Source organism: Chryseobacterium sp. FR048, from assembly GCF_056844665.1.
The window spans coordinates 692057-749727 of the sequence record NZ_JBXDSE010000002.1 but is presented as its reverse complement, the minus strand read 5'-3'; the positions used below and the strand labels follow the sequence as shown (position 1 = coordinate 749727).

The 57671-nt window shown below is 34.4% G+C and carries 55 protein-coding genes (2 of these 55 running past the window's edge); 43 read left to right on the top strand and 12 right to left on the bottom strand.

From position 1 onward, the window contains the following. The 12 genes from AC106K_RS08335 to AC106K_RS08280 form a co-directional block, all read left to right on the top strand. Positions 1-599, top strand: partial view of a hypothetical protein gene (locus AC106K_RS08335; protein ID WP_482444452.1) — the 3' portion only. It extends 919 nt beyond the left edge of the window; 599 of the gene's 1518 nt are visible here — the last part of the coding sequence; the start codon falls outside the window, past its left edge; it ends in the stop codon at positions 597-599. A 58-nt stretch (positions 600-657) separates the two neighbouring features. Continuing rightward, positions 658-945 (top strand): hypothetical protein, encoded by a 288-nt coding sequence (locus AC106K_RS08330; RefSeq protein WP_482444450.1) that lies wholly within the window; start codon positions 658-660, stop codon positions 943-945. Between the two features lie 317 nt (positions 946-1262). Beyond that, complete coding sequence (locus tag AC106K_RS08325) at positions 1263-1871, top strand: hypothetical protein (RefSeq protein ID WP_482444448.1); 609 nt, start codon at positions 1263-1265, stop codon at positions 1869-1871. A 35-nt stretch (positions 1872-1906) separates the two neighbouring features. Further along, positions 1907-2881, top strand: a complete 975-nt coding sequence (locus AC106K_RS08320) for a hypothetical protein (RefSeq protein ID WP_482444447.1) — start codon at positions 1907-1909, stop codon at positions 2879-2881. A 31-nt stretch (positions 2882-2912) separates the two neighbouring features. Then, the gene (locus tag AC106K_RS08315; protein ID WP_482444445.1) at positions 2913-3377 is read left to right on the top strand and encodes a DUF4280 domain-containing protein; all 465 of its coding nucleotides are present in this window, start codon (positions 2913-2915) and stop codon (positions 3375-3377) included. Positions 3378-3386: 9 nt separating this feature from the next. After that, positions 3387-6371 carry a hypothetical protein gene (locus tag AC106K_RS08310; RefSeq protein ID WP_482444443.1) on the top strand — a complete coding sequence of 995 codons (2985 nt, stop codon included), beginning with the start codon at positions 3387-3389 and terminating at the stop codon, positions 6369-6371. Further along, entirely contained in the window at positions 6361-7308 is a 948-nt protein-coding gene (locus AC106K_RS08305) for a hypothetical protein (RefSeq protein WP_482444442.1), read from the top strand. The genes AC106K_RS08310 and AC106K_RS08305 overlap by 11 nt, the downstream gene beginning before the upstream one ends. Before the next feature lie 92 nt (positions 7309-7400). Next, positions 7401-7775, top strand: a complete 375-nt coding sequence (locus AC106K_RS08300) for a hypothetical protein (protein ID WP_482444440.1) — start codon at positions 7401-7403, stop codon at positions 7773-7775. 17 nt (positions 7776-7792) lie between these two features. After that, entirely contained in the window at positions 7793-7984 is a 192-nt protein-coding gene (locus AC106K_RS08295) for a hypothetical protein (protein WP_482444438.1), read from the top strand. Positions 7985-7988: 4 nt separating this feature from the next. Beyond that, positions 7989-8618: a hypothetical protein gene (locus AC106K_RS08290; protein WP_482444436.1), complete on the top strand. Its 630-nt coding sequence runs from the start codon at positions 7989-7991 to the stop codon at positions 8616-8618. 156 nt (positions 8619-8774) lie between these two features. After that, a complete protein-coding gene (locus AC106K_RS08285) occupies positions 8775-9443 on the top strand; it encodes a hypothetical protein (protein ID WP_482444435.1) in 669 nt (222 codons plus the stop codon). 112 nt (positions 9444-9555) lie between these two features. Next, on the top strand, positions 9556-10071 hold the full coding sequence (locus tag AC106K_RS08280; RefSeq protein WP_482444433.1) for a GNAT family N-acetyltransferase: 516 nt from the start codon (positions 9556-9558) through the stop codon (positions 10069-10071). A gap of 26 nt (positions 10072-10097) precedes the next feature. On the opposite strand, the gene AC106K_RS08275 is transcribed toward AC106K_RS08280, so the two are convergent. Further along, positions 10098-10331, bottom strand: a complete 234-nt coding sequence (locus AC106K_RS08275) for a hypothetical protein (protein WP_482444431.1) — start codon at positions 10329-10331, stop codon at positions 10098-10100. A 617-nt stretch (positions 10332-10948) separates the two neighbouring features. Here AC106K_RS08275 and AC106K_RS08270 point away from each other — a divergent pair. The 4 genes from AC106K_RS08270 to AC106K_RS08255 all read left to right on the top strand — a co-directional run bounded on the left by AC106K_RS08270 (position 10949) and on the right by AC106K_RS08255 (position 13028). Continuing rightward, positions 10949-11380, top strand: a complete 432-nt coding sequence (locus AC106K_RS08270) for a transposase (protein WP_482444429.1) — start codon at positions 10949-10951, stop codon at positions 11378-11380. A 106-nt stretch (positions 11381-11486) separates the two neighbouring features. Then, entirely contained in the window at positions 11487-11810 is a 324-nt protein-coding gene (locus AC106K_RS08265; RefSeq protein WP_482444427.1) for a helix-turn-helix domain-containing protein, read from the top strand. A 397-nt stretch (positions 11811-12207) separates the two neighbouring features. Continuing rightward, positions 12208-12378 (top strand): lmo0937 family membrane protein, encoded by a 171-nt coding sequence (locus AC106K_RS08260; protein WP_482444426.1) that lies wholly within the window; start codon positions 12208-12210, stop codon positions 12376-12378. A gap of 38 nt (positions 12379-12416) precedes the next feature. After that, positions 12417-13028, top strand: a complete 612-nt coding sequence (locus tag AC106K_RS08255) for a DUF4142 domain-containing protein (protein ID WP_482444423.1) — start codon at positions 12417-12419, stop codon at positions 13026-13028. Between the two features lie 332 nt (positions 13029-13360). Here AC106K_RS08255 and AC106K_RS08250 read toward each other — a convergent pair whose 3' ends face one another. Beyond that, positions 13361-14332: a LacI family DNA-binding transcriptional regulator gene (locus AC106K_RS08250; protein ID WP_482444421.1), complete on the bottom strand. Its 972-nt coding sequence runs from the start codon at positions 14330-14332 to the stop codon at positions 13361-13363. 240 nt (positions 14333-14572) lie between these two features. Between AC106K_RS08250 and AC106K_RS08245 the strand changes: the two genes are divergently transcribed. The 4 genes from AC106K_RS08245 (at position 14573) to AC106K_RS08230 (ending at position 20300) form a co-directional block, all read left to right on the top strand. Beyond that, positions 14573-16990 carry a TonB-dependent receptor gene (locus AC106K_RS08245; RefSeq protein ID WP_482444419.1) on the top strand — a complete coding sequence of 806 codons (2418 nt, stop codon included), beginning with the start codon at positions 14573-14575 and terminating at the stop codon, positions 16988-16990. Between the two features lie 81 nt (positions 16991-17071). Further along, positions 17072-18214 (top strand): amylo-alpha-1,6-glucosidase, encoded by a 1143-nt coding sequence (locus AC106K_RS08240; RefSeq protein ID WP_482444417.1) that lies wholly within the window; start codon positions 17072-17074, stop codon positions 18212-18214. 34 nt (positions 18215-18248) lie between these two features. Continuing rightward, positions 18249-18887 carry a uridine kinase family protein gene (locus AC106K_RS08235; protein WP_482444416.1) on the top strand — a complete coding sequence of 213 codons (639 nt, stop codon included), beginning with the start codon at positions 18249-18251 and terminating at the stop codon, positions 18885-18887. Positions 18888-18890: 3 nt separating this feature from the next. After that, positions 18891-20300 carry an MFS transporter gene (locus AC106K_RS08230; protein WP_482444414.1) on the top strand — a complete coding sequence of 470 codons (1410 nt, stop codon included), beginning with the start codon at positions 18891-18893 and terminating at the stop codon, positions 20298-20300. Between the two features lie 183 nt (positions 20301-20483). Here the strand turns inward: AC106K_RS08230 and AC106K_RS08225 are convergent, their stop codons facing one another. Then, positions 20484-21209 (bottom strand): YoaK family protein, encoded by a 726-nt coding sequence (locus tag AC106K_RS08225; protein WP_482444412.1) that lies wholly within the window; start codon positions 21207-21209, stop codon positions 20484-20486. Positions 21210-21314: 105 nt separating this feature from the next. Next, a complete protein-coding gene (locus AC106K_RS08220) occupies positions 21315-21995 on the bottom strand; it encodes a Crp/Fnr family transcriptional regulator (RefSeq protein WP_482444410.1) in 681 nt (226 codons plus the stop codon). A gap of 168 nt (positions 21996-22163) precedes the next feature. Here AC106K_RS08220 and gcvH point away from each other — a divergent pair, with 168 nt between their 5' ends. The 3 genes from gcvH to AC106K_RS08205 all read left to right on the top strand — a co-directional run bounded on the left by gcvH (position 22164) and on the right by AC106K_RS08205 (position 24194). Next, positions 22164-22544, top strand: coding sequence for a glycine cleavage system protein GcvH (gene gcvH, locus AC106K_RS08215; RefSeq protein ID WP_482444408.1), 381 nt, complete (start codon positions 22164-22166; stop codon positions 22542-22544). Between the two features lie 685 nt (positions 22545-23229). Then, complete coding sequence (locus AC106K_RS08210) at positions 23230-23601, top strand: glycine cleavage system protein H (RefSeq protein WP_482444406.1); 372 nt, start codon at positions 23230-23232, stop codon at positions 23599-23601. After that, positions 23598-24194, top strand: coding sequence for a methyltransferase domain-containing protein (locus AC106K_RS08205; RefSeq protein WP_482444404.1), 597 nt, complete (start codon positions 23598-23600; stop codon positions 24192-24194). Before AC106K_RS08210 ends, AC106K_RS08205 begins: the two co-directional genes overlap by 4 nt. Positions 24195-24860: 666 nt before the next feature. Here AC106K_RS08205 and AC106K_RS08200 read toward each other — a convergent pair. The 3 genes from AC106K_RS08200 to AC106K_RS08190 are packed head-to-tail and all read right to left on the bottom strand — an operon-like array spanning position 24861 to position 27263. After that, entirely contained in the window at positions 24861-25655 is a 795-nt protein-coding gene (locus AC106K_RS08200; RefSeq protein WP_482444402.1) for a hypothetical protein, read from the bottom strand. A 22-nt stretch (positions 25656-25677) separates the two neighbouring features. Continuing rightward, positions 25678-26472 carry a hypothetical protein gene (locus tag AC106K_RS08195; protein ID WP_482444401.1) on the bottom strand — a complete coding sequence of 265 codons (795 nt, stop codon included), beginning with the start codon at positions 26470-26472 and terminating at the stop codon, positions 25678-25680. Between the two features lie 2 nt (positions 26473-26474). After that, positions 26475-27263 carry a hypothetical protein gene (locus tag AC106K_RS08190; protein WP_482444399.1) on the bottom strand — a complete coding sequence of 263 codons (789 nt, stop codon included), beginning with the start codon at positions 27261-27263 and terminating at the stop codon, positions 26475-26477. Positions 27264-27916: 653 nt separating this feature from the next. Here AC106K_RS08190 and AC106K_RS08185 point away from each other — a divergent pair. Further along, positions 27917-28864, top strand: coding sequence for a helix-turn-helix domain-containing protein (locus tag AC106K_RS08185; RefSeq protein ID WP_482444397.1), 948 nt, complete (start codon positions 27917-27919; stop codon positions 28862-28864). Between the two features lie 341 nt (positions 28865-29205). Here the strand turns inward: AC106K_RS08185 and AC106K_RS08180 are convergent, their stop codons facing one another. The 3 genes from AC106K_RS08180 to AC106K_RS08170 all read right to left on the bottom strand — a co-directional run bounded on the left by AC106K_RS08180 (position 29206) and on the right by AC106K_RS08170 (position 31415). Beyond that, on the bottom strand, positions 29206-29520 hold the full coding sequence (locus AC106K_RS08180) for a helix-turn-helix domain-containing protein (RefSeq protein ID WP_482444395.1): 315 nt from the start codon (positions 29518-29520) through the stop codon (positions 29206-29208). A gap of 116 nt (positions 29521-29636) precedes the next feature. Next, the gene (locus AC106K_RS08175; RefSeq protein WP_482444393.1) at positions 29637-30059 is read right to left on the bottom strand and encodes a transposase; all 423 of its coding nucleotides are present in this window, start codon (positions 30057-30059) and stop codon (positions 29637-29639) included. 9 nt (positions 30060-30068) lie between these two features. Beyond that, positions 30069-31415: a hypothetical protein gene (locus AC106K_RS08170; protein ID WP_482444392.1), complete on the bottom strand. Its 1347-nt coding sequence runs from the start codon at positions 31413-31415 to the stop codon at positions 30069-30071. Positions 31416-32064: 649 nt separating this feature from the next. Between AC106K_RS08170 and AC106K_RS08165 the strand changes: the two genes are divergently transcribed. The 3 genes from AC106K_RS08165 to AC106K_RS08155 all read left to right on the top strand — a co-directional run bounded on the left by AC106K_RS08165 (position 32065) and on the right by AC106K_RS08155 (position 34357). Further along, positions 32065-33021 carry a helix-turn-helix domain-containing protein gene (locus AC106K_RS08165; RefSeq protein WP_482444390.1) on the top strand — a complete coding sequence of 319 codons (957 nt, stop codon included), beginning with the start codon at positions 32065-32067 and terminating at the stop codon, positions 33019-33021. 327 nt (positions 33022-33348) lie between these two features. Further along, positions 33349-33555 carry an ArsR family transcriptional regulator gene (locus AC106K_RS08160; protein ID WP_482444388.1) on the top strand — a complete coding sequence of 69 codons (207 nt, stop codon included), beginning with the start codon at positions 33349-33351 and terminating at the stop codon, positions 33553-33555. 163 nt (positions 33556-33718) lie between these two features. After that, positions 33719-34357 (top strand): Crp/Fnr family transcriptional regulator, encoded by a 639-nt coding sequence (locus AC106K_RS08155; protein WP_482444386.1) that lies wholly within the window; start codon positions 33719-33721, stop codon positions 34355-34357. A gap of 861 nt (positions 34358-35218) precedes the next feature. Here the strand turns inward: AC106K_RS08155 and AC106K_RS08150 are convergent. Both AC106K_RS08150 and AC106K_RS08145 read right to left on the bottom strand, forming a co-directional pair. Beyond that, positions 35219-36457 (bottom strand): MFS transporter, encoded by a 1239-nt coding sequence (locus tag AC106K_RS08150; RefSeq protein WP_482444384.1) that lies wholly within the window; start codon positions 36455-36457, stop codon positions 35219-35221. Between the two features lie 555 nt (positions 36458-37012). Beyond that, a complete protein-coding gene (locus AC106K_RS08145; RefSeq protein ID WP_474474945.1) occupies positions 37013-37411 on the bottom strand; it encodes a DUF5367 family protein in 399 nt (132 codons plus the stop codon). 884 nt (positions 37412-38295) lie between these two features. Here AC106K_RS08145 and AC106K_RS08140 point away from each other — a divergent pair. The 16 genes from AC106K_RS08140 to AC106K_RS08065 all read left to right on the top strand — a co-directional run. Then, the gene (locus AC106K_RS08140) at positions 38296-39303 is read left to right on the top strand and encodes an SDR family NAD(P)-dependent oxidoreductase (RefSeq protein ID WP_482444382.1); all 1008 of its coding nucleotides are present in this window, start codon (positions 38296-38298) and stop codon (positions 39301-39303) included. 554 nt (positions 39304-39857) lie between these two features. Continuing rightward, complete coding sequence (locus AC106K_RS08135) at positions 39858-40085, top strand: hypothetical protein (protein WP_482444380.1); 228 nt, start codon at positions 39858-39860, stop codon at positions 40083-40085. Positions 40086-40193: 108 nt separating this feature from the next. Beyond that, positions 40194-40472 carry a DUF4099 domain-containing protein gene (locus AC106K_RS08130; RefSeq protein ID WP_482444378.1) on the top strand — a complete coding sequence of 93 codons (279 nt, stop codon included), beginning with the start codon at positions 40194-40196 and terminating at the stop codon, positions 40470-40472. Between the two features lie 29 nt (positions 40473-40501). Then, positions 40502-41140, top strand: a complete 639-nt coding sequence (locus AC106K_RS08125) for a DUF3945 domain-containing protein (protein WP_482444377.1) — start codon at positions 40502-40504, stop codon at positions 41138-41140. Positions 41141-41283: 143 nt separating this feature from the next. Further along, on the top strand, positions 41284-42108 hold the full coding sequence (locus tag AC106K_RS08120; protein ID WP_482444375.1) for a hypothetical protein: 825 nt from the start codon (positions 41284-41286) through the stop codon (positions 42106-42108). 1105 nt (positions 42109-43213) lie between these two features. After that, the gene (locus AC106K_RS08115; protein WP_185248362.1) at positions 43214-43939 is read left to right on the top strand and encodes an NUDIX hydrolase; all 726 of its coding nucleotides are present in this window, start codon (positions 43214-43216) and stop codon (positions 43937-43939) included. Positions 43940-43954: 15 nt separating this feature from the next. Further along, entirely contained in the window at positions 43955-45439 is a 1485-nt protein-coding gene (locus tag AC106K_RS08110) for a xylulokinase (RefSeq protein WP_482444373.1), read from the top strand. Positions 45440-45546: 107 nt separating this feature from the next. Next, positions 45547-46875: a xylose isomerase gene (gene xylA, locus AC106K_RS08105; RefSeq protein ID WP_482444371.1), complete on the top strand. Its 1329-nt coding sequence runs from the start codon at positions 45547-45549 to the stop codon at positions 46873-46875. A 93-nt stretch (positions 46876-46968) separates the two neighbouring features. Continuing rightward, positions 46969-49863, top strand: a complete 2895-nt coding sequence (locus AC106K_RS08100) for a SusC/RagA family TonB-linked outer membrane protein (RefSeq protein WP_482444369.1) — start codon at positions 46969-46971, stop codon at positions 49861-49863. Between the two features lie 12 nt (positions 49864-49875). Next, complete coding sequence (locus tag AC106K_RS08095; RefSeq protein ID WP_482444367.1) at positions 49876-51834, top strand: RagB/SusD family nutrient uptake outer membrane protein; 1959 nt, start codon at positions 49876-49878, stop codon at positions 51832-51834. 79 nt (positions 51835-51913) lie between these two features. After that, a complete protein-coding gene (uxuA, locus tag AC106K_RS08090; RefSeq protein WP_482444365.1) occupies positions 51914-53089 on the top strand; it encodes a mannonate dehydratase in 1176 nt (391 codons plus the stop codon). Positions 53090-53120: 31 nt separating this feature from the next. After that, on the top strand, positions 53121-53936 hold the full coding sequence (locus AC106K_RS08085) for an SDR family oxidoreductase (protein ID WP_482444363.1): 816 nt from the start codon (positions 53121-53123) through the stop codon (positions 53934-53936). Positions 53937-54064: 128 nt separating this feature from the next. Beyond that, positions 54065-55483, top strand: coding sequence for a glucuronate isomerase (uxaC, locus tag AC106K_RS08080; RefSeq protein WP_482444361.1), 1419 nt, complete (start codon positions 54065-54067; stop codon positions 55481-55483). Beyond that, positions 55473-56486, top strand: a complete 1014-nt coding sequence (locus tag AC106K_RS08075) for a sugar kinase (protein ID WP_482444359.1) — start codon at positions 55473-55475, stop codon at positions 56484-56486. The genes uxaC and AC106K_RS08075 overlap by 11 nt, the downstream gene beginning before the upstream one ends. After that, entirely contained in the window at positions 56483-57115 is a 633-nt protein-coding gene (locus AC106K_RS08070) for a bifunctional 4-hydroxy-2-oxoglutarate aldolase/2-dehydro-3-deoxy-phosphogluconate aldolase (RefSeq protein ID WP_482444357.1), read from the top strand. Before AC106K_RS08075 ends, AC106K_RS08070 begins: the two co-directional genes overlap by 4 nt. A gap of 4 nt (positions 57116-57119) precedes the next feature. Beyond that, positions 57120-57671: the start of an MFS transporter gene (locus AC106K_RS08065; protein ID WP_482444355.1), read on the top strand. Its footprint extends 723 nt past the window's final position; only the first 552 of its 1275 coding nucleotides appear in the window; the start codon lies at positions 57120-57122; its stop codon lies beyond the right edge, outside the window.

Below are 57671 nucleotides of genomic sequence, written 5' to 3'. Positions count from 1 at the left end.
AAGGCTGCGCATGGCCAGATGTACCATGTGCAAATGAAGATTCTATTGAAACCTGCTACTATGCGACATGGAAAAACCTTGAAAAAAAGGGAACCATGGCATATGAATCTCATAATGGATCAAAACAGTTCTGGCATTCTATGGCACCGGCAGGAAATAATACGAACCAACAGGTTATAGAACTGATTGTGGATCAGGCAAAAAAATGGTTTAAAAAAGGCTTTGAAACACCTGGAGATGACGGATTATTCCATATTGGCAAAATGTTGCACATGGTTCAGGACTCTTATTCATTATCCCATGTTGTGCGGGATCAGAAAAATAACATTATCCAGTTTCAGGGGTATGATGTTCAAGATTCGAGTAAACATGGGGAATCTGATAAGGATGGAGACTCAAAAGGAGCTAAAGATGCTATGCTTGCATCAGTTTGGATATTAACGTTTTATAAAGAAAGCAAAAAACATGGCGGAAAGGTGGATATCTACTTCCCGGCATTGGAAAATTATTTAAGAAATACAGTTTATCCTCTGGTTCAAGGAAGAGGAGGGGTGAAAGCTGGTGGAACTTTAGATCAGTTTAAAAAGAAGGCAGCATAGACTGTAGAAATACAAAAAGTAAAAACTTAATTGTGTTTTTTAATACTAAATATTAACAATGAATAAATTACAAATATTTCCTATTATTATAATAGCAATACAACTGATCAGTTTAGGTCATTTATACTATACTTATAAATATGGCAGTACGCAGATTCCGGCAGCATTTATTGAGCTGAACATTCTGGCAGCGGCTAATATTATTATCCTGATCTTGTCTTATTTCTTTTATTTCAATGCAACGGAGAAGCAGAGTCTTTGGTGGGTCCCGGTATCTATTTCTGCTATTGTTATTGTCTTTACATTGATTTGTTATATTATTATGTGGATCGATAAATATAAATAAAATCTACTTTGGGAATGATGATATATCAAAAGCATTTAAAACGATATTTAATAATATGAAATGTTGCAGTGCTGTGTTTATCATGGGTACAGAAGGATAAGCATCCTGATATTAAAACTCTGGAAGAGCTTATAAGTTCTGGTAAAGTAAATCTGAAAATAGGATATGAGTCTAAATCAGACTATGAAAACAAAAAAATAATTGAATAGTAAGAGAGGTTAAAAAAATAACTTATAAGAATTATCAAAAAATAGGTAATCCTTTGGCTAAATAATCTTCTAATAGCTAATCTTTTATTGATCAATAAAAAAAGAAATATGAAAAAAGTATCATCATCCATTGTTGTATTTCTTTTCTTGGCAAACACTAGTTTGTATTCACAAAAAGTAGCTAATAAAGACAATTATACAGCTCAGGTACAAGAAGAAGAGGGGGATTTAAATAACGATAAACGTAATGATAAGATTGTGGTAGAAATGGATGTGAAAGATGATACCAGACCGTTAAGAGTACAGATATTCCTCTCCCAACAGGATAAGAAACTTCATCTGGCGGTTTCTTCCACAAAACTGATCGAAAGCCAATACCCGGCCAATAAAAAAGGAGAATATAATGGCAATCCGATTCCAGGGCTTTTTATTGAAGACGGTACATTAAAAATGCTTACCAATATTAATGACCGTAAAAGCAGCTATGAGTTCAGACTGAACAAAAATAATTTTGAACTGGTTAAAATATCAAGAGTATTCTGGAATGGGAAAAATACAACCTTTGAAACAAAAATTGACTTAATCGCCAGAACGAAAATAGAGTTTCAGCAAGAATTAGGTTCTGATGAAATCTTAAACAAAAGGAAAAAAGAGATAAAGATTAATGCATTGCCAAAAATTCAGGATTTAAGTTTTTCCGATTTAGAAAAGTTTTAAGATTTCCGGTTGAATGTTATTTCTTTATAATTAAAATGAAAGATCCTGCAAGACAAGAATATACAAAAGTAAAAGTAGAAGGAATTCTGAACCTTACACAACTTTCCGGGGAATATGAACTGACTCCGGAAGAATTGGTTGATTTTCATAATAAATACTGTAGTCTTCAGGAATTATTGACCCTGTCTCTGCCTAAATATGTGGAATACATTTATATTCCTTCAGATAAGTTTAAGATCCGGGATCATAAATTATTGAAAAGTGCCTCATTAGAGCTGCCCGTGCACTCTAGTGAAAAAATATATGGGGTTATCATCAAATTTCAGCCTAAAGATCTACAGATTCATTATAAAATAAGGGTAAGAAGAACGGCATCTTATGTTGAACTTGTTAAGGAAAAAACATACGTAAACAATCAGGAAATTGATAAAATCATAGAACAGCTGTTTGAAAAAGCAGAACAGGTTTTATATCCGCTGCAGATTGCAGTTGGAAAAAATGGAAGCCTTGACAAAGTGGTCAATCATGAGCAGATAGCGAATCGTTGGAAAAAGGATAGTTTTCCAAAGCTGAAAGAATATTATCAGTCTGAAATAACAGATCAGATCCTACAGCAGATGGATATTGCCTATACCGATCTTAATCTGAAAAAAGATCTGTTTGACAGAAATATATTTTATAAACTCTTTTTTCTGCCAATTTACAAAGGGTATCCTCAATTTTTGAAAAAAGATTTTCTACAGATCTACTTTTCAGGATTATCGCAGGAAGTTGGATATGAAACTGAGTTTGCGTTGAGCAGAGAATATACAAGAGGGAATAAAATAGCCTTAAAAATAACGGGTTCTGAAGAAGAAAACCTATTTAATAAAAACAATCCTAAAGGACAGATAGATCTTCTGTACAAACTGAATAAAGAGACAAAAGAAATATTTTCAATCACTGGCTATTGCTCAACTTTTGAAAAAAATACTGAATACAAAATCGATTTTCAGTTGTATGAACAGTAAAATATAAAAACCAAAAAAACACAATATTACTATGAGTGAGAAACATTTAGTTTGCCAAGGAGCGACCTGCCAATGCAAATTTGGGACAACTCCTGATAAACTTGCTGTAAAAACGCAAAGCAAACGCTACATCAATGAGAAGGATGGCGGCAAAAAACTGATGGCCACCCATGTAGACATAGGACCCACTTTCGAGAAAAATACTTTCGGCTCCTGCAAGAAAATGAATAATAATCCCTGCCAGGCAGTAGTCACCCAATGGAGCGGCTATTATGAAAAGATCACGCTGCAGGATAATAATGGAAAAGCTTTGTTGGAAGACAGTAAAGCTACTTGCCCTGTCGGAGGACCGGATTGTATTACGATCACTAATCACGGGCAGACCGCTGAAGCTTCTGCTCAGAATGTGAAAAATGCGGATAAGGAAGTTCTGTCTGAATTGTTACCATTTGTGAATATAAAAAGTAAGGTTAAAAAGTATATTCCAATCAACTAATACATTGTCATGGAAAACGCAAAAGAAACTACGGAAAATAAAGACAATGCTCCGCTGCATATATATATAGAAACTAACTCCGGGCAAGTATTTCATAAGGATATTGGCTGGCTGGAACTCAGGAAAGCAGAAAGCTTCAATGTTTATATAAAAGAATATAAGGATAGAAAAGATGTTTTAGATCAGCAGAAAGAAAAAGATTTAAATGCTGCTAAGAAAAACCATGCAAAAAAGATCAGTGATGTAGAAAAAGAAGAAAAGGAAAGCTTTGATTTTATCCTTAAGAACTATAATGACTACAATGCAGGTAAAGTAAAAGCTGAGACTTATGATGCCAATGTAAAAAAACGGGAAGAAGGAATCGCAGCCCGTGATAAGAAAAGAACAAAAATTAACAATGATAATAATGAGGCTGTTAAAGTGATCAATAAGAAATATGATGATGATTTAGCTGTTATTAAAGCTGATTACGACTCTGTACGATGGGTACAACAGCTCATAGGAGATCGAAGACCTGAGCTTACTGCAGAAAGCTTCAACGAAGCCGTTACGATGGGGACTACTGCTATGAAATTTACCTTTGACGAATTTTTAGAAGGTGGAGGAGCTGTATATCTGGAGCCGTTTTGGAGTGGTACAAAACCTAAGGGTAAATATCCGAATGGAGTCATTATTAATGCGAAAGGTGAGAAGCCTGATGTAATGCTTGCACAATGGGAGGATGCTGACAATAATGTGATTACCAAAACATTGAAATTCGGATCATCGGTATATCTGAATGTCTATACCAGTGCATTATATGGAAATAATATAAAAGTACAGTTAAAAGATAAAGACAAGGTAATAAGACTGATTACTTTGGGGCTTACCAATGCTGATGATGATCTTTATGCTGTAGAATATCTTAATAATAAAGTTGAAGAAAGAACAAACGAAGATATATCAAAACAGGGAACCTATTTTGAAAGAGCTGTTTCTGTACATGAAGCAAAAAAAGCACCATCCATTGCCAAAAAAGGTCTTCTTGTAGAGGATGATGGTAACAAATACGATGGCATTCCTGCGAGAAAAATCAACATACAGAAGTGTAGGTTCGTAGTATTTATAGATCCACTATGGCAGACTATGGGCGGAGAATCTCTGGAAATCTATCCTGTGGTATATCATGATTCCATACCTGGTAAGAAAAAAATTCTACAGGATTGTATATTAAAAGTTGATAAAAATGCAACAGATGAAATAAAAGTAGAGGAATCCAACTCAAACCAGGTAGTGGTTGTCAGCCAGGTGGAGACGAATATGCAACACTTTAATCTATGCGGCTATGATACGATTACAGCCTTTTTAGATACTACAGAATACCCCGTATTTAAAAGAAAAACGTCACAGATTGATCGCGAATTGCTTCTGGAAATTATTGCAAATGATAAAGAAAAAAATCTTTATATCTATTTGCCAGATCTTAATACCAAAGAATGTACATATCATAATATAATAGAATATCATACCGGAAAAGTTATTACTTTAAAAAATCCAGAGAGTCATTATAAAAAATTGAAAAAGACTGAGGATGATATTTCATTTGATGTCAGCTATCCGAAACCTTCAGCACAGCTGGCAATGGATTATGCCTGGCTTCCTAGTGCACAACCAATAAATTATGGTTTACAGTTTACAACATGTCGTTTTCAACATCCTCTTGCAATTAAGGTATATCCCGAACTGGAGTATACTTTTAATGCACACTTGGGTGTAGATGAAAGTGAATATTTATATGTTACTCAAACTAAAAACTATAGAAAAAGAGACTATAAAGGTAAGAAGAAAGATGGCACAAAGGCTGCCAAAAAAGATCATAATAAAAGGATAAAAGAAAACTTTAAACAGGACGTAGACAATCAAGTCAAAAAAGATAATTTTCGGGAAAAATATAAAGTTTCTATAGGTGCTGAATATAAGTTTGGAGAGGGAGATCCTACGACAATAGAACTGACAACTCTGAAAACATTACAGGATATTATTGAGAATGTAATGTACATGTACGATACCATAGATTCTTATCTGCAGGGAGATCAGATGAAACAGATTGAAGAAGGAGAGAAATTTGATGAAAGTGGGAACAAGATTCCACAAACTCTAGCACAAAAAGAAAAAAATAAAGCTGAGTATCAGGCTAAACAAAAGCAGAGACAGGAGAAAAAAAAGAAAAATATGCCGGAAACGAAAGGGGCTTCCGGCTCAAAAAAAGATAAAAGGCTAAAAGGAGGTGGTTTTCCTGTTCGTCTTGAGGTTACACCACCTAAATTTACAGGGGGTGTAACCTGGAGCTATAAACAGAGTCAGAAAAGTCCTAATTTAGTAGGAGTCAATTATCAATTTAAATTTGGGGCTCTTCCTTTGGTGGGAGTTACAGGTAGATTAGATCTATTGTTTGTGGCACAGTTTATTCCATATGTTGGTCAGGTTGTGAAAGGATTGGATAAAGCGGTTGCTGCTGTTAATAAAGTAGGTGATGCTTTAAGTTTCCTAAAGTTAGGTACATTGGAAGCTGAATACTATTTTGATCTGGTTGCTACTACTCAGCTGGATATTGATGTTATTAAAGGAATGAGCTATCATACAATAGATGGGTTCACAGGTGGACATTTACAAATAGAGTCTCCTTTGTCCATTAGTCTAGAAGCTGGTGGAAGTATAAAAGCACAGTTTTTAGATGTAAAGGGTGAAGCCTCTATTTCCGCTTCTGCTACGGCAAAATTTAAAATATATTATGTCTCAGATAAAAAAGAATTCTTAACTTTTGAGTTTGAAGGTGTAGAAGGTATTGTTAAGACTAAATTTGTTCTTAAAGAAGAAAAAGAAGATGAAGAAGAAAATGAGCCAGATCAACCGGAAAAAGATCCCGAGCCTGTACCTATACTCAGCGGTTTTAAAATAGAAATACCGCTGTTTAAAGCGCAAATTGTAGAAAATCCCCATAAAGATGAAAAGTAAAATATTATTATTTGCTGCGTTATTGCCATTATTAATGGTGCAATGTCAAAAACAAGATAAAAAAGAAACAATGGAACTTAAAGAATATAAATATAAGAATGATAAAAGAATAGTTTATGGACTAGACGTTGCTATTCCGGGACCTTATGAAGCTTATGTAAATGATGTTTTGGTAGAACAGAGTAATGATCCGGGCATGCATAACACTCTTATTAATATTAACCAGGCAGTTTTAAAAAGTGGGACTTATAATTTTAGAATAAAAGTTTACCCTACAGTAGGAGAAGAAAATGGGATTGGGCCTGGAACGTTATCTTTTCTGAAAGTAGGCTTGGCCAGATATGAAAAAATACCGGTAGGAGAAGGCGCTATGCCAGATACGTATAAATATTTAGAAAGTTTTCCTATTCCTAAAATTGATAAACCAGTCCCATTTTATGAAGTAACTGGAAAATTTACAGTTGAGGTTCCCTATGAATTAGAGGGATGGAGTAAAGGACAGGACCTAAGTAAGATGGATCAAAAAAAATTACAGGAAAAAGTTGTTGACTATTATCAGAAATTATGGAATGTATTGAATGAGGGGGAAGGTAGTAAATGGGAAGAGTTAACAGATCATAGAAGACAAGAAACCTTGGTATTTCATTATTATTCAAAAAATGAGTTAATGGAGTCAGTTCAACAAGAGAAAAGTGAGATTTCAGAAAGAAAAGGAAGAATGGCTCCTTTGGAAGACTATATGATGAAGATCTACGGTAATGGAAAATTAGTTGCTTTAGAAAGAATAAGCCATACAAAAGAAATGAACAAAAAAGAAATTGATGCAAAGGGAAGAAGCCCACTTATAAGGAACGGTAAAATTAAGGGAGTGAGCTTTTATCCCGTAAAATTATATTTACCGGAAGGAAGTAGTGAGTTTGTTATTATCCGAAAATAATATGTGCATAACCGCCTTTTCTGTAGCTTTCTATAAAATATGACTATCCATCCAGTATTAACAAAAACATGATTTAGCCCACAGTATATTCAATGAAGCTAAAAAACATTTTTGGAATTATACTTCTGATAATAGGCGTTTATTTATTATATGGAATATATAAATCTTCTTTGCCTATCATCTATGGAACCAAAGTAAAAGCAAATATCATTGGTGTTGATAGTGTGAAGAGCAAAAGATTTACTTATGTGTACTATCCTGTTCTTCAATTTAGCCACAATAATCATAATATTAAGTTCACAGATAAAAGTAGTAGCGTCAATAAAGAGATTCCTAAGGCTGAGGTTATGGTGTATTATGATAGGGACCATGGCGTTAGTGAAGGATTTACCACTGAGAAAATCATTTTTCTGATAATAAGTATATTAATTATTTTGTTTGGGCTTGTGAGTTTTATCAAAAATTAGTTTTCAACAATCATATCATGCGTTCGTTTTCATTATTATTTACCTGTCTGTTTTTATTTTCGTCCTGCTATAGCCAGGATAATTTCAGCAGGGGAGAATCTTTACTGGGGTATGATGACATTGATAAATCCGGGATGAACAGAAAGACATTTATAGATATGCTTTTATACATTCCAAAAGGATCACAAAGCCTGCAAATTATCAGATAAGTACATGTTTAATAAAAATAAAGAGCTGCAAGAAGAACTCAAAAAAGTTCATGAACAATACCAGGAAAATAAAAGGAAAATAATGCCTTTGACCCGTTCTGCACTTATGCAGATAGGAATTAATCTCCTATGGGCTATCTTTAATATGTATATGTTCTTTGAAAACAAAAGTGTAGAAAAATTTTCATTCTTCAATTTTTGGGTGATGTTTTTTTTATTGCTCATGAACATTCCATTGTTTATCTATAAAGAAAATGAGAAAGAGAGTAAAAATAGGTTTGCAGCTATTTACTTTTTTTGTGCGTTATCAGTGTTTACTTTATTTCTTTTTTTCATATCATACAATCTTGCTATGGTATTTACTGTAGCTTCATGGTTGCCTAATTATATCTATTCATACTCTATAAAAGATAAAAAAGTGATAAATAATCTGAAGGGAAATACAGGGAGTTTTATAATTTTTTGGCTAGGTCTTTTGGTAATAAGTATAGTAGTCAGCATTTCAGGACATTCTTTCAATTCTGAATTTTTTACTGAAGGATATAATTATGGGTATCTAATCAATGCAGTATATAATTTATTTTTTATAATATTAATTTATTATTCAACCCGCTATCGGAATATATCTGTTTGAAATGGATTATGAAATAAAACTGTAAATAATATGTTCGGAGCCCACATTAAAGAATATCAATCGATCTACATAAGCATTATTACGGTGCTTTTTATACTGTTTCTTTCTTACAGATGGTGGACCGGGGAAAAGCGCGTTAAAAACATATTTAAACCTATGATTATTGTAATGGTAGGTTTTATCTTTTATCAGGTGGTCATCTTAGTGGTATCGGTAACGGTGTATCTGGCTCATACAGCCGGAGATCATATATTCTCAGATAGCCGGGACGCTATTGTGGTAGATTATAAAATGGAGAAAAACAGACGTAATAAAGGAGCTCTGTATTATCCCGTTGTTACTTACGCTAATCACGCAGGACATCAAACTAAAGCCATTGTTGATACTGGATTTCAATATTCAATGGCTCCAAAGCTGCAGGAAAAAGTGAAAATAGTGGTCAATGAAGGCAATGATGAGGTAAGGCTGATTACCGATGTGAAATCGATGCTGATGGTAGGAGAATTATTATTTGTTTTCTTTGGAATCCTTATTTTAGTTGGGATTACGGATTATGCCCTTACCTCCCAGATCCGTCATCTTCAGGTTTTTGGGATGATCAGTGTTTTTTATATTGTCATTCCTCTTCTCGTTATTGGAGCAGGGTATTTCTTTGGAAATTCTGCTTATAATTACTACCTGAAGAATGATTTCTCAAGCCGTTTCTGGATTCATATTTCCATTGTAGCGGGCTGTATCCTTTTTATGACAGGTTATATTAATATGCTGCGAGAGCAGTTTAAGAAGAAGAAAAAAGTAAAAAAGAAAAAACTTCAAAAGAGCTAAGTCAGCTATTTTTTCTCTGAAAATATTTGTATTGATAAAAAAAAATTAACATTAAATAAAAATATCATCTCACTAATTGTCATATATTTAGAAGAGTAAAATTCTCTTTCCAATGAAATATACTGATAGATTAATGTTTAAAACTCCGGACCAGGACGATTTTCAACGATATTTTGAAATCAATGCTGATCCCCAAACCAACCTTTACAATCCCTATGGAGCGATGAGTTTTGAGAAAGCAAAAAGTACTTTTGATGCTTTAACAGACCACTGGAGAGAACATCAGTTCGGATTTTGGGCAATTTCTGAAAAAGAGAACCCTGATTGGGTGATAGGTTTCGGAGGCTTAAACTATCGGTTATATGGGCATGTGGTAAAACTTAACCTGGGATACCGTATAGACAAAGATTTCTGGAATAAAGGATATGCTACAGAAATAGGAATGCATACCATTCAGTATGGATTCGAAGAATTGGGACAGGATCAGATTTTTGCCGTAGTAAGACCTGATAATCTGGCTTCTATAAAAGTGCTTGAAAAATGTGGCTTAGAACTATTTGATGAACTGAATGATATTCCGAATCAAAAAAATAGTCTCATCTTTAAAATCCAGAAAAGTATTGAATAGATCAGAATAACTTAAAAAAGGTAGATTTAAAGAGCATTAAATACCTCAATAATAGCTTCGATAAGTCCTTTTTCTATCGCTTTTTCAGAGGTGTTCTCAGGAAGCATTGCCCGCAAATTTCCTTCATCATCCCGCTCAAAAACCACTTCGATACCATCTACATCTACATAAAATTTGTAGCCATACGTGAATGTGGCCAGTCGGCCGTTGAAAATGTATTCTTTACCTTTATAAGTTACCGGGACTTCAAATTCTTCCATTAATATTCATTCAAATTCAGACGCAAATATCGGAATTATCCTCATAAACCCCTTCATCGTAAGCTAAAGATTTTTAAAATAGCCCCAACGGATCATTTCCCAATTTTTTTAAGAAGATTTATTACCAATAGAAAGTATTGATGGGTATTTAGATTCTGGAGATAGATAGAATTACTCCAGATAGGGTTAAGTGATGTATCTAAGATCCATATTACTACTGATAAACGCCAGAAGTGTCTCTGTTTATACAATCCTGAAAAAGATAAAATATAAATTATAAGGATAAAAAAATAGTAGGTATCCATTATTTCTTATCTAAAATAAGTAGGATAATTTTGCAGAAGTATAACGTAGGGGAAATCTTTCAAATGTTAAGATTAATTCTAAAAATTTATAATTTATAACATCTTATTAAGAACATTAATAATGTTTTAGGGTTAATTTCTTTATGCATCACTAAATATTCAGTCTGTTACTTCAATATGGTCTGATCTATACAGCAACAAACCTGAGGTTGAGATGTTAGTTAGTTTTTAAGAAAGATAATAACCTGTTGAAAGCCCTAAACGGCCTGAATTTACAAATGATGATAATTAAGAAAAAACAAAAAACACCAAATGAATTTCAAAGATATTCATATAGGACAAATGATTGAAAAGAGGGTTTCAGAACTTGAGATAGAGATGTCCCGCATCAGTAATTTTTTCCAGGAAACAGATCAAAACATCTGTGAGATGTATCTCAAAGAAAATCTTCCGACCAATATCCTCCTAAAATGGAGCAAACTTTTAAAGTATGATTTCTTCAGGGTTTACAGTCATCATTTGATGCTGTATGCGCCATCAGCGATCAACGAAAAACAAGAAGAAGAAAAAAAGACAGTATTGCCTCAATTTCGCAAAAATATCTACACCAAAGAAATTATAAGTTTTGTACTTGAGCAGATAGTAACGGGAAGAATGACGAAAGCCCAAGTGATTGAACGATACAGAATCCCTAAAACAACATTATACAAATGGGTAAGCAAATATAAAAACTCAAATATCTGATTGTAATTGAGGGGATTATATGGGTATATTGTAAAAACAAGAAATTAATGGGTAAGGTCTAATTTTTACGGTTAAAATTTAATAAAGACTTGGTTTGTAAAATATTATGGAAAAATTAACGATTAATTACCATGCAATTTATGCGGATATTCTGGAAGATAAATTTCCTCAAAAAAAAGAAGAATGCAGAACTTTGTTGGAAAAGCAAAATTTATCCGCCATTGACATCATTGAGTTGAACAAAAAAATCTTCGGAATCCCCGACAAAAAAGAAGAGTCTGAAAACCAGAAACATCGGTCTTATAAAAAATCCGACATTATTGAAATTTTAAATTATCAGAAACAGCAACAATTTAACAACTCTCAATTGGCTGGGCACTTTAAATTGAGCCGGAACACGGTAGCAAAATGGAAGAAAAATTTTTTGTAATAACAAAGAAAAATTTTAAAACCTTTTTTAGTTAATGAATACAAATAATAGCCCCAACGGATGATTTCTCGAATTTTTTTAAAGAAGATTTATTACGAATAGAAAGCATTTATGAATATTTGGATGGAGAACATATAGCATCTCGATTTCAGAATTTATAAATAATATAGATTTTCTTCACTTTTAAGAAAAAGACTGCCTCACTTTTGAGACAGCCTCATAAATAATGCTGGAAATAAATATGGATGATGGTTGTGTAAAGCTAATTAAAGAATAGAATTTTGTTTATGGCATGAATCATAAATAAAACATTTTTAAAGAGATACCTTTGGGTAGATGAGGTCCCAAGAGATAGGTAATAAGACTATTTTTATTGTATAACTTTAATTTTTTTGTTATGAGAAGTTTATTATGGTTAGTAGCAGTTATTTGTATCGTGGTATGGCTTTTAGGAATTTTAGGAATCATACCAAGGATTAGTACAGGATATTTAGTACATGTTCTATTGGTAATCGCATTTATTGTGGTTCTTTATAATATTATTACCGGAAAAAAGCCACTTGATTAGATTAACAAGGATTCAAAAATCACTTAAAATGTAATTATATGAAAAATTTAATATTAACACTTTTGTCAGTCTTTGCTGTCATGGCCTGCACAAAAAAGGAAAAAATAATTGAGCGCCAATCTACGGACACTACGGTCGTAGCAGTACCTACAGACTCTGTGATGACAGTTACTGATTCTATCACGATGTCCAATACAAAAGATGTCCAAAAATTAGTCAGTGATCAAGATCGGAAATTTGCAGAAAATGCAGCGAGAGGTGGTACTATGGAAGTGATGATGGGTAAACTTGCCATTGATAACGGAGGAAATGCCGTTGTAAAAGAATTAGGAACAATGATGGTTACTGATCATACCAATGCTAATAAAGAACTTATGAAATGGGCTTCAGAAATAGGACTTACACTGCCCACAAATTTAGATGCTGAAAAGCAAAAAAAATATGATGAGCTGAAGTTAAAAAAAGGGGCAGAGTTCGATAAAATGTACACAGATTTTATGGTGAATGATCATAAGGAAGATATAAAAGAATTTAAAAAAGAAGCTTCAGAAGGGTCTAACTCTGCATTGAAGTCATTTGCAGAGAAGACAATTCCTACTTTAGAGCATCATTTGAAAGAATCTGAAAAAGCAAAAGGTATAGTAAAATAATATCCTTATAAATTATCATCATATTCTAAGTTATATTCGGGAAAAAAGATATTTAAAAAAAGTATGTTTTTCCCGAATTCTTTTTTTAATAAAGCATTAATTAATTTGTTGTAAATAAAAATGGCACCTCTGGGTTTTAAAAAGGATGCGGTTAGGTTGTATGGGCCTCAGCGAGTTCATCTGTAAATACTTTTATCGAGGGCTTGATTCATTTGAGTCGAAGTAAGTAAAATTTTAACTATTGCAAGTGTGGTATTAAGTTAGCAAGAATAATATTAGTATAAATAGCAGAAATTGGATTTGTAAGTCTCTTTTCAAAATCTACCCAAAAATTATAAATAATAATGTTGAGTAGATTCTTTTAAAGGATCGGGATACGAATTTTTGATAGTGTCCATCAATTTTCTAGCCGCAAATATTCCCATTGCATATCCGTCATTGATTAGGTACTCATAATTTTCGTCAAGATATTTAGGTAGTTTTCCTTCGCTTATGACAACAACTTTTTTATTGGTATTATTTAGGTTCCTTTTTATTAATGAGCTGTGAAGTCCCATAAGTGTTTCGTCGCTCATAGCAAAGAAACCATCAAATGATTGATTATCAAGTAATAAATCTAATTTTTTCTTTACCAGATCAGCTGATTTACAAAAAATGATACAAAGATCTATTTCAGGTGATTCTTCAATTCTTTTTTTGAAAGATATTAGTCGGCTTTGGGTAATTTCTAAGTTTTCATCACCAAATATTGCCAGTATTTTTTGACATCCGTAATCGATCAACTTTTCTGCAGACCATTCAGCATTCTTTTCATTATCAAAAGTGACAGATTCAAAAATATCTTGGTTTACGGTCTTATCAAAAATTATAGTGGATATTTCCATTTCTCTCAATTTTTTTAAATGCTCAATATCCTTTGTTTCGTTGGTCACAGAGATCAAAACTCCATCTACTCTGGAATTAATACAGGTTTCTATATGTTCTTTTTCAGTCTCAAAAGAATCATTAGAGGATAGGATGAAAAATCGGTATCCTTCTTTATTCAGAACAGATGAAATACCATTGATGATTGATGGCAGAAAAAACATAGAGATCTCAGGAACGATAAGCCCGATCACTTTAGAAGATTTCTTTCTGAAACTGATTGCAAAGTCATTAGGAACATAGTTAAAAGTCTTAGCGGCCTCTTTTACCTTGAGTTTTACGGAACTGCTGATATCAGGATGATCTTTCAATGCTCTTGAAACCGTAGAAGCGCTAATGTTAAGCATCTCAGCAAGGTCTTTTATGGTTGTTCTTTTCATTTTGAATATTCACATCAATTATTGGGAGAAATAATGAATAATTATACTAATTTATTTTGTTAATAATTGTTAAATAATTGAGTTTAATTTGTTAATTAAAAGTTAATTTAATGAAAAGTTTTCCACCGCAAACGATTGCGCAAACGGTTGATATTTTCAATCTGTTTACAGTCTGTTTAAATTCATATTTGCTATCGTAAAAAAAATACTTTTGAGACATAACAAAAACTCATTAAAATTATGGAATCACAGGTAATAAAGAAACTACTGATTTTCGGGACAATGAACATAGCTGCTTTTATGTTTTCTCAGGCAACAGTAGCAGATACGGTATCTACTAGAAACAAAACAATCGATGAAGTTGTCATTACAGGAAATTCTAATCCTAAAGCTTCCATTAAAACGAGTACATCAATTTCTACCTTGAAATCAGCTGATATTATCAATTCGGCTCCAAGAACTACTGCTGAAATTTTCAGAACCATTCCAGGAATACGTGCCGAATCTTCAGGAGGTGAAGGGAATTCAAATATTACTGTGAGAGGGGTTCCTGTTTCTGCAGGAGGTTCAAGATATCTTTTAATTCAAGAAGATGGTCTTCCGGTAATGCAGTTCGGAGATATTGCTTTTGGGACTCAGGACCAGTTTACCAGATTTGATACCTTTGTATCTCGTGTTGAGGCACTAAGAGGAGGTTCTGCATCAGTTTTTGCATCCAACTCACCTGCAGGGATTATCAACTTTATTACAAAAACCGGTGAAAAAGAAGGAGGCAGTATTACCCAGCAGGTAGGATTGAACTATAAAAATTTCAGAACCGATATCGATTATGGAACACCGCTTGGCAAAGATTTTTATATTGGAGTCGGTGGTTTTTACAGAGGAGGAGACGGACCTAGAAAAACAGGATATACTTCCAATAACGGAGGGCAGTTCAGATTATCTTTATTAAAGAAATTTGAAAAGGGAAGTATCCGTGTGTATGGTAAATATTTGGACGATAGAACGGCAGCTTATATGCCGATGCCAATCGCTGTTTCAGGATCAGATTCTTATCCAGATTACAGCTCTCTAAGAAATTATAATATCTTAACCGGTGCTCTCCAGTCTTCTAATTTCAAAAATGATATTACCCTTGGCGCAAACGGACAAATCCTGAAAAGTGATATCCGTGATGGAATGCATTCAGTATCTAAGGCAGTAGGGATGGAATTCAATTATGATTTTGGTTCAGGTTGGAAAGTAGATGCTAAGGCAAGATATGCTGCCAATGACGGACAGTTTTTAGCCCCATTCCCCGCTTCTGTTGGGAGTAAATCTGAGATTTTAGAATCTGTTACGGGATATGGAAGTGCAGTCTATGCAGGCACCAATACAGCGGTGGATAGCAATGCAAAATATATGAAAACCGTTTTGTTCAATACCAAAATTAATAATCTGAACAATTTCTTTAGTGATTTGAACGTCAGCAAAAAATGGGATAAAGTAAAGATGAATGGCGGCGTTTACAACAGCTCACAAAATATCAACCTTTCGTGGAATTGGAATACCTATCTGATGGAAGTGTCAGACAATAAAGCGAGACTTGTGGATGTTTTGAATAGTGCCGGAACTAAGATCACAGATAACGGACTTCTTAACTATGGGGTTCCTGCTTTTGGAGGTGTGAACAGAATTTACGATACCCAATATTCTGTCATCGCTCCGCACGCTCAGGTTGAAATCAATCCTGTTCAAAATCTTACCTTGGATCTTGGTGCACGATATGATTTTGGAAATGTATCAGGAAGTTTTTCAGGAATACAAAATATGAAAAAAGCGATTGACATTAATCAGAACGGAACTTTGGAAACTCCTGAACTGGCAGTTGAAGTAGTAAACGGAACGGTTCCTGTTGATTACAAATATGGTATTTTCGGATATTCATTGGGGGCTAATTATGCTTTGAATTCCCGTAACGCAGTTTTCGTAAGAGTAAGTCAGGGGGGAAGTGCTTCCGCCGACAGAATTCTTTTTGCAGGATACAACTATACCAATAATGATGATCCTGCTTTAGATGCCGTAAAAGTTAATAAACTAAATCAGATTGAAGTAGGCTACAAATTGAGAGGTTCAAACTATTTTCTTAATACCACATTGTTTCAGGCAAGAACGATTGAAGCCAATTACGAAGCGACCACCCAATTGAGAACAGAAAATAAATACGAGTCATTTGGGGTAGAATTTGATGGATTCTATAAATTTAATAAAAACTTTGCTATCAAAGCAGGATTGACCTATACCCACGCTGAAATTAAAAATGCGATTGATCAAACTATCATAGGCAATATACCGAGAAGAACTCCGAAAGTGATGTATTCCTTTAATCCAAATGTGAATATTGATAAGTTAAGCTTTGGGTTCTTTGCGGTGGGATCTACAAAAGCGTATACCCAGGACCGTAATAAACTGATTATGCCGGGATACATTATTGTAAATCCATATATATCATACAGATTATTGAGTAATTTAACGCTAAACGTCAATGCCAATAATGTCTTTAATGCATTAGCTATTACAGAAGCAGAAGAGGGAACTTTACAAGGTACGAATGGAATCATCAGAGCGAGGACACTTCCGGGAAGGACTTTCGGAGCGAGCGTGAAATTTGATTTTTAATAATGAACAATAGATGTCAGATTGTTACGGATCGTAATTTAAAATAAAATCAGTTGATATAATTAATTCTACTAAAAAAATATGTTTACAAAAGAAGCCTTACACGTTATAGAACAGGCCGTTTCTGAACAGGGAATTCTTGCATCTTGCGAGCAAAAGGACAACTACGCAAGAGTCTGGTCAAGAGATTCTATGATGACAGGAATTACAGGAATTCTGATTCAAAATCAGCTGATTGCTGATGGTTTGGAAAAATCAATAAAAACTTTGGCGGATCATCAGGCAGATAACGGACAGATTCCCTCCAATGTGTATGGAGAAATGGCGAGTTACGGGACGCTTGTTGGAAGAACTGATGCAACGATTTGGTGGATTATTGGCGCTTGTGAATATTTGATATATTCTAAAGATAAAGATTTAAAAGAGACTTTAAAAGATAAAATCTATAAAGCTTTTGATTGCCTGAAAACTTGGGAGTTTAACCAAAGAGGTCTTATATATAGTCCGTTAGGCGGAAACTGGGCAGACGAATATGTTACCTCAGGGTATGTTTTGTATGATAATGTTCTCCAGTATTGGGCTCTGAAAAATGCGGCAGAAATATATGAGGATAAGCAATTGAAATCTTTAGCTGAAACTACTAAAAAACTGATCGAAAATAATTTCAGGAAAAATAATTCTGATGAAACCAGATACCACCCAACTGCCTATCAGAAAGCGAATGAAAAACCGTATCTATGGGCATCACTAAATGCCAATGGCTATGACGAACGCTTCGATCTTGCAGGAAATGCTTTGGCAATCCTTTTAGGATTTGATGTAGATCTCGATTCTTTCACTCAGTTCTTAGAAAAAGTAAACAAAGAGTTTAATCATTGGATGTTTCCAGTCTTTTATCCAATCATCTTCCCAAATGATGCTGATTGGAGCTTACTGGAAAACAATTACAGCTATGACTTTAAAAATAAGCCCTATCAGTTTCATAACGGAGGTTCCTGGCCAATTTATCTTGGATGGCTTTGTGTTGGGCTGAAAAGAAGAGGGTACTATGAAATTCCGGAAAAGATTGTCGGTCAATATGAGCGTCTTCTCCGTGAAAAAGGAGCAAGTTTCAAAGAATATTATTCTACGGATCATTTAATACCCTCAGGAACAGATCAATTATGTTTTTCAGCTTCCGGATATCTTCTGATGAAGTTGAATGATGCTGACGGATTAATATAAACAAAAACTAATTAATTTTATAACAGATTAAACAATGATTGGAGATGTAATTAATTTGGAGCAAAGACATCTAGATACCGCAGAAAATATTTACAGAATAATAAAGCAGAATGAAAAGCACACTGAAAAATGGACTTTAGGAATCTGCGGAGAAAGTGGAAGCGGAAAATCAGTCACAGCATTTGCTCTGAAAAAAATTCTAGAAGAGAAAGGGATCAGAAGTTATGTGATTCAAATGGATGACTATTTTAAGCTTCCACCCAAAACAAATCATGAGAACCGCCTAAAAAGTATTGATAATGTAGGATTGCAAGAAGTTCAGTTAGACTTGATTGAGCAAAATATAAAGGAATTTAAAGATGGAAGACTCTGTATTGAAAAACCTTTGATTTATTATCAGGATAATTCGATCGCTCAGGAAATTATTGATATTGAAGATATTCAGGTATTGATTATTGAAGGGACTTATATTTTGAGTATTCATGAATTTGATTTCAGCATTTTCATTGATCGTATTTACAAGGATACCTACGAAAAGCGAATGGAAAGAAACCGCGATGAACAAAGTGATTTTATTGAAACAGTATTGGAAATTGAACATCATATAATTCGCCGGTTCAAAGAGAAAGCAGACATTGTACTAGGGAAAAACTATCAAATTGTAAAGCCATAAATGATGAATAAAAAAATAATTCCTAAGCTTAATTTTTGGCAGATCTGGAATATGAATGTTGGTTTTTTCGGGATTCAATACAGCTTTGGACTTCAGCAAACCGCTGTTAATCCTTTGTATTCTTTTTTAGGAGCTCATGCAGATCAGCTTCCGATCCTTAATTTGGCAGGTCCCGTTACAGGATTATTGATTCAGCCGCTGATTGGAGCGATAAGTGATAAAACCTGGAGTGTAAAATGGGGACGCAGAAAACCATTCTTTTTATTGGGGGCAATATTCTGCAGTTTAGCTTTATTTGTTTTTCCATTCAGTTCTTCTATTTGGATGGCAGTAGGACTTTTGTGGATTTTGGATGCCGCAAACAATACCGCTATGGAACCTTACAGAGCGTTTATAGGAGATAAGCTACCTGAAGAACAACAGACCTATGGTTTTCAGATGCAGAGTCTTTTTGTAGGGGGAGGAATTACGCTGGCTAATCTATCTTTGTTTGTTTTTCAGAAGTATTTTGGTGGAAGCTCACAGTCCGGAGGTATTCCTGCTTGGGTCTATTATTCGTTTTTTTTAGGATCTTTCTGTTCCATTGCTTCCGTAGTGTGGTCAGTTTATAAAACTCCCGAAATTCCCCCAACTGAGGAAGAATTGGCAAAGCTAATAGCAGAGAAAGAAAATAATACACTACTCACGCCTTTTGTTGATATTTTCACAGCTATTGTTAAAATGCCAAAAATCCTTTGGCAATTGGCGCTGGTCTATCTATTTCAATGGTATGCACTTTTTTGCTACTGGCAATTCGTAACACCTATGATAAAACAGACTTTGTATAATGTTTCTGAAATTGACGAACAGAAAGCAAATTATTTTGTTGAGCTTTCAAAAGATGGATTGTCAGTTTCTCAAAGCAATTTGTCCTGGGCAAAAAATATCCTGAACTTGGTAGAAACTGCGGTAGGACAAACAGGTTTAATGAATGGTTTCTATAATTTTATTACAATGATCTCAGCATTGCTCTTAATTCCTTTTGCACTAAAGTATTCTTCCAAATATGTGTACGTATTTTGTCTTTTTGCTACAGGAATGGCATTGTTGATCTTGCCTCATATCCATAATGAATATCTGATCCTGTTGCCGATGGTTCTTTTCGGAATAGGTTGGGCTGCCATGATGGGATTACCTTATTCAATGGTTTCTCCATCGATACCCTCGGAAAAAAGAGGTGTTTATATGGGGGTCATTAATATGATGATTGTGATGCCAATGCTTATACAAACTCTTACATTTGGAGCGGTATATCAACATGTATTAGGTAATAATCCGTCTTACGCAATTTCAGTCGCTGGAGTGTTATTTCTTTTGGCCTCCTATTTTGTAACTCGAATTAAAGTTAACAAATATAATGTAGTAGAAAGTTAAAATGGAAAGGCTAAAAGATTCCTTTGGACTTCTTATATTTGAGAATCCTACTATACGCTATAATATTTATTAAAAGAACACTTCGATCCCAGGTTTAAACACGTTCAAAATATTTTTCATGGATCTTTATTCAATCTGAAATAATTCTTATGATGACCATTTTCAATTTCCAAACCAATAGGCCTATCTTAACTTTCTTTTCAGATAATAATATCGAAGCAAAATCCTGTCATACCATAATGTGATGGCTAATAGTGTAATAGGTAGGAAAAGTGTTTTTAGTTGAAGATACTGATAGACTAGGCCTCCAATAATTCCACCTGTAAAAAAGCAAATAATTATCATGAATTTTAGAAAAATGCTTTTATTTAATTGTATTTTTTTGGCTTTAGAACCACGGAGAATTAGTTGCGACAATTCAATTCCCATATCTGTAAATAATCCTGTCAGATGAGTGGTTCTCACAACAGATTGTGAAACACGGGTAACAAGAGCATTTTGAAGTCCCATGGCAAAAAGTAAAGCTGGAGATATAATAAGTGGTAAGGAAGCGTGATCAGGTAATAGTTCTGGTGAAACGCTTACAAAAAGCATAATTATAATTTCAAGAGACAAAGGAATGATGTAGGAAGTATGTGATTTCTGCCTAGAAGCCAATTCCATAACGGTTCCTGAAATAAAGGCTCCAAGCAAAAAAAACAGGATATAAAACAAATAGGTAAATGCTGTTTTATAATTATTAAGAAAAAGTTCCTCGGAAAAATAAGCAAAATGTCCTGTGACATTCGTTGTAAGAATACTTACCGAGAGAACCCCTGTAATATTAACTAATCCGGCTACACACGATAAAATAGATGCTAGTTTTAAATTATGAGAATATGTTCGTCCTTTTCCTTTATGCCTAAACATGAGTAATTATTTTGAGTAGAACTTTAATCGACAAATTATTACTAATATAAAAAGTTTTTGTTTTGAGTAAAAAATGAATATTGTAAAAATTGAAATTATGCCTAGTTATAAATTTGCGATATGGGTTAACTTTTCTAAATCGATCAACTGTATTTTTCGTCCCACCATTTTAATAAGATGATCTTCTTTGAAACCATGAAGGATACGGGCCAATGTTTCATTAGCAGTTCCTACCATATTGGCAAGATCTGCTCGGGATAATGTAATATATACTTTATCTTCCAAAATATTGGACTTGTATTTATTATGTAGAATTAATAAACTCAGTGCAACCCGTTCTCTAACGGTTCGTTGAGATAAAACGGTCATCAAATTAGCCATTACCGTAAATTCATGACTAAGGCTTTTAAGCAGTTGTCTGGAAAACGCAACGGATTGGTCTAGTATATGGAAAAAATCTTTTTTTGAAATAAAAGCAATGACAGAGTTTTCGATAGTTTGTGTGGTGTCTCCATAAGAATCATTACTTAATATAGCTGAATATCCAAAAAATTCTCCTGTGTTATAAATATAAATAATCTGCTCTCTTCCGTCATTATCAACTTTATACTTTTTTACCTTGCCTTCTTTTAAGTAAAATATCCCATTAGGAATAGTCCTTTCTGTAAATATAGCTTCATTTTTACGATAGTTCTTAACTAGCATAACGCTCTGGAGTAATTCTTTATCATCCTTAGGAAGTTCTTCAAAAAGATACTGATTATTAAAAATAAACTTTGAAATCATGGATTACTAATTTAAGCAATTTTATTGCTATTTAAAATTGATTTAAATCAAATTACAAACAGATGTGTGTCATTTCAAAATTCTCTCAAAGCTTCTACTTTTGACATAAAGAAAACTATTATCTAAGGATAAGTATAGAAAAGCATATCTATTAATAATAACTAAATAATGCAGATCCCTGAAAATCTATTATATACTGAAGACCATGAGTGGGTTAGACTAGAAAATAATTTTGCCTATATTGGAATAACAGATTTTGCCCAGCATGAATTGGGAGATATTGTACACATTGAAATTGAGACTCTCGGAGCAAATTTAAAGCAAAAAGAAGTATTTGGAACCGTTGAAGCTGTAAAAACTGTATCTGATTTATTTCTACCTCTTGCAGGAGAAGTATTGGAAATTAATCCAAAATTAGAAACCAATCCTGAATTAGTAAATACCGATCCTTATGGGGAGGGTTGGATAATTAAGATCAAGCTTGAGAATATTTTTGATACTGAAAGCTTCTTACGATCCGGAGCTTATTCATCCTTAATAGGCTTATAACGAAATGGAAGTTGAAGGTTAAAAAAAATTTAGCGCTATACATCATTTTTTTGAACGAAAAATGGTTGAATTTGCCAGTTATGAAATACCTGTTCTATATGACAAGGGGTATGGTATGAACATAGAATAGTAAGAAGTGGAGTCGGGATTTTTGATGATTCTCATATGGAGAAAATTTCAATACAGGGAAAAGGACCTTTGTAATTAATACAAATAATTACTTTTAATCATGCGTCAAAACTTTATCCAGGAAAAATATAGTATGGCTGTATTTGTAATGATATTGGGGTAATGTCTTGATGGAAATGATATTGATGATTTTAGCTCTCCATTAGAAATCGGTTTGGGATGGATGACTAAATTTTCAAAAGATTTTGTAAGCAGTGGATTTCTCAAAATCGAGGAGGAAAAAGGAGTTCTTAAAAAAAAATGGTTTTTAAATAGAAAGCAAAGGTATTCCCCGACATGGTTATGAAATTTAGAATAACAATCATCAAATTATTGGAACTGTAACCTCAAGAATACTTTCTACAACCCTAAAAAAGGGAATAAGGGTAGGAAATATCTCAATTGAACATCCTGAAGTTTGAAAACAAATTTTTATCAATATCAGGAATAAGACGGTTAAAGCTATCATTGTTAAACCTCAATTTATTTAAAAAAATAGATTCAAATAAATAATTACATGCTTACTCTTAAAAATCTTTATTATACAGAAAATCATTTATGGTTAAGACAAATTGGATTATATGATTTTTATATAGGCATTACAGATTTTGGTCAAAAAGAAATAGGAGAAATTCATTTGGTTGAATTTAATATTCAGGGAAATACTGTAAGAAAAGAATCTTCATGGGGAACTGTTTATGGAATAAATAAGACTTTTCAGCTTATAGCTCCATGTGACTGTCATATTATGGAAATTAATCAACGATTAAATATAAAACCCTCTCATGCCAACATTGACCCCTATAATTGTTGGTTGATGATTTTTTCAATGGATATCTCTACAGAAAAGTTTTTAACCCCTGAAGAATATATACAATTTACAAAATGATTTTTAAACAGCTTAGAAAGAATATTGATGTAAAGGATGATGTTTTTAATGAATTATATCCTGATAAAATAAAAGCAGTCTCCAGTAGGCATTGGACTCCCATTGCCGTTGCCAAATTAGCCTCAGAATATTTGGTAGATAAGTCAGGTAAGAAAGTTCTTGATATTGGTGCGGGTGCAGGAAAATTTTGTCTGGTAGGAGCAGTTTCCACAAAAGGTTTTTTCTATGGTGTTGAACAAAGAGCATCACTCACTAAATTATCAAAAAAGATAGCAGATAGAAATAATATTACTAATGTTGAATTTATAAACTCCAATATCAATGAAATTAGTTTTTCTGATTATGAAGCTTTCTACTTTTTTAATTCATTTTTTGAAAATATTGATACTTCATTTCCAATTGATAATACCGTATATCCTGACAGTAAATTATATGATGTATATTCAGAACATGTAAAAAGAGAACTGGATAAAACACCTATTGGAACACGTTTAGTTACGTATTGGAGTAAATGGGATGAAATCCCTGGGAGTTTTGACTTAGTGGACTCAGATTGTAATGGTCTTTTAAGCTTTTGGCGAAAAGTGCATTAAGGTATTTGTTTCAAGGATTTGGGAATGATGACAACTTTCCGATTTTTAATAAAAAAAACATTTGTAAGTAAATAATTTCCGGTTAGGGTAACACATTGAAAATTTATATATAATATAAAGTATTATTTTAAAAATAGAATTACATAGGTCTGAATATTATGTATTTTTTTGGGTATTATTACAACTTGTAGTAATACCCTTTTTATCATATTATTTATAGAATCTAAGAGCTTATGTGGCAATTAGGAGTCAAATGTATTGATCATGTTCCATAAAGTTTATTCGATAACTCCATTATCGATTGTCATTAAAGAATTAGATTGATATACTAAATCTATTTATAAAAAAAGAATACTGAATTAAGTCATCAATATAAAGAAATAGGTTTTATCATCTTGTTCGAACTAGTCGAAAACAAGGGGTAACCTTTCATTTTAATAATGATACCAACTGATAAAGGAATTCTATCGTTTGAATTTCAAGTAATTTTATCTATACAATATTAAAATCCAGCTGCAAAACTTCTGACAATTCAGCTAGTTATCAACATGATTCCCCGCCACCCCTTTTAACAATATAAATAAATCAAAGTAAATCAGTGATTTATTTATATTGTATGTGTTGGGTTTTAAATATTTTAGACAAATTGTTTGTCCCATTTAAAAATTACTGAATTTTAATGACCGTTATACTTGACAAACTTGCATTATCAAAATTAACAGTGCCATTGTAATTTGATCCATCCTTATAGCGTTGTGATAGAAAAGTCAAAATAGCACCCGATGGTATATAAACATAAGAATTGGAACCAAAAGCAAATCTTCCATTAATATTAACACGCGCAGGGTTATATTGCGGAACTAAGGTTATTATCTTTGCCGAGGCTAGATTTCCGTTTACATTAAAATAAAGATAATCTGCTAATCTAGATTGATCTACTGCTGGATTTTGTTTTAGTGCCAGATTAACAGAAATTAGATAAAGTCCTGCTTTTTTAATTAATAATGAATAATCACTAGCTTTTTCGAAAATAGAATTGTCATCATTAAATACCTGTGTACCAAAAATGTCAATTGATGTAGCTACTGCAGTACTGCTAGGATTAAAGTTTGTGGTGCTAGACGCGGAATTAGTAAATTTTACGGCTTTTGCCTTATCAGTATTAAGTTCTGCAGGTAAATTCCATTGATTATTTGCCCATGCATATGGACCTGGGAAAACTGCTGTATTACTAGTACCTGAAGAGGCTGTATTAAAAACCAATACTCCATCAGGAATTGTTCCAACTAACGGAAGCTTACTATCCGTAGAGATTAATGCAACCTTAGGAATTAAAACACCTTTACTAGAGGATGTAATATCCAGTGCTGCCGATGTTATTGGATTAGATGTTCCAATTCCTACCTGTCCAAAATGTTTTGTTAATAATAATAATGTTATTATGAAATATATTTTTTTCATTTTCTTTTTAATTTAAATATTTTTAACGAATTCTTTGTATTGAAATACTTGAATCACCACTTTGAAGAAATATAACCTCGGCTGTTCCATATCCGCTTGAAAAAGTACCGTCAGTTCTTTTGATTCTCAAAGTCAGTATATCCCCGCTACTCAAATCTAAATATTCTGTAAAAGAGTGAGAAAAAAGCCCTCTGCCACTTCCCACAGAAGCTGTATATCCTGGAGATATTACTTGCTCTGTACCTTCTGCTGTTCCATTTATAAATAGTTGGGCTGATAAAGACAGACGTCCTGAATTGCCACCACTTTCTCTATCAAACGATAGCAATGATGAGATTGAATATAAACCGGCCCTATTTATTGTTACGGATTGATTTGTATTATTAATTGTATATATCGCACTGCTTTCGTTAATAATCTTGTTTCCAAAAATTTTCACATTTTGCCATTCATTAGTATTATAATTTGTAGATGATTCAGAGTTCGTATACTTCAAAAGTATGGTATTCAAGTTTGTGCTTAAATTAGTCCATTGCTGATCAGCAGCGCTCCACCAGTATAAGCCAGGTGTTACAGTATTAAGAAAAGTTCCTATTGTCGCAGTATTGAAGACAAAAGTACCTGTAGGAATGGACAAGGCCAATGGTGAAGTAGAGGTTCGGGAAGTTAAGGCTACCCGTGGGAATAAAATACCCTTTGTATAAGATTCTATTTGCAAACTTACACCGTCTAACACATTCGAAGTATTGATACCTACCTGAGCTGTAGCAGAGGATGTAAGTAGCAATATTATACTAATAGTTAATAGATTTTTCATAATTACCTAATTTTTTCAATTGAAATAGTAGAAGTATTAGCATTTTTGAAGTGCACATCAGTAGAGGGATCAATTTCATAAGTTCTAACTCTTAGTGTATAACCAGCAACATTAATTGGAATATACACTATATATGATCTACCGTTAGGAAAGTTAGTCTCCTGTCCTCCCTCATCATCCCACCTTCCAGGAATATAAATATTATCCGACACAACGTTGTCACTATTATTCACAACTATTTCGATACCAAAATTGTCCGCTCCACCACTAGATGCTAAATCTAAATTTAATATTACTTTATAATATCCAATATCATTGATTTTGAGTGTCGTCGCATTAACCTTTTCATATAATGCAACATTATTATTGAACCGTACATTTGCAAATAAGTCGGCATAGATTCCGCTTCCTGAATTTATATCTGTATTAGTATCCTGATTGGCAAACAGCGCGGTTTCATTTGATAATTTTTGTGATATTCTTTGCCATAGGAGCTTGTCATTGTCCCAAAAATAGAAACCCGGTGTGACTGCAGTTTTACCACTACCTTCAGTTGAAGTGTTATAGACCATAAGCCCTGTTGTAGCAGTTCCTGTTATGGGTGAAAAATCAGTTGTAGATGTGAGTGGCACTCGTGGCAGTAACAGACCTCCATAATACTGTTGCCCAGGACGAGGTTGACTTTCAATTTGCAAAATTATGTTTTCATTTATAGTTGCAGTTCCTATGCCCACCTGTCCGAAAAGTCCTACGTTGAATACAAATACTACGTTTAAAAATATTTTTTTCATTTTATGAATTTTATAGTAAATAAGAATTGTAGGGAAATGGATCTTTCCCTACAATAAATCAATCATTTGTTTTTTCTATATAGAGAATTTGTGTTTAAAAGATAGGTGGGGGCCTTATAAAAAATAATTGTTGTAATCTAAAAAATTTAATATTCCATGAAAAAATACAAAACAAAGGTTTGAGTGTAGTGAAAAAAATAAAGATAAAAATCCAATAAAAGTCAATCATTATCTTAAGTTGGTTTAAATTCATTATTTCAAATATTTTTTTAAAATTCCCAAGACAAAAGAGATTACATTCTTTAAAAAGTTCTGATGTATGCTTATTCAGAAATCCTTTAAATTTTTGTTATAATCAATTATTTTTCAACATTATTAAATCCATTTTCTTAATTAGTTAATACATTCTATTATACCGTAAATAAAGTCACTGGAATGTGTAAGTAAAAAAAATATCCATCAAAAATTAATTAACCTAGATCAATGCTTGGTTCTTAATTTTTTTGTAAATTTATAACTAATAAATATAGAATAAGTCACATTGTAAAGTCAGATTTAAGATTTGACTACATGATATAAAGCACTAATGATCAGCTATATAAATTAGCGCAATTCTGAAGATAGCTATATTGGAAGATCTCAAATTTTGTGAAATGAATTTTAAAGAGATAAGAGAGAGAGAAATTATTTCAATCAAGAAAAGACTGGCAGGAAAATATATTTATTTTATGACTGCCGTAATCGCCTGCTATGCCCTCATATTTACTTTTTATATAAGAGATGAAGTTTTATTTTATTATACTGCTTTCGGTTCTGCATTTCTTTTAATTGGTCGGCTATTTTTATGGAATAGAGTAAATTTGGATAAACTAGTTACCTACTATTTGTTAATTGCACCTATTTATAATTTCTATATTGTTATCAGGTTTTGGGAACTATCAGTAGCAAGCTTTGTTTGGTTAATACCCATTCCTTTTGGAGCGTATATATTTTTCAAGAGAAAGGTTGTTATCTTTTACATAATATATTCCATTTGTACAATAATGATGAGCTTTTTTTTAGCCTATTTAATAAAGATCCGTTTACCTATGGATGTATTACAGAAAGTGAAAGTTTGTGACATCTCCATCATCATAATTAATTTCTTTGTAATATCATTCTTATTGTATTATAAAAATAAAATTAGAGAGCTGGAAATTATCAGCGAAATTGAAGAAAAAGAGAAGATAGTTCTTCCTATTTCTTTGGATGATAAAGATTTACAAATGTTTGAAAAATTATTTGTAGAGATTAATACTTATGTTTTTGAAAACGCAAAGTTTAAAGATAGTAATCTTACTATTTCCAGTGTGAGTAATTACCTTAATGTCAATAGTTCTTATATTTCAAAAGCGATACGTTATAAAGACTATCAAAATTTCAATCACTATGTTAACGTCCAAAGGGTAAATTTCGCAAAAACTCTTTTAAATACCGTAGACATGAGTAAAGTTACACTGCTATATATTTACACGGAATCAGGCTTCAAAAGCCAAACTACTTTTAACAGGGTATTCAAGCAAATTGAGGGGATAACTCCTACGAAATACATTAAGAATTAAGTAATCCGAAAATTTTTAAAAATTTCAAGTAATTATTCACTAATTAAATTTTGTAAAAAGAATAAATATACATTCACTTTACGTAAATTTCTAATGAAAGTCAGAAAGAACAATTTATATATTAAATTATCTTTAAAAGAGTAGTTGAACTAATAATTATTTTAGCTATATTCTTGAAAAATAAAGAGTTAAATAATACAATTTTCATAGCATAAGTGTTTCAAAATTATCGAGATATTTTCAAATAGAAGGTGAAATTTGTATACTTCCTGATACTGGATAAATTCTATGTTACATTTATAGTTTGTTTTTATAGAAAATCCAATCCAATAGCCATTAATTTATATCATGAAAAGTTTTTTCCATTTTGTTATTGTATTTCTACTTAATCCAAAGTGTTGTGAAAGTTGTATATTATTAAGATTATTCTCTTTTTGATGTTCTAAAATATATAAAATATCTGTTTTGCTATATGAGCGAAACTTTTTATTAAAAGTTCCCACCGAGTTATCGGAACCAAATATTTTTTCGTTTAGATTTATAACATCTAAAAATGAAAGTTCTTTTTTTTCTAGAAAAATACAGTATACATCTTTTTTATGAGGATATTTTTTTTTAATTATGTCTGAATATATAAGTTTATAGTTTGGTTTCATTGTAATAGGAGATTAATTTTATTTAGTTTTTATCTACTCGTAAATTCTCATTATAATTAATTAACTGGACCGGAAAATAGAAGAAAAAAAGTCATTCACTCTTGACCCAGCGAGGCTTATCCTAGATATTTTTTTGACCATTTGTGCAGAGTTGTTTTTGGTATTCTATACCTATCAATTATTTGTTCTTTAGTCATTTCTCCTGATTCCAACTGTTCTAGAATAAAATCTATAACCTCTTTTGTATATAAATTCTTACGGAACTGAGGTACAGAAATTTTTTTTAGCTGGTTCCTGTTTGCTTTTGAGGAAACTGGAGCAAATAATATTAGATGCTGAGAATATATTCTGAATAAATCATAATCCAAAAGTTTGCTCCAACGTAACAGAATTTCGCTGTCCAGACTTTGGGATTTATACATTTCCTTTATTTCTTTCTCTGTACATTTTATGAAGTTACAAATTCGGGAAATTTCTATCCCGAATTCTGTAACAATATGGTTAATTATTTGTCCTATGTGAATTTCTTTAAAGTCCATACATCATTATTAATATAATCTTTGAATTGATAAATATATTCTTCTAATATCATCTGAATTAGAAATTGTGTCGTTATTATCTATATTAATAAAATAATAAACTCGGTACCATTTGTCATCGAGATTTAGATCCATTGTCAGTACTTCTTGGCTGCTGTCTCCAGTATTAGTAATAGAATTATTTGGACTCGCTATGATACCATTAGATCCATAATTAGAATAAATTCCGTTGTCAAGATTTACCCATCCTCCACCTCCGACAGTGGTGGTTCCTGAACCAGATGGAGATAGAACTATGTTGGCACCGTTATTTCTATCCACATTGGTAAGAGCTGCAAACCAAAATTTTACAGGTGATGAACTTACGTTGACAAGCCTAGGATTAAAACTTACTCTACCAGAACCTGAATTTGCACTATTGCTAAAATATCCATCGAGCCTTAGTTTACCTCCTAACACAGGAAGAGCATTCGATGTGTCCACATTAGCACTCAGCCAGTTTGATTCAGTTGTACCATTAGCACCTCCACCGCCTATACTGGCAGATATATCATTAGCCCTATAGTAAACTAATTCGCCTGCTTTTACATCATCTCCCACTCCCACAACTGCATTACAAGATTGTCCTCCAATTGAGATATTAAAAGTAGTTGTATTTGGACTTGTAACAGTAGGAGTACCTGTTACAGAATAATATAAAGTACCTGAACCATTAGCAAAATTACCAGCGGGTAGGGTAGCGGTTAATCCATTAACAGGCCCTATCGTTTTTGTTGAATAGATACCAGAATTTCCTCCAGTATATGGTACACTGAGTGTTCCATTATAGGGTGTGCCCGAAATATATGAAGATGGGGAAAGTGTTACGTTATTACAATCAATTTTACTGATACTACCAGGTGCAAGAGATGCTCCACTCAGTGTTCTCCATTCTATCCCATTCCAGAATACATACCCAACATAGGTAAAAGTAGGTTCTGATCCTATGTTATAAACAAGTAATCCTGAGGCAGGAGAAGATATCGTTGTATTGTCAATGTTTGAAGTTAATGCAACTTTTGGCCCTAAAAATCCTTTTTTATTTCCATTAGTTAGTTGATTTACATTCAATTCAAGTATTGCTGATGAATTTGGTGAAGCTGTACCAATACCTACATTACCAGATGAGGTGACAATAAAATCATCAGAACCCTGGAGTGCGTTCGGTGGTACATCTGTAGGGTTAGTTGTTAATACCGTTGATTTTCCATCTATATGGAATACTCCCTGTGGTCTTGTAGTGTTAATACCAACTTGAGAAAACATCATAATGCTATTTGTAATCATTAAACCTGATAGGATGTGTTTGTAGTTCATTTATTTATATTTTTTTTTACTATATATCTTGGAAGACTAAATTGTTTATATGTATTTCATTTGAATTATGAGGATACTTGTTATGAATTTGTGTTTTTAAGGTATGATTAATAATTGGTGGTGGCTGTTTCTAGTAAAAAGAGTGAAAATTTTTAATTTGATTTCTCAACAAATGAACCTCTTTCTTTTCCAAAAATCATATGTATTTTTTTAATTCTGTTTTTATTCATCCAATAGTTTTATCCTAATACTTTGTTAAATTTTACTGAAATTCATTTTTCGTTTTCTGTTAAATAAAAATTTTATTCCTTTTTAACTTTCCCTTTATTCAATGCTTTCGAGATATAAAAAAACAGATTCTTGTCAGCAAGTTTTATATATTTGCAGAGATTTATTCTTTGTCTTTTCTTAGTAGAAAGAGTAATTAAGTAATAATTAAAAGAAATAATTATAATCTTATTTGCAAAGTAATTATCTGCTGTTAGATAAATATTGTATTGCAAAATTACATTTGTTATAGACACGGATTATAGATGTATAAATCAAATATTATATTTGATTTATTTATTTTATTTTATTGATTTTCAGTTGTTTATTTTAATCAAAAATTAAAAATGATTGTAATCAATTATTCAAAAACTAAATTTTGATGATTTTTAAAGAAATTAGAGACGAGAAAATTAGATCTATAAAAAATAGATTGGCTAATAGTTATATATATGTAATGGCTTCGATTCTGGCGATTTACGCCATAGTGTTTACATTTTATATGAAAGATGAAATTTTATTTTACTATACGGGTCTTGCTTCTTTATTAATTATTATAGGATGGAGGGCTTTGCGTAACAGAGTAAAACTAGATAAATTAGTTGCATATTATTTGGTTTTTGCACCATTATATAATTTTTATATTATCATGAGGTTTTGGGATGTTTCAGCTGCAAGCTTTGCGTGGTTAATACCCATTCCTTTTGGTGCTTATATATTTTTCAATAATAGGATTGTAGTTTTTTATATAATCTACACAATTTTTACGATTTTTGTCAGTCTTATCCTGAGTAATTTTCTTAATCTAAAATTATTAATACCTTTAGAGAAGGTTAAAATCAGTGATGTTTTTGTTATTACTGTAAATATATTTTTGATTTCTTTTTTGGTTTATTTTAAAAATAAAATTAGAGAACTTGAAATTATAAATGAAATTGGAGAAAAGGAGAAAATAAATATTCCAATTTCACACGAAGACAAAGATGTTCAAATGTTTGACGAATTATTTTCAACTATTGAAAATCATATTAAGGGTGATGAGCAATTTAAAGACAGTAATATTACTATTTCTGCTGTAAGCAGTTATCTTAATATAAACAGTGGATATATTTCAAAAGCTATACGATATAAAGGATTTATCAACTTCAACCATTATATTAATATACATAGGATAAACTATACCAAAAGTCTTTTAGATAATGTTGATATGAGTAAATTGACATTACTTTATATTTATACAGAATCTGGATTTAAGAGCCAAGCAACGTTTAATCGAGTATTTAAACAGATTGAAGGTATTACTCCAACTGAATATATCAAAAATTTAAAAAAACAATAGATTTTAAAAGTATTTTGTTAAAAGTCATTCCTTTTAATAATCCAGAAGATGGCTTAGAAATGATTAGATATATCTTTCTGCACATTACTTTTAAATAGATTATTGGAACCTAAAAAATATAATTAAAGATATATTAACCATTTTAAATCACAATTTAATTGAAAAATATGTGGATGTTTTTAATGATATTTCTTTATACTTAATGTACTTATCAAATAGAATGATGGTTTATGAATTTTAAAGCTTCTAAGTATGCTGAAGTTACCTACATTTGAATTCATCCATTCAACAAAATTTCGTCACATTTGAAAAACTAAATATATACCGATGAACAAATCAAACGACAGAAAGCCAGCCAAAATCTGTTATGAACATATTGGCGGAAAATTAGGACAACTTCTTTTAGAACAATTTGTGGAGAAAGGATGGATTACAAAAGATAATCCTGTAGACCGAAATTATTATATTACTGAAAAGGGACAAAAAGAATTTACAAAATTAGGTGTCGACCTTTCACAAATAAAGCCGGAGTAAAATGGCTCGTATTAATCTTTCTAAATTATATTGATAATAGAAAAATTTTATCAATTTTTTTCAAGTAAAAAAGTTCTAAAAAATACATTTGCACTCCTTTTTATTTGAAATGCTTTCTGATAAGAGCATGATGATATTCATTAAAAATTGATAGAATAATTTTATGATAAATAATCAGTTTATAACTGAAAAATTTGGATTTCTCGGATTGGATTTTATACATGAACTTGAAAAATGTAGTGTAATTACAGATATAAAATCTAGAACAGAGATTGTGATCCCTGGACAGAGAATTCATTATGTCCCTATTCTTATTAAAGGTTCTGTAAAAGTTTTTACTCTAAATGATGGAAGAGAGCTTCTATACTACTATATGAAGCCTGGGGAAAGTTGTATTATGACTTTTGCCTCTATTTTTAAAAACTGCATCAGTTCTGTATATGCCTGTACTGAAGAATCTTCCAAGGCCCTTCTGATTCCTGTTTCAAGCCTACTCACATTGATGGAAAACTTTCCTGCAATAAATAATTTTTTCTACAGTGAATATGACAGCCGTTTTACTTCACTTATGAATATGATTAATGATGCCGTTTTCCATAAATTGGATACCAGAGTTCTTAATTATATTCGTCAACGTGCCGAAGCTACGGGAAACAATCCTGTAAAAATTACTCATAAAGATATTGCCTCAGGTTTGGGTACATCCAGAGAAGTGATAAGTCGTGTTCTTAAAAAGCTTGTCAATGAGGGTGTAATTATCCAACGCAAAACAGCTATTGAGGTAGTAACCGAAAAAAAGTAGTGTGAGGATTATTGTTAGTTTGTAGTTATTATATTCCACCTATTTGTTAAAAAGAAATTTTTCCTTAGGTTGGTGCCTGTGAATTACAAATTGTTTGTTACCATAGTTAGACCCTTTACTGTATTTCCAAGCATTAAGAACCAGATTCCCTCAAGCTTGATTTATTTTTATGCTTAAAAAGCACATCTCTACAAACAATCCGCTCTCCAAAAATGCGAGGTGAGATTCTGTAATATTAAAGTACTAAATAATTGTTAATTCTTTGATAGGATATGGGGTTTAATCATTTTTATTTTGTTAAGTCTTTTTATTATACGAAGTAATTAAGGATTCCATTATAATTTTAAAATTTATAAATAAAATGATAATAAGGAATATTTAGATATTTTATTAAGTATATTTTTTCACTAATATATTTGATGTGAATTCTGATCTTATAAAAATAGTTGTAGAACTTGTTCAGCAATTTATGGAACAAAATGAATGTAAAGTGGTATATAGTGGTTTTCTTTAGGTTCTTACGGAATCTTTCTAGGCTTCTGAGAAAGCTAAGTATGAGTTAGATGGTCTTAAATGGTACTTAAGAAATCGGGGAAAAGTTCTAATATCTTCATCAACACCTTATTGATAAAAGTTGGAAAATAGGGGAAAACGTATTGCAGATCAATAGGTAATTCAGTTTTTACAAGTTAAGATAATTTATTTAGGTAGTATATTCAATTTATTTTCCAAGTTTTCTTATTTTACGATAGTGTTCAAATAGACTTCAAAGTTCTTTAACAAAACACAATTTTAACTAATAAGTAACTTTAATTGCAAATTTTTTAAGTAGCTACAATTCGATTTATTCCTAAACTTATTCTATCGTATTATTTCATCCTTTTCAATAGCTCTAAGTCGACGGGATGCAAATCCCGCGAATGCAACCAGCCCTCCTAAAAACCCAATAAGAATAAACATCCAGCGTAGACCTATCCATTTACCCAATGGATTAGCAATCAAAAGTCCTACCGGTGCAGCGAGCCCCATTATCATATTCAGAAGTGATAATACTCTTCCCTGAATTTGATTGGGAACAAGAGTCTGTAGTAATGCTGTTAAGGGGGCGTTGGCAAAAATAAAAGTAATAGAGCTTACCATCCACCAAAATACTCCAGCCCAAAACAGGTTTGTAGGCATGAGCGCAGTGAGACTTATCGCAAAACAGGACATGCCCAACCCGCAAAGAATCCATATCATTTTTCGTTTGGGAGCAATAATGGTAATTAAAACACCACCAACTACCATACCTATTCCTGCAAGTGCCTCCATAATACCTACTTCATTGACTCCGCCATTAAAATGATCTTTTACTAAAAGTGGTATAAAGGTAAACGTGGGCATTATTATAAGAACGATGCCACCCAAAAGAAGAAAAAGTCTTTTCAGTCCTGGATTTTTCCACACCATGGATAGTCCTTCACCAAGTTCGGATACAATGTCCTTTAAAAGATAACTGCTATTTTCCTCTTTTTTAAATTGAGGAATAACGAAAAAGAATAATGGTGTAATACCCAAGAGAGCAGTAAATACATCGATACTTAATGCCCAACCTAATGGCATGACGCTTATGGCCAAGGCACCAAGCGGAGCACTGGCAACCAAAGTAGCACCCATTAAGATTTGGTTCAGGCCAGCGGCACGTGGGAGAAAAGCTTTAGGCACAAGCATAGCCGTACTTGCTTCAACTGCTGGAGACTGAAAAGCTTGCATAGCACCTCTTATAGCCATCATAAGATAGATCTGCCAGAGTTCAATATGATCGGTAATAAAGAGGATCATCAAAATACCAACGCAAAGAGCGCTTATCACGTCTGCCAGAATCATGATCATTCTTCTACTGTAACGATCTGCAAATACGCCTCCTACGGGACTTAATATTGCCTGAGGTAATAGAGCGACAGTTCCTGCCAAAGCCAGCTTGCTCACACTCCCTGTCGTATCTGCTATCCACCACATGAGTACAAATTGTGTTAACGAAGACCCAATAATTGAAAGAGTCTGTCCAGAAAAAATAAACCAGTATCGTTTTTTCCAATTTATTTCTTCTTCAGCAATCATGTTTTGGCTCATTCCTTGATCATTTTGTGTTTTATAATATTTTTTATAAGAAAAAGAATGGACAAGATAAATGAAAATATAGGAAAACTTACATGCTGTTGCCTATATCAACATTAGTTTTTGAGTCTGCACAAAAGGTTTTTCTTTTTCTCAGTCACAGAAAGTAATATGATTTTATGAATGTAAAGATAAATATTGATTGAGGTAAATAAATAACTTTGAATGTGAAACGGTAAAACAGAGTTGTGAAGCGTTTAATTTGCTGAATAAAACAAAAATTGGACTATTACTTATAATTAGAATAAATATGTCTCAAAAATAGTTGAAAGTTCAAAATTGAATAGTTTTTGCTAATGTAAATCATCCTGAAGAATGATATCTCCCCGTTAATATTACCAATCAAGAATCGAGAAAATTCCATTTTTTCACTGCATTTCGGTGAACTCATTGAGTGTTAAATTTCCAAATGAGCTTTGCAACCTGTAATCACTATAATCCAAGTTCCATACATTTAGTTAAAGTAATGATAAAAGTAATATGTATAAAAAATAACTACTATGAAGAATATTTTTTTCTAATAAGCCCGAAAATCAAAACAACAGCATAGGCAAACATCAGCCATGAGGCAAAAGTTTTACTATATATTTCCGGCATATTAGGGAATAGTTTATCAAAAAACTGTATACATAATGTATCCAATAGCATTCCGGGCAAAACCATAATAGCCGCAGATTTTACACTTTCAAGGTTGTTGAGTTTAAATCTTTTGAAAACTGAAGTTGCAATAAATCCTAAGGCTGGTATAAGAAGAATATACAATATAACCATTAATAATATGTTCTCAACAATAAAAAAATAATGTCCTGCAACTCTAAATAAAAAAGTTGCAAAAAACCATACCAAAAACCCAACAATAAAACTTGCCGTTATATATTTTTCTTTATAAAGATTCATTTAATGATTGGTCAATACTTTTACTGATATTATTATTGATTATAAAATTAAATATTTCCTATTTAAAGAAAGAATGTTTTACATGAATTTTATCAGTTTTTGCTTAATGGCCTTTTAATTGTGTACAAATTATTTTCCTTTAAATGGCAAGTTATAAATATAAGGGGCAAAAAGAGGAGCAAAGTAGCTATTAAATAGTAGAAATAAGATATAAACAAGATATGATGCAGCGATAAGATGCACATTCTTAAATTAAATACTAGTTTTATGGCATTATAGAGTACTGAGCGATTGGTTGTCCGCAGATTCAGCTAAAGAGATGCGGGAGCATTGTTAGATTATATGATTGATCCTCGTATAAATTGTTTTGTTGAAGAAAGACTTTACAATATGGAAGAGGCATTGACGGATGTGACAAAGAAAAGCAAAGATCGGTCCCAATTTGCAGAAAGGAAGATGATAGCTTGATCGGACATCTTTTTGCAATGGAAGAAGACGATACCTATAATGTTGGGTGGCATTTCAATACCAAGATTGAAGGTAGGGGATATGCTACCGAGGCAGCTAGGCAGTGCACATTGTTGTATTTAGTCAAATCAAAAAAAGTTTTCGTTCCCAGCGCAAAAGCTAAATGATCATATGCTATTGATGAAATCCTGTGATTTAGTAATAGTTTTGATGAAATCAATGGCTGCAGGATATTAAATATGTAAATGTAAAAACATGATAATCAGAATTTATAAAACCAATTGATAGATATTTACCTTTGCTAAAATCACTATTATTCTTAAATGTTAAAATCTGGATGAATGTACAATGTATTTTAAAAATTACACATCTGGCACAATACATGTTCTATTTTTTACCAAATAAAAAAAGTAAACATGAGAAAAGAAGAAGAATTTCAACAGACACTATTACGAAAAACAGTCGTAATAACAGGCTCTAGCAGTGGAGTAGGAAGGGCTGCTGCAGAAGCTTTTGCTTTGGAAGGATGCAATATAGTTATCGTAGCCAGAGGACAGAAAGGTATAGATGAAGTGGTTGAGCTTTGCAAAGGAATGGGAGTAGAGGTACTGGGACTTTCGGCTGATACATCCGTTGCTGCAGATATAGAGAGGGTAGCAGAAGCGACCTTGTCCCGATTTGGCAGAATTGATATTTGGATAAATAATGCGGGGGTAATGGCGAGTGGAAAATTTGAAGAGATTCCGATGGAGATTCACGAACAGGTTATTAAAACTAATCTATTTGGCTATATGCATGGTGCTTACAATGCCATTAAAATCTTCAAAAAGCAGAATGAGGGGATATTGATAAATAATGTTTCTATAGGAGGTTATATGCCAGCGCCTTACAGTTCTGTATACTCGGCGACTAAGTATGGTATTAAAGGGATGATGGATGGTCTACAAGGCGAAATTTCAAATTATGCAAACATTCATGTGTGTAATTTATACCCCCAACTTCAAAAATCAACTGGGAACCTTCACTCTGCAAAATACTCAGGATTTAAGATGGGCATACCTCCCATTGCTTCAGATCCACGGGATACTGCTGCAAAAATGGTTGAATTAGCTAGGAAACCGAAAAAAGATTTATTTCCCGATTTCAGATCTTATGCAATTACTTCAATTTACAGACTTTTCCCTAAAGTAGTAATCAATACGGCATCAGCGGGTGTACGGTTAATGATGAAAATAAAGAATGGTCCTGAAGTATCTGGGAATATACTTAAGCCTTCTCAAGATCCTCACAAAATATATGGTAGACCTCCTTTAAATACTTCTAAAAACATTAAAGTAGCTGTATTAATTGGAATTGTGGCCGGTTTTGCAGTAATAGGATTAAAAAAAGGTCTCGTAAATAAGAGCAATAAGAGTATTGGCTAATGATTATATATATTCTCTTATAGAATTTTCTGCCTTGGCAATCCTATTTCATGTTCCTGGGGATAAGGCTTCCGCCAGGTCATACTAATTTCTTCCTACAGGCTTTGTTGGATTTCCAGTGATTTTTCTTTATCCATGGAATATCTTAGATCCGGAATAAAAGGCATTTTGGCTATTTTATGAATGGTAACAGTCGGAAAATGGAAATCAACCTCTGCGATTCCCAATAGAAGATATCACCCACCACCCAATTAGCAAATCATTTTAAATTAAGCAGAAATTCCGTAGCAAAATGGAAGCGTATGTTTTTAGTATAAAATAATTTGCATTTTAAAGTAAAAAGTAGTTCTGTTATTACTTTTTTTCTAAGTTTTTAGAGAGTATATTCAAAATTTGAATATACTCTTTTTGGTTGAATACCTTGATGAGACAATGCTCTGTATATACTTACAAACAATTAGGGCTATTCAAAGCCAAGTACAGCCTTTTATCTCCTGTTGATGTAAGAAAGTTGTCTTGTATTGTAATTTGAAATCTGCATAATTAAGAACATTATGGATACAGAGACAAATGAACAGCCGGATATCATTAAAAAGAAAGCAGATACTTTACTGGTGTTACATCATGAAACAGGTACTGTTGGAATTGTTCAGGGATTAGGTGATTATGGTGAACTGCATAGCGTACATCCCAGGGAACTGAACAATGCAGAAATAGTAAGTATTGATTCTAATGAGAATTCTTTTGCAGAGTTTTATGCTGGATTTTATCATCAGCTTTAAGAGCCTGGGGAGTTTTCATTTTTTAAGGTAACGGAATATGAAGCCGGGCAGACAGCTTTACAGTTACAGAATTATATTGATGACAGTTCTGATGAAGGAAGAGGGGAATTGAGAGACTATGAAATTTCTATTGAGAGTGTCGAGGCTTATAGAATGGCTGGAGGAGAAATGAAAGATCAAAGAGGGGGCGCTTCTAATAATTACTTATATAAGCCTGAGCAGGTGAACTGGAAGATGATGGAGAAGCTGAGGCTCAGTAAGGAAGTATTACAGGAGCTTGGGGTTTTGGAATCTATGCTGAAAGGCTATAAAACGGATAAGTTAGTTCCGGTACATATTGATTTGGGAACAGTAAAGGGGGGGGCATTGAAGCAAGGCTTTCTTTAAAGGCTAATGACTTTGGTGAAGTGGAACTTATGTTTCATCCTGTAAGAACGATGCCTGATTTTTCTATACCGTTCTTTGGGCATATATTTTCAGAAGAAGATAAAAGAAATCTTAAGGGTAATGGGAATATGGGAAGGGTGGTAGATTTGGTCCATAGGATTACAGGAGAGAAGGTACCTTCACTTATTAGCAGGGACAGGCTGACTAATGAGCTGATTCAGGTTAAGACTGAGTTTGTCAGGATTCCACTGGTGATTAAAGGAGTGACGTTGGATGAAGAACAGAGAAAAATACTAAGGGAAGGAAAACCGCTGTATCTTGAAAATATGCTTTCTGCCAGAGGAACATTGTTTAATGCTGGGGTGCAGTATAATGCGGATAAAAGGTATGTGGAGTTTTTGCTGGATAAAAATGTAAGGAGATTGGGAGTGGAAGATTTTAGACAGGTTCCGGAGTTATTTAGAGGGAAGAAACTAAAGAAATGGCAGATGGAGAAACTTAAGGTTGGGGAAGTGGCGTATGTGGATGGGCTGGTGGATAGGAATGGAAAAAGGTATCAGGGGTATTTGAGGTTTGATAAGAAGGTGGGGAAGTTTGAGTTTTCTTTTAAGAATGTGTGGAAGGGGGAGCAGAAGGGGAAGAGTAGGAAGAGAGGGAGGGGGATGTAAAGGAAGATTATAGATACAATATTTGAAATGTGATGTTTTTTACTGGATTTATGGGAGGTTAGAGTATACCTATCTGTATGAGAATTGAGGATACCCGTAAAATCTCATGTCGCTTTTTTCTTATATTTGCCCAAACTTTAATCATGAAAAAACTATTGTTTCTGAGTGTAATCTTTTTTGCACATCTTTATTCCTGTCAGTTTACCAAAGATTCCATCACTGTCTTACGCAGTAACAGCTCCCTTATTTATCCTTCATTTAGTACATCTTGTTATCGAACAGGAGATTATGATAAAAAATATCAGCCCCAGGATATGCTTTTTGTAACAGATATTACTGAGTGTAAAGGATATTCGAGTACAAAAGATATGATAGGTTTTTATTTTGATGGGAAGAAGTACTATATGGAAGATAATTCGGAAAATGAAAATGTTTTTTATGTAATGAAGGGCGAACAAAAACAATTAGCGGATGTAAAAGCTAAAATCAATAGCCTTACCGCTGCTGAAAAAGATAGTCTTGATTCTTGGTCAAAAAGATACTCGGAGGTTTATATGCGCAAACTTAAAAGCGAGGTTTACGATAGGATTTTCAGTAAAGAGAAAAACGGGATTGCCATCATTTCAGCATTTCCTACAGAAGATTATTCCTTTACAGGGGCAGAGTTTAAAATATTAAACTTCAGCAAAAAAACAATTAAATATATAACTTTCAATTTTTATGGTAAAAATGCTGTAAAAGACAGAGTGGGGGTTAATATGAGCAGAAAGGGAATAGGTCCTGTTGAAAGTTTAGCTTCAGGGTCATGGTCTTTTGATAATGTTTGGCTTACTGATATTGTTGAAACATTGAAATTAGTATCGGTAAACATTATTTATATGGATGGATCAAAAAGAGCGGTTACAATTACAGATAAGCATTGGCTGGATCAGGAAGATTTGGATCGTTTGAATAGTTTGATGGATTAGTAAGAGAATTTAAAAGATAAAAATTTGTTTTAAATTAAGAATTACAAAAAATGTCTATACTAATCCCGGAAAAGTTGATGATCGCTTAAACAAGGCTCTATCAGTTATATCTAACTTATCAATATTATACCAAGCCAGTAGCATAGAAGCAAAAAGAAAAATAATTAGTTCGATATATCCCGAAAATCTTGAATTTACAGGATTTAAATATCGAACTAACAGAGTAAATTCTGTACTAAGTGGTATATCTCTTGTAACCAATAAGTTATGTGATATTGAAAATAAAAAAAAATGATAAAACAACAGCTTATCCCTGTCTGGAGCCCCAAACGGATGATTTCTCGATTTTTTTTAAAGAAGATTTATTGCGGATAGAAAGTATATATCAATATTTTGATTCGGAGGATAAACTGTTTTAGTACCAAAATTTATATAAATATTGATTTTTATAAAATGGGGTGCGTTTTTCAAATATTTTCCATAATAAATTAGTTAAGGTATTGTTCGCTTCTATTGCTTATGTCACCAAAAGATTATGGCATAAACGAATTTTCCCAAAATATACCCTCCAGTTATTCCGTTTTCTTTTTTTTGGAAATATTCAGAGGTGAGAGAAAGGCCTTGATAATTAGAAAATAAATAAATTTTCAAATTAAAAAACTTGCCGTTTATATTTCTGATTTTCATGTTTGCATTATGACATCATATTGTTGTTTAAGTTGATTGTTTCGTAATTATTTGTAGTTAGAGTGTAAAAAACGGTAATCGAAAATGAAGATTTACCTCTTTTTTAATAATAAAAAGTGTGCTTTTCACATTTTTTTTTGTGCAAAATGAAAAAAAAATTAACTCTTCTTATCATAATATTTATTCGGAAAAAAATAATCTTTTTAAGAGTATTGTGAAATTGCAATTGATTGTAAATTCATATCTTATGAAATAAGTAAGTGTAAAAATAATGATAACCTTATCATATTTTTTATACAATTCATATCATAAAAATTCGATATGTAAATCGTTGATAAGCAGTAGATAATAGCGGATTTATTTTTTTTATTCAGATGAATTTTTATATTTGTAATGTTACCAAAATGTTAACAAACTAATGAATCAGAACTTTATCCATACCTATGTCTCTGTAGATTGTGTTGTCTTTGGATTTGACCATGAAAACCGGTTGAATATCTTATTAGTACAACGCCATGTTGATGATGTACCACTGGAAAAACAGATCAAACTTCCCGGAAGTTTAATTTTTAGTGATGAAGATGTAGATGATGCTGCACAAAGAGTACTTCACGAACTTACGGGAATTAAAAAAATGGTTCTAAAACAGTTCAAATGCTTTGCAGATCCTATGAGAGCAAGCAACGTGCATGATATCAAATGGATGGATCAGGAATATAAGCATCATATAGACAGGATCATTACGGTGGCCTATCTTTCCCTTTGTAAAATAGATCACAAGATCAACAGTACAAAATATGATACCGTAGACTGGTATCCTATTGATGAGGTTCCGGTACTGCCATTTGACCATAATAAAATTATCAGTGAATCTTTCATGGAGATCAGAAAATGGATTGAATCTGATTTCTCCATTATTTTTGAGCTGCTGCCCAAAAGATTCACCATAAGACAGCTTTATCAGCTATACAGCGCTTTAAGCGAAAAAAATATTGATATTAAGAATTTCCATAAAAAAATATCTTCATTTCCCTATATTGTTCCTTTGGACGAAATTCAGAAGGATGTATCACACCGCGCCGCAAGGTATTACAGGTTTGATGCTAAAATTTACAAGAAAAACAATACAAAACTTATCAAATAACCTTTTTTTAAAATTATGTACTTACTAGGCTATGACATTGGCAGTTCTTCTGTGAAAGTGTGTCTCATAGAGGCATCCAGTGGAAAAGTGATTGCTTCTGAATTTTCTCCCAAAAAAGAAATGAAAATCACTGCTATAAATCCAGGATGGGCAGAACAAAACCCTGTGGACTGGTGGACCAATCTGAAGTTGGCGCATGAAGCTGTTATGCATGAATCTGGTGTACATGCTGAAGATATTAAAGGAATCGGAATTACCTGGCAGATGCATGGGTTGATTCTGGTAGATAAAGATCAGAACCTCTTAAGACCTTCAATTATCTGGTGCGACAGCCGTGCTGTGTCTTATGGAGAAAAAGCTTTCAAAACCATTGGTGAAGAAAAATGTCTCTCACATCTTTTAAATTCACCGGGGAACTTTACGGCATCAAAACTTGCCTGGGTAAAAGAAAACGAACCTGAAATTTTCGAAAAGATAGACAAAATAATGCTTCCCGGAGATTATATTGCCATGAGACTCTCTGGGCAGATAGGAATGACCATCGAAGGATTATCAGAAGGAATATTCTGGGATTTTAAGAACAACTGTATCTCGGAAGATATCATTAACCACTATGGAATTCCTAAAAGTTTTTTCCCGGAAATTGTCCCTACATTCGGTATTCAGGCAACCGTTTCAAGGGCAGCAGCGGAAGAATTAGGCTTAAAGGAAGGTACACCTATTTCTTACAGAGCAGGAGACCAGCCCAACAATGCGCTTTCCCTGAATGTCTTTAACCCTGGAGAAATTGCCTCTACAGCAGGAACTTCCGGAGTGGTATATGGTGTTTTGGACCAGCTGGAATATGATAAGTTATCAAGGGTAAATACTTTTGCCCATGTCAATTATACACCGGAAAAGATCAGACTGGGTGTTTTACTGTGTATCAATGGAACAGGTATTTTAAATTCCTGGCTGAAGCATAATTTTGCAACCTCTCTTTCTTCTTACGGTGATATGAATGATATGGCTTCACTTTCACCTATTGGTTCAAAAGGATTAAGTATTATTCCTTTCGGAAACGGTGCTGAAAGAGTGCTTGAAAATAAAGATACAAGCTGCTCTATTCACGGAATTAATTTTAATATACATTCTAAAGGAGATATTCTGCGTGCAGCACAGGAAGGTATTGTATTCTCCTACGAATACGGAATGGATATCATGAGAAATATCGGAATGGATATCCAGGTGATCCGGGCAGGAAATGCCAATATGTTTTTAAGTTCAATATTTCGCCAGTCACTGTCCAGTGTGAGCAATGCGGTTATTGAACTTTATGATACCGATGGAGCGGTAGGAGCGGCTAGGGCTGCCGGAATGGGAATAGGATTTTATTCAGATTCCAGAGAAGCATTTTCATCACTTGAAAAAATAGCGGTAATAGAGCCGGAACACGAAAAACAAGAACAATATTTAGAAGCCTATGCCAGATGGAAACATCATCTTAAAGAAATAATCTAGGACAATTACAACAGTTTTTTTATCCGCTTACTGACTTTTAAGAATCAGTGAGAAGGGTATCTCTACGCAAAAATTAAAAAAAATAAATTAAAAATAATCAAATAAATATGAACACTTTAACAGGTACAAAAGAGTTTTTTACAGGTATTGAAAAAATTAAGTTTGAAGGCAAGGAAAGTAGGAACCCGTTGGCGTTCCGCTATTATGATGCGGAAAAGATCGTGATGGGAAAACCTATGAAAGACTGGACCAGATTTGCAATGGCATGGTGGCATACCTTATGTGCCAACGGAAGCGATCCTTTCGGAGGTCCTACCATTCACCACCCATGGGATATCGGAAACGATCCGGTAACAAGAGCAATGCACAAAATGGATGCAGGTTTCGAATTCATGTCTAAAATGGGATTCAATTATTACTGCTTCCATGATATTGATCTTGTAGACCCTGCCAGCAACTGGAAGGACTACGAGAAAAATATGCAGACTATCGTGGAATACGCCAAACAAAAGCAGCAGGAAACAGGAATTAAGCTTTTATGGGGGACAGCCAATGTTTTCACTCATGAAAGATATATGAACGGTGCTTCTACCAATCCAAATTTTGATGTAGTAGCCTGTGCAGGAACTCAGGTGAAAAACTCAATAGATGCAACGATAGCGCTTGGTGGTGAAAATTATGTCTTCTGGGGTGGAAGAGAAGGATATATGAGCCTTTTGAACACAGACATGAAGCGTGAAAAAGATCACCTTGCGCGTTTCCTTTCCATGTCAAGAGACTATGCCCGCCAGCAGGGCTTTAAAGGAACTTTCCTGATCGAGCCAAAACCGATGGAGCCTACCAAACATCAGTACGATTATGATTCTGAAACAGTAATCGGATTCCTTAGACATTACGGATTAGACAAAGATTTCAAATTGAATATCGAAGTGAATCACGCTACATTGGCAGGCCATACATTCGAACATGAGCTTCAGGTTGCAGTTGATGCAGGACTTTTAGGAAGTATTGATGCCAACAGGGGAGATTATCAGAACGGATGGGATACAGACCAATTCCCGATCGATTATTATGATATGGTTCAGGCATGGCTTGTTCTGCTTCCGACAGGAGGTCTGGGAACAGGAGGAGTGAACTTTGATGCTAAAATCAGAAGGAATTCTATTGATGCTGAAGATTTATTCATTTCTCACATTTCGGGAATGGATGTTTTTGCTAAAGGTCTTCTGGCAGCGGCTGATATTCTTGAAAATTCGGATTACAAAAAACTGAGAACAGACCGCTACGCTTCTTTTGATAAAGGAAACGGGAAAGCATTCGAGGAAGGTACTCTTACATTGGAAGATCTTCAGAGAATTGCTCACGAAATCGGCGAACCACAGCCAAAAAGCGGAAAACAGGAATTGTTTGAAGCTATCGTGAATATGCATATATAATAAAAAAATAAAAGGCTCATAAACACTAAGGATTTTATAAACTATAATTATTAAACAGCCTTTTATTCAACAACTAATACTAAAATAATAATTATGAACCGATTTTATTTCAATAAAAGCAATAGAGCAGCACTGTTTTTTGCAATGACTCTGTTGCCTTGCGGCATAGCATATTCACAGGTTAAGAAAGATACAGTAGCTAAAGAAAATAAAATAGATGAAGTTGTTGTGATAGGATATGGAACCCAGAGAAAAGAAGCTGTGACAGGTTCTGTAGCCACTGTAAAAGGAGATGCCCTGCGTGAAGTACCTTCTGCCAATATTACCCAGGCATTACAAGGAAGGACAGCAGGGGTAGATATCTCACAGACATCTACAAAACCGGGTGCTGCCATGCAGATTCGTATCAGGGGAACACGATCTCTTACAGGAGATAATAACCCGCTGATTGTATTGGATGGTATTCCCTTCGTAGGATCACTGGGAGATATAAGCTCTAGTGACATCAAAAGTATTGATATCCTCAAAGATGCTTCTGCTACAGCCATTTATGGATCAAGAGGAGCAAACGGTGTTATCCTTGTTACCACCAACAGAGGGGCAAAAGGACAGAGACCTAAATTCAGTTATAACACCTTTACAGGAGTTCAGACCTTATTTTCAAAATACCCGATGATGGATGGTCCTAAATTTGCGCAGTTGCGTGCTTATGCCATTCCAGCAGGAAATACAACACCTTTGTATTCCAACGGGGCAGATGAAAATAGCAGTGTTAATACAGACTGGCAAAGTTTGTATTATAAACCTGCCATGATGACCAGTCATGATATTGGCGTATCAGGAGGAACAGAAGGTGGAAATTATAATGTAGGCTTGTCATACTTCAAGCAAAATGCATTAATCCCTATTCAAAGTTATGAAAGATTTGCTCTTCGTATGGCGATTGATCAGCAGGTGGGATCTATCTTTAAGTTCGGTTTCACTACCAATACAAACTATTCCGTTTCTGAAGGAAATGGGGTAAACCCGGGAGCTGTTTTAGGATATTCTCCTATTGCTAATCCTTACAATGCAGACGGAACTCCGAAAAGAGTAATGAGTACAGCTGGCGGTATCGATCAGACATGGATTTATACAAGAGGGAGCCTGGGGAATTTGGGAGATAAATATATTGATGAGACTAAGGCCTTCGCATCCTATAACAATCTTTACGGGGAAGCCAGCCTTCCGATCAAAGGATTAAAGTACAGATTAAATGTAGGGTTGGATTACCGTACTTCAAACAGCGGAAATTACTCCGGTGTAGGAGTCTTTAATACGAATCCTCTAGGTCCTTCCGCAGCCGGAAGAGGGAATAACCAGACCTACCACTGGGTGTTGGAAAACCTTTTAACGTTTGACCGTACATTTGGTAAGCATAAAGTAAATGCTGTAGCACTTTATTCAGCAGAACAGAATAAGTATACAAGCTCATACATGAGTGCAAAGAATGTTCCGGCAGACTTTTTCCAGTATTATAACTTAGGACAGTCGCCTCAGGCTGATATTACCGTACGACCTGAAGACCAGGTGTACTGGAAAACAGGCCTGCTTTCAGCGATGGGAAGAATCATGTATACGTATGATAACAGGTATATGCTTACGGCGACACTTCGTGCTGACGGATCTTCAAGGCTTGCTCCGGGAAACAAGTGGCACACCTATCCCGCATTATCACTAGGATGGAATGTTACCAATGAATCTTTCATGCAGAATATCAAAGTGATTAATCTCCTTAAATTCAGAGCCGGATGGGGACAGACTTCCAATCAGGCAGTGGATCCATATTCTACGATGGGAAGATTTAACGTAGCTCCTTATAACTACGGAAGTGCTGGAAGTACAGGGATATATGGAAATCAGCCGCCTAACCCAAGCCTGGGATGGGAATATTCAAAAACACAAAACTACGGAGTAGATTTCGGGATTTTGAACAACCGCCTTACGGGGAGTGTGGAGTATTACAAAACCCATACCTATGACCTGTTAACACAGAAAAGCCTTCCGGCATCAAGCGGATGGTCTTCCATTGTTTCCAATGTAGCAGAAACAGAAAATAAAGGAGTTGAAGTTTCTTTAAACGGGGTTATTTTTGATAATCCGGATGGATTTACATGGGAAGCAGGAGTTAATTTCTATACCAATAAAAACAAAATTTTATCGCTTGCATCAGGAACAGAACGTGACATCAATAACTCATGGTTTGTAGGGCATAATATCAATTCATTATACGATTATCAGTACATCGGTCTTTGGCAGGCAGGCGATCCTTACCAGAATATTCTGGAACCGGGTACTGCTGCAGATGTTGTAGGATCTATCAAAGTTCTTTACACCGGAGGTTATAATGCTGACGGAACACCGGTAAGAGCAATTGGACCCGATGACAGACAGATTTTTGATACGGCTCCGAAATTCCAGGGAGGATTTAATATGCGCTTTGCTTACAAAAATTTTGAACTGAGCACAGTCGGAGCTTTCCAGCATGGGGGAATTTTGGTAAGTACCATTTATGGATCTGCAAGTTATCTTAACCGATTAACGGGAAGAGGGAATAACGTAGATGTAGACTACTGGACAGAAGACAATACAGGAGCTTATTTTCCACGTCCGGGGCGCCATCTGAGTGGTGATAATCCGAAGTATTCTTCTACTTTAGCTATGTTTGATGCTTCTTATCTTAAGCTTCGTACCATTACCTTAGGATATAATTTTAACAAAGATTTTTTAAAGGATCTGAAAATTACCAGCTTAAGAATTTACTTCACCGTAACTAATCCTGTTGTACTATTCTCACCGTATCATAAGTTCTCAGGGATGGATCCGGAACCGAACTCTTTCGGAAATGAAAACCAGGCGGTAAGCGGATATCAGAGCCGCCAGCTTGTTATAGGAACCAATAACCCTTCCACAAGAAATTACTTAATGGGACTTAACTTAACCTTTTAAAACTGTATTGTCATGATAAATTTTAATAAAAAACTGTTATTAGGAGCAATCTTTTTATCCTTAACATTTACAGGTTGTAATGAAATTCTTGATGAACAGCCAAGATCAATATATACCGCTGATTATTTTAATACACCGGATGGTGTTAATCAGGGATTTACGGCTTTATACAGGCAGATGAGATTACTGTACGGCAATGGCTACTTTATGAGCAATTGTCAGAACGGAACTGACGAATCTACCTGGGCACAGAGTGCTGACGGTAACTTTAAGGAATTAGATATGTCCGGAAACGGTATCATCAATTCCAATACCTTTCCTACAAGTATGGTCTGGAACTCTGTATTCCCGTATATCAATACTGCCAACGGAATTATTGAAAAAGGACCAGGATTCGGAATCGCAGAATCTATGATCTCTGAAGCCCGTTTCTTCCGCGGTTTTTACTATTTCATGCTTGTACAAACGTATGGAGGAGTTCCACTGGATTTAGGAACAGGAGAACTGAAATATAACACTTTGCCTTCCACCTCTTCCGTAAGAAATACCGTACCGGAAGTATACACAAAAACTGTTTTTGCTGACCTTAAAAAAGCAATAGAAAATCTGCCGGCATCACCAAGGGTAACCGGAGGTGTCACTAAAAATGTAGCAAGACTAATGCTTGCCAAAGCCTATCTTACTTACGGATGGTGGCTGCAGAATCCAAACGGAATTCCAACGTATCCTGAAACAGCAAGAACTGACCCGGACGGACACAATGCCCAATGGTATTTTCAGCAGGCTTATGATATTGCCTTGGAAGGAATCAACAATCCCGGTACTTATGCGCTTCAGCCTACCTTCTATGATGTGAATGTAGGTTCAAATGACAGAAATACCGAATCGATGTTGTATGCAGATCATACTCAGTCGAGCACATACTATAACGAAAGTGATCCTGTAGGATTCGGGTCAGGCTGGGCTCCGGACAATTTTGCAGCATGGATGCAGACCTGGAACTATACTGCCATCAAAAGTAGTAGAACAACAGCATGGTTAGGAGCAGACATTGTTAGCCCCGTACAGAGAGAAGCATCACAGCCTTTGGGACGTCCTTGGGTTCGTATGTGTCCTACCTTGGGAGTTATTAAAAATACTTTTGCAGATAAAACCAACGATTCCCGTTATGACGGAACTTTTGTAACCACTTACAGAGGAAACTGGAACAAGAATGGAACGGGATTAACTACAGTTCCCGTACTTTATAATGCCAATAATCTGCCTGTACAACCAGGAGGTGCTATTTTAAGCTTCCTTAATGATGACAGCCAGACTCCTTCTTATCCTACGGGAGCAGGGCAAAGTGGTGTGGGAGCAGGAACTCTGTCAGGAAGAGCAGACTGGGTCATTGCACCGAACGGAATCAGCAGAATTGTATATCCGGGTCTTTGGAAAATAGGAACTTACCGTACCGATGATCCAAATGGCTTAGGATATCCGAATGCAGGATTAACACGTCCTTTCAGCGTTGCCAAATTCTCAGAATTCTATTTTATTGCCGCAGAAGCATCTGTAAAAGGGGCTTCAGGAGCTATGACAGCCAGAGATCTTATCAACGTCATCCGTGCCCGTGCCGGAAAATGGAAGTTCAATAATGCACAGAATACCGCTTATGTAGCAGATAACAGTGCCGCAATGACTGCTGCTACGCCATCTGTAATTACCATTGATTATATCCTTGCAGAAAGATCCCGTGAATATTACGGAGAATTCTACAGATGGTATGATCTGGTACGTACACAGAAGTGGGGAGATTATGCGGCAAGTTATCAGATTGGAGGAGCTTCTTATGGAGATCATGCTCCGCAAACGGTTACTAGAACGATAAAACCATTTCATTATCTGAGACCGATTCCTCAGAACCAGATCGATGCCATGGAAGTATCGGCAGATATTAAAGCAAAATATCAGAATCCGGGATACAATTAATTTCATTCTACATTCATATCGGTAACAGAGTAGGTGTGAAAAGCACCTGCTTTGTTTATCTGAATTAAATTTTAAAACTATGGAAAAAACTTGGCGTTGGTTTGGCAAAAAAGACAAAATAGCACTCAGCATACTTCGTCAAATAGGAGTAGAAGGAATTGTTTCTGCCCTGCACGATATCCCAAACGGAGAAATCTGGAATTCAGAGGCCATCAATGATTATAAAAACTATATAGAAAGCCACGGACTTCGCTGGTCTGTTGTGGAAAGTCTTCCCGTAAGCGAAGCCATCAAATACGGAGGTGAAGACCGTGACTCTTTAATAGAAAATTATATCATAAGCCTTGAAAATCTTGGTAAAGCAGGAGTTACAACAGTTTGCTACAACTTTATGCCCGTTCTCGACTGGGCACGCACCGACCTCTTTCACGAATGGGAAGACGGTTCTTCATCACTTTATTTTGACAAAGCCAAGTTTGCGTACTTCGAAATTCATATCCTTCAAAGAAAGGAAGCAGAAAACGATTACAACTCAGAAATCCTTCAAAAAGTAAAAGAATTAAAAAATACCTTAACAGAAAAAGATAACAATGACCTGATAGATTCAGTTATTGTAAAAACACAGGGATTCGTGAACGGAAATATCAAAGAAGGTGAATTGAATCCTGTAGAAAAATTCAAAAGTTTACTGGCATTGTATGATGGGATCGATAAAGACAGACTTCGTCAGAATATGAAATATTTCCTTGAAAAAATAATGCCTGTCTGTGAAAAATGGAATATTCAGATGTGTGTACATCCTGATGATCCGCCGTTTTCATTATTGGGCTTGCCAAGGATCGTAACCAATGAAGAAGATATTGACTGGCTTCTGAAAGCTGTTGATAACCCTCACAACGGATTAACCTTCTGTGCCGGATCTCTAAGTGCCAACCTTCAGAATGATGTTCCGAAACTGGCGGAGAAATTTGCCCACAGAACCAAATTTGTTCACCTGAGAAGTACAAATGTCTGTGAAAACGGTGACTTCATCGAGGCTCATCACCTTGGAGGAAGAGGAAAGCTCATTGAAGTGATCCGTGTATTTGAAAAAGAAAATCCTGATCTTCCGATGAGAATTGACCATGGTAGGCTTTTAACAGAAGATGTTGACAAAGGTTATAATCCAGGCTATTCATTTTTAGGAAGAATGCTGGCATTGGGCCAGATAGAAGGAGTAATGGCCGCAGTACAGTCGGAATTACAAAAAAATTAATCTGCGTTTGTAATAAATAATAAAAAGTAAAATGAAAGACCTGTTTAGTATTGAAAACAAAGTAGCAGTCATCACAGGGGCTTCGGGCGTTTTGGGAGGCAGCCTTGCCAAAAGTTTTATAGAGGCCGGAGCAAAAGTTGTGGCTCTGGGAAGGAACCAGGAAACATTGGAAGCCCGGGTAAAAGAACTGACAGATTTGGGCGGGGATGCACTTGCTGTAGAAGCCAATGTGATGGATATTGAAAGCCTTGAAGCCGCTTACTTGACAATAAAAGAAAAGTATGGCCGCATTGATATTCTGCTCAATATAGCGGGTGGAAATATTCCGTCAGCAACCTTATCACCCGAACAGTCATTTTTTGATATGGATATGAAAGGATGGGCTGAGGTTACCGATCTCAATATCAACGGGACAGTTTACCCCAGCTATGTTTTCGGAAAAGTAATGGCGGAGAAGGGAAGCGGAAACATTATTAATATTTCTTCCATGGCTGCCTATTCAGCAATTACAAGAGTAGCCGGATATTCTGCCGCCAAATCAGCAATCACCAATTTTACCCAGTGGCTGGCCACTGATCTGGCATTGAAATTTGGAGATAAAATACGCGTTAATGCCGTGGCTCCCGGATTTTTCATTGGAGATCAGAACCGTGCTATTCTGTTGAATCCGGACGGAAGCTTAACCGAAAGAAGTAAAAAAGTAATGGCGAAAACACCCATGCAGAGATTTGGAGATGTAGAAGAACTGAATGGGGTTGTACAGTTTCTGTGTTCCGATGCAGCAAGCTTCATCACAGGAGCATTGATTCCTGTTGACGGAGGTTTTAGCGCATTCAGCGGAGTATAAAAAGCTAATTTCTTCATATCATCAAACAGGACCTTAGTGGTTTCATTAAGGGTTCTGTTTTTAAAATGCCGGCTTTCATGAAGTCAGAAATAAAAGACAATTAAAATCCAGGATTGTAACAATAAATAATGAGTAATTCCACTAAAAATAAAGACGTTTTCGGAGAATTGTTTCTGCTTGAATCAGCAAAGGCAGAGAATCTCTATTTCGGATATGCCAAAGATATGCCCGTGATCGATTATCATAATCATCTTGAACCGGATGTTATTGCTGCCAATCAAAACTTCCGTTCTCCAACCGCTATCTGGCTGGATGGGGACCATTACAAATGGAGAGCTATGAGAAATTTTGGTATTGATGAGCAGTTTATTTCAGGAAATGCTTCAGATCACGAAAAATTTATGAAATGGACAGAAGTGGTGCCTTATACCCTTCGTAACCCGCTATTTCACTGGACGCATCTGGAGCTCAAAAACCCTTTTGGAATCAGTGAATATTTATCACCCGATAATGCAGATACTTTATATCATCAGATGAATGAAAGTCTGCAGACATCTGACTTTTTACCACAATCCATCATTCAGAATTTTAAGGTACAAGCGTTGTGCACTACAGATGATCCTGCTGATGATCTGGTTCATCACAAAGCTTTAAAAAACATTGGATTTAACACAGCTGTTCTTCCGGCTTTCCGCCCTGATACCTATATTAATATCATTAATTCTGAACAATATCTTTCAGGAATTAAAAAGCTTGAAAAAGTCTGCGGATTTTCAATCACATCAGCCTCGGACCTGTTGAATGCACTTCAGTCCAGAATCAACTATTTTGTGGAAGCAGGAGCAAAAGTAGCCGATCATGGCTTTGAATATTTCCCGGATACCACAAAATGGAATCATACTCTTGAAAAAGAGTTTTCTGAATTCCTGAAAGGTAATCTTTCAATGTTTTCCGATCCGGATGCCTTATGCGGCTATTTGCTGAAAGAGCTTTGCAAAATGTATGCTGAAAAAGGCTGGGTACAGCAGTTTCATGTAGGAGCAACCCGAAACAACAATTCAGAAATGTTCAGAAAAATGGGCGCCAATGCAGGATATGATGCCATTGGAGAACCATATTATGCACAGCGATTGAGCGTTTTGCTGGATGCATTGAATTCAGAAGGAAAACTGGCCAAAACCATTATATACAATCTGAATCCGGCATTTAACGAGGTTTTGGCAGCTCTTGCCGGAAACTTCAATGAAGGAGGAATCAAATCCAAGGTACAGTTTGGAGCGGCCTGGTGGTTTCTTGATCAGCTCGACGGGATGACCAAACAGATGAATACACTCTCCAATATTGGTCTCATCAGCACTTTTGTCGGCATGTTAACCGATTCCCGAAGCCTGTTATCATTCTCAAGACACGATTATTTCAGAAGACTTTTGTGCAATCTGTTCGGAAGTGAAATGGAAAGAGGCCTGCTGCCTGATGATGAAAAATGGGTAGGAAAGATCATTCAGGACATCTGCTATTACAATACAAAAAATTATTTTGAAATTTAATACTATGCAGGACTCGAAGAAAATACTATGTTTCGGGGAACTGCTTCTCCACTTTGCCCCGGATTCCGAAGGAAACTGGCTCAATGATCAGTCTCTGAAGATGTATATTGGCGGCGCTGAATACAATGTCGCGGCAGCACTTTCCCAGTGGAAGAATTCTGTGAAACTGTTATCAGCATTACCGGAGAATTTTGTAGGAAATCACCTCGAATTACAGCTTAAAAATAAAGGAATAGAAGTTCTTGCAGAAAAAACTCAAGGGAGAATAGGAACATTTTACCTTTCTTCTGATGGAGATATGCAGAACGCTTCAGTGGTATACGACCGCTTTCCGTCTGTTTTTACCCAATCGGATTTTGAAAAGTTCAGTGATGATGAAATATTTTCAGAAGTAAAATGGCTGCATATCAGTACCATCACACCAGCTTTGAGTGACAATGCATTTCGCAAATGTTTATTGATCATGAAAGAAGCCAGAAACAGAAATATTACAGTTTCTCTGGACCTGAATTACAGAGCGTTGCTTTGGCAAAACCACAATTCTCATAAAATCAAAGAACTGATGCCATTCGTGAACGTTCTCATGGGAAATATCTGGTCTGTTGGGCAGTTCCTGAATATTCATGTTGAGTACGAGCTTAACGGAAAATTTGATGATGAAAATCTTCTGAAACAGGCTGAAAAAACAGCATTGGAAATCAGAAGGCAATTTCCGGGGGTGGAAAAAATAGCCAATACCTTCCGCTTTACAAACGGAGAAAAGGTCAATTATTTTGCCACCTTATTTGCTGGTGAACAGCTTTTGATTTCAGAAAAATATAATTCAGAGACAATTGAAGAAAGGGTAGGAAGCGGTGATTCTTTCATGGCCGCTTTGATTCATGGAATTTTAAAAGGAAATCCTGATCAGCAGATTCTTGAGGATGCGACAAAAGTGGCTTTTAAAAAGCTTTTCGTAAAAGGAGATACCATTGATGAAAGCATTAATATCGAAACATTATGAGTGAAATACTACAAAAAATAAAAGACCAGAAAATAGTTCCATTATTCTATAATGAATCATTTGAGATCTCAAGAAATATAATAAAAGCTTTATACCAAGCAGGAATCCGTGTGATAGAATATACCAACCGCGGCCATCAGGCACTGGAAAATTTCACTAAGCTGAAAGAAATTTCCCATACAGAATTTCCTGATCTTCTGTTAGGAATCGGAACGGTAAAAAACATAAAAGAAATGGATGATTATGCTTTTGCAAAAGCAGATTTTATCATTACACCAGTGATCAGTGAAGAATTGGTGAAACATGCTCTTGAAAGAAATATTCTTCTGATTCCGGGCTGTTTTACTCCTTCCGATATCAATATAGCGTATCAAAATGGGTTATCACTCGTCAAAATATTTCCGGCAGATGCTTTAGGGAAGAACTACATCAAATCTGTGAAACCTGTTTTTCCGGGAATGAATTTTATGCCAACCGGGGGGATTAATGCAGAATTTGAAGATATTATGGATTGGTTTAATGGTGGTGCAATAGCAGCAGGGTTGGGAAGCTCACTCATCGGAAAAGATAGTAATGAGGAAGAACTGACGCTGAAAACAAAAAATTTATTACAACAACTTAATCAATAACTCAATGCAGGCTCCTCAAAACCGCAATATAAGATGGTGGATGCTGTCCCTTGTCTTTCTCGCCACTACGATCAATTATCTTGACCGTCAGGTAATGGGTTTGCTGAAACCTGTGCTGGAAAAAGAATTCAGCTGGGATGAAAAAGATTACAGCTATATTGTCATGGCCTTTACGACTACGTATGCCATCGGTTATATGGCGATGGGAAGGTTTATAGATAAAGTAGGAACCAAAATCGGGTATGCCGTTTCGCTTATTGTATGGAGTTTGGCCTCCATAGGACATGGTTTTGTAAAAAGTACCATTGGATTTATTATTGCGAGAAGTACTTTGGGGATCAGTGAAGCAGGAAACTTCCCTGCCGCGATCAAATCAGTGGCTGAATGGTTTCCTAAAAAAGAAAGAGCACTGGCAACCGGAATTTTTAATTCAGGAGCAACGGTGGGAGCTATTTTAGCGCCGCTATTGGTTCCGTTCATTCTCGGACATTACGGCTGGAGGCAGACTTTTGTGTGGATTGGCGCTTTGGGCATGATTTGGATTATCCTTTGGTGG

What these genes read in the sequence shown, in the direction of transcription:
- AC106K_RS08330 (WP_482444450.1), top strand. Translation starts at nt 658, where the DNA reads ATGAATAAATTACAAATATTTCCTATTATTATAATAGCAATACAACTG.
- AC106K_RS08325 (WP_482444448.1), top strand. Translation starts at nt 1,263, where the DNA reads ATGAAAAAAGTATCATCATCCATTGTTGTATTTCTTTTCTTGGCAAAC.
- AC106K_RS08320 (WP_482444447.1), top strand. Translation starts at nt 1,907, where the DNA reads ATGAAAGATCCTGCAAGACAAGAATATACAAAAGTAAAAGTAGAAGGA.
- AC106K_RS08315 (WP_482444445.1), top strand. Translation starts at nt 2,913, where the DNA reads ATGAGTGAGAAACATTTAGTTTGCCAAGGAGCGACCTGCCAATGCAAA.
- AC106K_RS08310 (WP_482444443.1), top strand. Translation starts at nt 3,387, where the DNA reads ATGGAAAACGCAAAAGAAACTACGGAAAATAAAGACAATGCTCCGCTG.
- AC106K_RS08305 (WP_482444442.1), top strand. Translation starts at nt 6,361, where the DNA reads ATGAAAAGTAAAATATTATTATTTGCTGCGTTATTGCCATTATTAATG.
- AC106K_RS08300 (WP_482444440.1), top strand. Translation starts at nt 7,401, where the DNA reads ATGAAGCTAAAAAACATTTTTGGAATTATACTTCTGATAATAGGCGTT.
- AC106K_RS08295 (WP_482444438.1), top strand. Translation starts at nt 7,793, where the DNA reads ATGCGTTCGTTTTCATTATTATTTACCTGTCTGTTTTTATTTTCGTCC.
- AC106K_RS08290 (WP_482444436.1), top strand. Translation starts at nt 7,989, where the DNA reads ATGTTTAATAAAAATAAAGAGCTGCAAGAAGAACTCAAAAAAGTTCAT.
- AC106K_RS08285 (WP_482444435.1), top strand. Translation starts at nt 8,775, where the DNA reads ATGATTATTGTAATGGTAGGTTTTATCTTTTATCAGGTGGTCATCTTA.
- AC106K_RS08280 (WP_482444433.1), top strand. Translation starts at nt 9,556, where the DNA reads ATGAAATATACTGATAGATTAATGTTTAAAACTCCGGACCAGGACGAT.
- AC106K_RS08275 (WP_482444431.1), bottom strand. Translation starts at nt 10,331, where the DNA reads ATGGAAGAATTTGAAGTCCCGGTAACTTATAAAGGTAAAGAATACATT.
- AC106K_RS08270 (WP_482444429.1), top strand. Translation starts at nt 10,949, where the DNA reads ATGAATTTCAAAGATATTCATATAGGACAAATGATTGAAAAGAGGGTT.
- AC106K_RS08265 (WP_482444427.1), top strand. Translation starts at nt 11,487, where the DNA reads ATGGAAAAATTAACGATTAATTACCATGCAATTTATGCGGATATTCTG.
- AC106K_RS08260 (WP_482444426.1), top strand. Translation starts at nt 12,208, where the DNA reads ATGAGAAGTTTATTATGGTTAGTAGCAGTTATTTGTATCGTGGTATGG.
- AC106K_RS08255 (WP_482444423.1), top strand. Translation starts at nt 12,417, where the DNA reads ATGAAAAATTTAATATTAACACTTTTGTCAGTCTTTGCTGTCATGGCC.
- AC106K_RS08250 (WP_482444421.1), bottom strand. Translation starts at nt 14,332, where the DNA reads ATGAAAAGAACAACCATAAAAGACCTTGCTGAGATGCTTAACATTAGC.
- AC106K_RS08245 (WP_482444419.1), top strand. Translation starts at nt 14,573, where the DNA reads ATGGAATCACAGGTAATAAAGAAACTACTGATTTTCGGGACAATGAAC.
- AC106K_RS08240 (WP_482444417.1), top strand. Translation starts at nt 17,072, where the DNA reads ATGTTTACAAAAGAAGCCTTACACGTTATAGAACAGGCCGTTTCTGAA.
- AC106K_RS08235 (WP_482444416.1), top strand. Translation starts at nt 18,249, where the DNA reads ATGATTGGAGATGTAATTAATTTGGAGCAAAGACATCTAGATACCGCA.
- AC106K_RS08230 (WP_482444414.1), top strand. Translation starts at nt 18,891, where the DNA reads ATGAATAAAAAAATAATTCCTAAGCTTAATTTTTGGCAGATCTGGAAT.
- AC106K_RS08225 (WP_482444412.1), bottom strand. Translation starts at nt 21,209, where the DNA reads ATGTTTAGGCATAAAGGAAAAGGACGAACATATTCTCATAATTTAAAA.
- AC106K_RS08220 (WP_482444410.1), bottom strand. Translation starts at nt 21,995, where the DNA reads ATGATTTCAAAGTTTATTTTTAATAATCAGTATCTTTTTGAAGAACTT.
- gcvH (WP_482444408.1), top strand. Translation starts at nt 22,164, where the DNA reads ATGCAGATCCCTGAAAATCTATTATATACTGAAGACCATGAGTGGGTT.
- AC106K_RS08210 (WP_482444406.1), top strand. Translation starts at nt 23,230, where the DNA reads ATGCTTACTCTTAAAAATCTTTATTATACAGAAAATCATTTATGGTTA.
- AC106K_RS08205 (WP_482444404.1), top strand. Translation starts at nt 23,598, where the DNA reads ATGATTTTTAAACAGCTTAGAAAGAATATTGATGTAAAGGATGATGTT.
- AC106K_RS08200 (WP_482444402.1), bottom strand. Translation starts at nt 25,655, where the DNA reads ATGAAAAAAATATATTTCATAATAACATTATTATTATTAACAAAACAT.
- AC106K_RS08195 (WP_482444401.1), bottom strand. Translation starts at nt 26,472, where the DNA reads ATGAAAAATCTATTAACTATTAGTATAATATTGCTACTTACATCCTCT.
- AC106K_RS08190 (WP_482444399.1), bottom strand. Translation starts at nt 27,263, where the DNA reads ATGAAAAAAATATTTTTAAACGTAGTATTTGTATTCAACGTAGGACTT.
- AC106K_RS08185 (WP_482444397.1), top strand. Translation starts at nt 27,917, where the DNA reads ATGAATTTTAAAGAGATAAGAGAGAGAGAAATTATTTCAATCAAGAAA.
- AC106K_RS08180 (WP_482444395.1), bottom strand. Translation starts at nt 29,520, where the DNA reads ATGAAACCAAACTATAAACTTATATATTCAGACATAATTAAAAAAAAA.
- AC106K_RS08175 (WP_482444393.1), bottom strand. Translation starts at nt 30,059, where the DNA reads ATGGACTTTAAAGAAATTCACATAGGACAAATAATTAACCATATTGTT.
- AC106K_RS08170 (WP_482444392.1), bottom strand. Translation starts at nt 31,415, where the DNA reads ATGAACTACAAACACATCCTATCAGGTTTAATGATTACAAATAGCATT.
- AC106K_RS08165 (WP_482444390.1), top strand. Translation starts at nt 32,065, where the DNA reads ATGATTTTTAAAGAAATTAGAGACGAGAAAATTAGATCTATAAAAAAT.
- AC106K_RS08160 (WP_482444388.1), top strand. Translation starts at nt 33,349, where the DNA reads ATGAACAAATCAAACGACAGAAAGCCAGCCAAAATCTGTTATGAACAT.
- AC106K_RS08155 (WP_482444386.1), top strand. Translation starts at nt 33,719, where the DNA reads ATGATAAATAATCAGTTTATAACTGAAAAATTTGGATTTCTCGGATTG.
- AC106K_RS08150 (WP_482444384.1), bottom strand. Translation starts at nt 36,457, where the DNA reads ATGATTGCTGAAGAAGAAATAAATTGGAAAAAACGATACTGGTTTATT.
- AC106K_RS08145 (WP_474474945.1), bottom strand. Translation starts at nt 37,411, where the DNA reads ATGAATCTTTATAAAGAAAAATATATAACGGCAAGTTTTATTGTTGGG.
- AC106K_RS08140 (WP_482444382.1), top strand. Translation starts at nt 38,296, where the DNA reads ATGAGAAAAGAAGAAGAATTTCAACAGACACTATTACGAAAAACAGTC.
- AC106K_RS08135 (WP_482444380.1), top strand. Translation starts at nt 39,858, where the DNA reads ATGGATACAGAGACAAATGAACAGCCGGATATCATTAAAAAGAAAGCA.
- AC106K_RS08125 (WP_482444377.1), top strand. Translation starts at nt 40,502, where the DNA reads ATGTTTCATCCTGTAAGAACGATGCCTGATTTTTCTATACCGTTCTTT.
- AC106K_RS08120 (WP_482444375.1), top strand. Translation starts at nt 41,284, where the DNA reads ATGAAAAAACTATTGTTTCTGAGTGTAATCTTTTTTGCACATCTTTAT.
- AC106K_RS08115 (WP_185248362.1), top strand. Translation starts at nt 43,214, where the DNA reads ATGAATCAGAACTTTATCCATACCTATGTCTCTGTAGATTGTGTTGTC.
- AC106K_RS08110 (WP_482444373.1), top strand. Translation starts at nt 43,955, where the DNA reads ATGTACTTACTAGGCTATGACATTGGCAGTTCTTCTGTGAAAGTGTGT.
- xylA (WP_482444371.1), top strand. Translation starts at nt 45,547, where the DNA reads ATGAACACTTTAACAGGTACAAAAGAGTTTTTTACAGGTATTGAAAAA.
- AC106K_RS08100 (WP_482444369.1), top strand. Translation starts at nt 46,969, where the DNA reads ATGAACCGATTTTATTTCAATAAAAGCAATAGAGCAGCACTGTTTTTT.
- AC106K_RS08095 (WP_482444367.1), top strand. Translation starts at nt 49,876, where the DNA reads ATGATAAATTTTAATAAAAAACTGTTATTAGGAGCAATCTTTTTATCC.
- uxuA (WP_482444365.1), top strand. Translation starts at nt 51,914, where the DNA reads ATGGAAAAAACTTGGCGTTGGTTTGGCAAAAAAGACAAAATAGCACTC.
- AC106K_RS08085 (WP_482444363.1), top strand. Translation starts at nt 53,121, where the DNA reads ATGAAAGACCTGTTTAGTATTGAAAACAAAGTAGCAGTCATCACAGGG.
- uxaC (WP_482444361.1), top strand. Translation starts at nt 54,065, where the DNA reads ATGAGTAATTCCACTAAAAATAAAGACGTTTTCGGAGAATTGTTTCTG.
- AC106K_RS08070 (WP_482444357.1), top strand. Translation starts at nt 56,483, where the DNA reads ATGAGTGAAATACTACAAAAAATAAAAGACCAGAAAATAGTTCCATTA.